Annotated in this window: 43 protein-coding genes (1 of these 43 only partly in view); 6 read left to right on the forward strand and 37 right to left on the reverse strand. The window is 40.8% G+C overall.

The window, feature by feature from the left end:
- From H8S17_RS08665 to H8S17_RS08725, 13 genes are all read right to left on the reverse strand, one after another.
- Positions 1-203, reverse strand: partial view of a M23 family metallopeptidase gene (locus tag H8S17_RS08665; RefSeq protein WP_186867009.1) — the 5' portion only. Its footprint begins 586 nt before the window's first position; the window shows 203 of its 789 coding nt (coding positions 1-203); it begins with the start codon at positions 201-203; the stop codon falls past the left edge of the window.
- A 73-nt stretch (positions 204-276) separates the two neighbouring features.
- Positions 277-1,197, reverse strand: coding sequence for a SpoIID/LytB domain-containing protein (locus H8S17_RS08670; RefSeq protein WP_186867010.1), 921 nt, complete (start codon positions 1,195-1,197; stop codon positions 277-279).
- 28 nt (positions 1,198-1,225) lie between these two features.
- The gene (gene rsmA / locus H8S17_RS08675) at positions 1,226-2,098 is read right to left on the reverse strand and encodes a 16S rRNA (adenine(1518)-N(6)/adenine(1519)-N(6))-dimethyltransferase RsmA (RefSeq protein WP_186867011.1); all 873 of its coding nucleotides are present in this window, start codon (positions 2,096-2,098) and stop codon (positions 1,226-1,228) included.
- A gap of 66 nt (positions 2,099-2,164) precedes the next feature.
- Positions 2,165-4,693 carry an FtsX-like permease family protein gene (locus tag H8S17_RS08680; protein WP_186867012.1) on the reverse strand — a complete coding sequence of 843 codons (2,529 nt, stop codon included), beginning with the start codon at positions 4,691-4,693 and terminating at the stop codon, positions 2,165-2,167.
- Positions 4,694-4,705: 12 nt separating this feature from the next.
- Entirely contained in the window at positions 4,706-5,422 is a 717-nt protein-coding gene (locus H8S17_RS08685) for an ABC transporter ATP-binding protein (RefSeq protein WP_186867013.1), read from the reverse strand.
- Between the two features lie 33 nt (positions 5,423-5,455).
- A complete protein-coding gene (locus H8S17_RS08690; RefSeq protein WP_178051059.1) occupies positions 5,456-5,704 on the reverse strand; it encodes a heavy-metal-associated domain-containing protein in 249 nt (82 codons plus the stop codon).
- 264 nt (positions 5,705-5,968) lie between these two features.
- A complete protein-coding gene (locus tag H8S17_RS08695; protein ID WP_178052059.1) occupies positions 5,969-6,196 on the reverse strand; it encodes an acyl carrier protein in 228 nt (75 codons plus the stop codon).
- A 4-nt stretch (positions 6,197-6,200) separates the two neighbouring features.
- Positions 6,201-7,688 carry a class I adenylate-forming enzyme family protein gene (locus tag H8S17_RS08700; RefSeq protein ID WP_186867014.1) on the reverse strand — a complete coding sequence of 496 codons (1,488 nt, stop codon included), beginning with the start codon at positions 7,686-7,688 and terminating at the stop codon, positions 6,201-6,203.
- A gap of 2 nt (positions 7,689-7,690) precedes the next feature.
- Positions 7,691-9,127: an SLC13 family permease gene (locus tag H8S17_RS08705; RefSeq protein ID WP_186867015.1), complete on the reverse strand. Its 1,437-nt coding sequence runs from the start codon at positions 9,125-9,127 to the stop codon at positions 7,691-7,693.
- Between the two features lie 5 nt (positions 9,128-9,132).
- Positions 9,133-10,221: a hypothetical protein gene (locus H8S17_RS08710; RefSeq protein ID WP_186867016.1), complete on the reverse strand. Its 1,089-nt coding sequence runs from the start codon at positions 10,219-10,221 to the stop codon at positions 9,133-9,135.
- Positions 10,222-10,242: 21 nt separating this feature from the next.
- Positions 10,243-11,838, reverse strand: a complete 1,596-nt coding sequence (locus H8S17_RS08715) for an MBOAT family O-acyltransferase (RefSeq protein ID WP_186867017.1) — start codon at positions 11,836-11,838, stop codon at positions 10,243-10,245.
- Between the two features lie 74 nt (positions 11,839-11,912).
- Complete coding sequence (locus tag H8S17_RS08720; protein ID WP_186867018.1) at positions 11,913-13,184, reverse strand: sensor histidine kinase; 1,272 nt, start codon at positions 13,182-13,184, stop codon at positions 11,913-11,915.
- A complete protein-coding gene (locus tag H8S17_RS08725) occupies positions 13,177-13,854 on the reverse strand; it encodes a response regulator transcription factor (RefSeq protein ID WP_186867019.1) in 678 nt (225 codons plus the stop codon). Before H8S17_RS08725 ends, H8S17_RS08720 begins: the two co-directional genes overlap by 8 nt.
- A gap of 473 nt (positions 13,855-14,327) precedes the next feature.
- Here H8S17_RS08725 and H8S17_RS08730 point away from each other — a divergent pair, with 473 nt between their 5' ends.
- The 4 genes from H8S17_RS08730 (at position 14,328) to H8S17_RS08745 (ending at position 19,465) form a co-directional block, all read left to right on the forward strand.
- Positions 14,328-15,599: a putative DNA modification/repair radical SAM protein gene (locus H8S17_RS08730; protein WP_243238030.1), complete on the forward strand. Its 1,272-nt coding sequence runs from the start codon at positions 14,328-14,330 to the stop codon at positions 15,597-15,599.
- Positions 15,600-15,673: 74 nt separating this feature from the next.
- The gene (locus tag H8S17_RS08735) at positions 15,674-16,453 is read left to right on the forward strand and encodes a TIGR03915 family putative DNA repair protein (protein WP_186867021.1); all 780 of its coding nucleotides are present in this window, start codon (positions 15,674-15,676) and stop codon (positions 16,451-16,453) included.
- Positions 16,454-16,598: 145 nt separating this feature from the next.
- Positions 16,599-17,987, forward strand: coding sequence for a Trk system potassium transporter TrkA (trkA, locus tag H8S17_RS08740; protein ID WP_186867022.1), 1,389 nt, complete (start codon positions 16,599-16,601; stop codon positions 17,985-17,987).
- Between the two features lie 11 nt (positions 17,988-17,998).
- A complete protein-coding gene (locus tag H8S17_RS08745) occupies positions 17,999-19,465 on the forward strand; it encodes a TrkH family potassium uptake protein (RefSeq protein WP_186867023.1) in 1,467 nt (488 codons plus the stop codon).
- A gap of 214 nt (positions 19,466-19,679) precedes the next feature.
- On the opposite strand, the gene H8S17_RS08750 is transcribed toward H8S17_RS08745, so the two are convergent.
- From H8S17_RS08750 to H8S17_RS08765, 4 genes are all read right to left on the reverse strand, one after another.
- A complete protein-coding gene (locus tag H8S17_RS08750; RefSeq protein ID WP_186867024.1) occupies positions 19,680-20,669 on the reverse strand; it encodes an aldo/keto reductase in 990 nt (329 codons plus the stop codon).
- 138 nt (positions 20,670-20,807) lie between these two features.
- Positions 20,808-21,335 (reverse strand): shikimate kinase, encoded by a 528-nt coding sequence (locus H8S17_RS08755; protein WP_186867025.1) that lies wholly within the window; start codon positions 21,333-21,335, stop codon positions 20,808-20,810.
- A 14-nt stretch (positions 21,336-21,349) separates the two neighbouring features.
- On the reverse strand, positions 21,350-22,219 hold the full coding sequence (gene aroE, locus H8S17_RS08760; RefSeq protein ID WP_186867026.1) for a shikimate dehydrogenase: 870 nt from the start codon (positions 22,217-22,219) through the stop codon (positions 21,350-21,352).
- A gap of 58 nt (positions 22,220-22,277) precedes the next feature.
- Complete coding sequence (locus tag H8S17_RS08765) at positions 22,278-22,679, reverse strand: hypothetical protein (RefSeq protein ID WP_186867027.1); 402 nt, start codon at positions 22,677-22,679, stop codon at positions 22,278-22,280.
- Positions 22,680-22,996: 317 nt separating this feature from the next.
- On the opposite strand from H8S17_RS08765, the gene H8S17_RS08770 reads away from it, so the two are divergent.
- A complete protein-coding gene (locus tag H8S17_RS08770) occupies positions 22,997-23,455 on the forward strand; it encodes a ferritin-like domain-containing protein (RefSeq protein ID WP_186867028.1) in 459 nt (152 codons plus the stop codon).
- 67 nt (positions 23,456-23,522) lie between these two features.
- On the opposite strand, the gene H8S17_RS08775 is transcribed toward H8S17_RS08770, so the two are convergent.
- The 17 genes from H8S17_RS08775 to H8S17_RS08855 form a co-directional block, all read right to left on the reverse strand.
- Positions 23,523-24,410, reverse strand: a complete 888-nt coding sequence (locus H8S17_RS08775) for a DUF4474 domain-containing protein (RefSeq protein WP_186867029.1) — start codon at positions 24,408-24,410, stop codon at positions 23,523-23,525.
- A gap of 60 nt (positions 24,411-24,470) precedes the next feature.
- Positions 24,471-25,691 carry a BMP family ABC transporter substrate-binding protein gene (locus H8S17_RS08780; RefSeq protein WP_186867030.1) on the reverse strand — a complete coding sequence of 407 codons (1,221 nt, stop codon included), beginning with the start codon at positions 25,689-25,691 and terminating at the stop codon, positions 24,471-24,473.
- On the reverse strand, positions 25,681-29,205 hold the full coding sequence (locus tag H8S17_RS08785; protein WP_186867031.1) for an HD domain-containing phosphohydrolase: 3,525 nt from the start codon (positions 29,203-29,205) through the stop codon (positions 25,681-25,683). Before H8S17_RS08785 ends, H8S17_RS08780 begins: the two co-directional genes overlap by 11 nt.
- An 18-nt stretch (positions 29,206-29,223) precedes the next feature.
- A complete protein-coding gene (locus H8S17_RS08790; protein WP_186867032.1) occupies positions 29,224-31,656 on the reverse strand; it encodes a LuxR C-terminal-related transcriptional regulator in 2,433 nt (810 codons plus the stop codon).
- 18 nt (positions 31,657-31,674) lie between these two features.
- Positions 31,675-35,148, reverse strand: coding sequence for a leucine-rich repeat protein (locus H8S17_RS08795; protein WP_186867033.1), 3,474 nt, complete (start codon positions 35,146-35,148; stop codon positions 31,675-31,677).
- A complete protein-coding gene (locus H8S17_RS08800; RefSeq protein ID WP_178052341.1) occupies positions 35,123-36,043 on the reverse strand; it encodes a glycosyltransferase family 8 protein in 921 nt (306 codons plus the stop codon). Before H8S17_RS08800 ends, H8S17_RS08795 begins: the two co-directional genes overlap by 26 nt.
- 19 nt (positions 36,044-36,062) lie before the next feature.
- Positions 36,063-39,407, reverse strand: coding sequence for a leucine-rich repeat protein (locus tag H8S17_RS16525; RefSeq protein WP_243238025.1), 3,345 nt, complete (start codon positions 39,405-39,407; stop codon positions 36,063-36,065).
- 193 nt (positions 39,408-39,600) lie between these two features.
- Entirely contained in the window at positions 39,601-40,968 is a 1,368-nt protein-coding gene (locus tag H8S17_RS08810; RefSeq protein WP_186867034.1) for an NCS2 family permease, read from the reverse strand.
- A 17-nt stretch (positions 40,969-40,985) separates the two neighbouring features.
- Entirely contained in the window at positions 40,986-41,510 is a 525-nt protein-coding gene (locus tag H8S17_RS08815; RefSeq protein ID WP_178052339.1) for an adenine phosphoribosyltransferase, read from the reverse strand.
- Positions 41,511-41,528: 18 nt separating this feature from the next.
- Complete coding sequence (locus tag H8S17_RS08820) at positions 41,529-42,404, reverse strand: methionyl aminopeptidase (RefSeq protein ID WP_178052338.1); 876 nt, start codon at positions 42,402-42,404, stop codon at positions 41,529-41,531.
- A 13-nt stretch (positions 42,405-42,417) separates the two neighbouring features.
- The gene (locus tag H8S17_RS08825) at positions 42,418-43,086 is read right to left on the reverse strand and encodes a hypothetical protein (protein WP_186867035.1); all 669 of its coding nucleotides are present in this window, start codon (positions 43,084-43,086) and stop codon (positions 42,418-42,420) included.
- A gap of 7 nt (positions 43,087-43,093) precedes the next feature.
- Positions 43,094-43,531 (reverse strand): GatB/YqeY domain-containing protein, encoded by a 438-nt coding sequence (locus H8S17_RS08830; RefSeq protein ID WP_178052336.1) that lies wholly within the window; start codon positions 43,529-43,531, stop codon positions 43,094-43,096.
- A 106-nt stretch (positions 43,532-43,637) separates the two neighbouring features.
- On the reverse strand, positions 43,638-44,879 hold the full coding sequence (locus tag H8S17_RS08835; protein ID WP_330595700.1) for a C40 family peptidase: 1,242 nt from the start codon (positions 44,877-44,879) through the stop codon (positions 43,638-43,640).
- Positions 44,880-45,284: 405 nt separating this feature from the next.
- Positions 45,285-50,270, reverse strand: a complete 4,986-nt coding sequence (locus H8S17_RS08840) for a beta-L-arabinofuranosidase domain-containing protein (protein WP_186867037.1) — start codon at positions 50,268-50,270, stop codon at positions 45,285-45,287.
- Between the two features lie 128 nt (positions 50,271-50,398).
- Positions 50,399-51,952, reverse strand: coding sequence for a DUF3794 and LysM peptidoglycan-binding domain-containing protein (locus H8S17_RS08845; protein WP_186867038.1), 1,554 nt, complete (start codon positions 51,950-51,952; stop codon positions 50,399-50,401).
- Between the two features lie 59 nt (positions 51,953-52,011).
- Positions 52,012-52,254: a Veg family protein gene (locus H8S17_RS08850; protein ID WP_186867039.1), complete on the reverse strand. Its 243-nt coding sequence runs from the start codon at positions 52,252-52,254 to the stop codon at positions 52,012-52,014.
- Between the two features lie 124 nt (positions 52,255-52,378).
- Positions 52,379-52,825, reverse strand: coding sequence for a protease complex subunit PrcB family protein (locus H8S17_RS08855; protein WP_243238026.1), 447 nt, complete (start codon positions 52,823-52,825; stop codon positions 52,379-52,381).
- A gap of 198 nt (positions 52,826-53,023) precedes the next feature.
- Between H8S17_RS08855 and H8S17_RS08860 the strand changes: the two genes are divergently transcribed.
- Positions 53,024-53,770, forward strand: coding sequence for a lysophospholipid acyltransferase family protein (locus tag H8S17_RS08860; protein ID WP_186867040.1), 747 nt, complete (start codon positions 53,024-53,026; stop codon positions 53,768-53,770).
- Here the strand turns inward: H8S17_RS08860 and H8S17_RS08865 are convergent.
- The 3 genes from H8S17_RS08865 to H8S17_RS08875 all read right to left on the reverse strand — a co-directional run bounded on the left by H8S17_RS08865 (position 53,730) and on the right by H8S17_RS08875 (position 57,392).
- The gene (locus H8S17_RS08865; RefSeq protein WP_186867041.1) at positions 53,730-55,103 is read right to left on the reverse strand and encodes a UDP-N-acetylmuramoyl-tripeptide--D-alanyl-D-alanine ligase; all 1,374 of its coding nucleotides are present in this window, start codon (positions 55,101-55,103) and stop codon (positions 53,730-53,732) included. The two genes, H8S17_RS08860 and H8S17_RS08865, sit on opposite strands and share 41 nt — an antisense overlap.
- Positions 55,104-55,106: 3 nt before the next feature.
- Positions 55,107-56,162, reverse strand: a complete 1,056-nt coding sequence (locus tag H8S17_RS08870) for a D-alanine--D-alanine ligase family protein (RefSeq protein WP_186867042.1) — start codon at positions 56,160-56,162, stop codon at positions 55,107-55,109.
- Positions 56,163-56,468: 306 nt separating this feature from the next.
- Positions 56,469-57,392, reverse strand: a complete 924-nt coding sequence (locus H8S17_RS08875; RefSeq protein WP_186867043.1) for a helix-turn-helix domain-containing protein — start codon at positions 57,390-57,392, stop codon at positions 56,469-56,471.
- Between the last annotated feature and the right edge of the window lie 279 nt (positions 57,393-57,671).

Here is a 57,671-nt window from a genome sequence, read left to right on the forward strand (position 1 = left end):
TTGATGTCTGCCTTTGCCGTTACAGAATTTTTGATCTCCTCTTTCTGCTCGGTGTCTTTGACTGCCACCTGCTGTTTTTGGGGTTCACTTTTTTCCCTGCCGCTATAGAGATAGACTCCGGTAAATCCTACTGCTGCGATCAGCATACATACGACTGCGATCTTATACCTGTTTCTCCAGAAAAATGTATTTGTCTTCCTCATTTCATCACCATCCATAGTCATAATATTTACTTGCTGACTATAGTCTGTGCGTATTTTGAGGTTTTATTCAATTCTATTGGGATACAAATTCAATTTCTGTATAAAAATATTCTAAAATCTCCTTATAAGAATATCCCTGCTCTGCCATTGCGTCTGCCCCATACAGACTGCAGCCTAACCCATGCCCGACACCTTTTGTCACGACCCGGATCCTGCCGTCCACTTCCTTTAAGGCAAATGCGGAAGAATCCCAGTCATATAACAGACGGATCTTCTCTCCTGAATAAGCAGTCCCTAAAACTGTACACTCTGTCACATATCCGGCTTCATCTTTTTTTGTGACAGAGATCTCAGAAAGCAGTTCTGCCGCTGTTTTTCCTGCTGATATATCTGCTGCATCTCCGAATAATTCCCTCCCTTTTTCCACAAATTCCTGCGGTGTATAAAAGACCACTTTTAAAAAATCTGGGGATATGATATCGGTTCTGCTGTCCTTGCTTTTTAAATATGGGAAATCTTCGTTTTGATATATTGAATTCGCATTGCGCGTATATCCTGCACTACATTTATGAAAATCTGCTTTGATATATTCTCCATTATAAGTCATGACAACTCCTTTGGTTGCTTCGATACTGCTCTCTAACCGGCTGTAATATTCGGAAAAATTTTCTTCGCCGAATATGCGGATCATTTCTCCTTTTGTCAGTCCTTCGGGAAGATCTTCTCCCCTTTTGATTGCCCTGTAACAGTTTGTCCTTGCAATGACTGCCTGTGCTTTGAGTGCTTCAATCTCTGTTTCCATCGTTACTTCATTTGCAATGATACCGGTCAATATATCTTCATCGAAATCCGTTTCTTTTGTCTGATACGCAGTCTTATCTTTTTTTGCAATGACTGGATCTTTTTGTCCCTGCTGCATGACAAGCGTAAATACGACCGGAATCAGTATAAATAATACAAGTCCACATAAAATACGATATAAAAAATGCTTCATACTATAGTGTATGAAGCACTTTTTTTAATTATGCTTTTATAATGGAATGCATGATATTGCTTAACTTTGCAAACTGCTCTAATGTCAGGGCTTCTCCCCGGATATTGACCGGTACGCCAAGTGCTGTGATGCTTTCCTGTATCTGCTCTTTTGACAATGGAATGTCCGGTGCATTATTCAGTCCATTTGCTAATGTTTTCCTGCGCTGGTTAAAAGATGCCCGTATGATGCGGAACATCAGTTTTTCATCTAAAACGTCTACCGGTACGGTTTCATGCCGCATCAGACGGATCACTGCACTGCCGACATTCGGTCTTGGCATAAAACAGTTCGGCGGCACATTTGCTACGATCTCCGGTTTTGCATAAAACTGTACGGCTAGAGAAAGTGCACCATAATCTTTACTGCCCGGTCCTGCCTGCATACGGTCTGCCACTTCTTTCTGCACCATAATGGTGATCGATGCGATCGGCACATGGCTTTCAAACAGTCCCATGATGATCGGTGTCGTTATATAATATGGAAGATTTGCAACTACTTTGATCGGTCTGCCCTGATTTTTCCGCTGTGCTAATTCCTGTATATCTACTTTTAAGATATCCTCATGGATCACTTCCACATTATCATATTCTTTTAACGTATCTTTTAAGATCGGGATCAGGTTATTGTCGATCTCAACCGCAGCCACTTCTCTTGCATTTTCACAAAGATACTGTGTCATGGTTCCGATCCCCGGCCCGATCTCTAATACAAAATCATCTTTTGTGATACCTGCTGCATCAATGATCTTTTCTAATACATGGGTATCGATCAAAAAGTTCTGTCCGAATTTTTTCTGGAAATTAAATTTATATTTCTGTAATACCTCAATGGTATCTTTTGGATTGCCTAAATATGCCATATGCTTCTCTCTCTCATTTTTTTTAAGGATAGCACACGCCCTTTAAAAATGCAAGAATCGCAGGTTTTACTCTACGTTTTTCAAAGCCTCATCCATCGGGATCCGTTTGATCCTTCCAAAATCAAAGAACAGCACTATGAGATATCCGATCAGCACAAATCCAAACATCTGTAAATATCCGACCGACTGCATGACAAACGCAAACCAGCCGCTGTAACTAAACATGATGATTTTCCATGCCAGCTTCATAACAGATACACCAATCAGCGTGCCTAATGCCGCTTCAATGACCACCACGATCGTTGTGGACATCAGATACAGGCTTGCAATTTCCTTATTGTCATATCCTAAGATCTTCGTCATAGAAATTGCATTTTCATTTTTTTCAATAATGATCTTTGTCAAGAGGTAGATCAGTACGGTTGATAACAACACGCACAAAATCTGGAAATACTGCATCATCGAGCCCATCGTGTGATCTAACTGGTCACTCATCTTCGTAATATCCCGTTCTGTAATCACCGTGGCAATATCATCTTTGGAAATATCGGTGATCTCGCGATCACTAAGATAACCGGTAAATTCTTCGTCATCATAGTCAAACATTTCACGGAAACGCTCGACCGGCATAAATACAGCAATGCTCTGGCTCCTGTCATATGTGCCTGCGATTTTAAAATGATACTGCTTATTTTCATATTTTTCATCGAGATCAACTGTATCACCGACTGCAAGATCATATTTTTCTGCAAATGAGTCAGAGATGTAAACCGTATTTTCCTTTAGATCGTCAATATCTTTGATCTTTACATATTTGCTGTCCGGCTCTACTCCGTATACGGAAATCTCCTCGTCAATGGAATTTCCTTTTTTCTGCAGGGAAGTCAGACAGAATCTTTCTGCGTCTTTTACTTTTGTATCGATCACGTTTTTATCTTCGTCCTGATAGGATTTTAAGATATACTGGTACTTAGAAAACATCAGCTCTGTCACATGATCCTGATAATAATCTAACGTCGATGGCATTCCGACTGCCATGGCTAACATGACCATGATAAATGAAATTCCCGCAAGCAGAATGATATAGTTCGGCAGGTTCTGGAAAATGATACGCAGACGGAAACGGTTGATGAATTTCCATTTCGGTAAACGCATTGCCTTTTTGCGTTTCGTCTTTTTTAAGTCATGGCGTAAAAACTGTAACGGCGTATGCTGCATCATTCTTACGATCACGATCAGATTCACAATGACCATCAGGCACACCGGAATCAGTGTGGTCTTAAGAAATGCCTCTGCATTCCAGATTGTTTCATAGGCCGGCAGACTGTAGCTTGAATAATACATGGAAACGACAACATTTTTAAACACTGTATAGCCTAACAGATTGCCCACGATAGCTGCAACAAAAGTTACGATGACCGGTGTGGAAATGTAATGAGCGATCAATTCGCCTTTTGTATATCCAGATGCTCTTAAAGTTCCGATTGCTGAAGATTCTTTTGTAATTGTATTGCTGATCGTAATGGCAAAGATAAATGCAATGATCACGATCAGAATATCTAAGAGTACTCCTCCCATTGCCTCATCGGAGCTCATATCATCTGTTGCAAACGTGATTGCCGGATTTGCATATGCCGGCACATAATCTTCCATCTCATCCTCATATACAACTGTCTGTGTCAGAAGTGCTTTTAAGAAATCATCCGAAGCATTCTTTTCTTCCTGTTCTGTTTCTTTTCTATCCTCGCAGCGCCATGCATACGCATAATGAATGCTTTCTTTTAAACGGTCAAATCCTTCGTCTGTTACCATTCCTACATTAAATTTTAATGCATCAAACATCAGATCGGTTGTTTTTTCATGCAGAGTTGCATAATTGACATATGCGATCAGACCGGTAACTGTATACGTTTCTCCACCGACTGTAATCGTATCTCCCACAGTAATTCCCACATTATCTGCATGCATACGGTCAACTGCGATCTCATTTTCTGTTTCCGGTAACGCTCCATCTAATACACATGCAAGGTTCACATCGTCTGTCTTAGCATATACACGGATCGTTCCATCGGATCTGCCATCGTTATCGTGATCTTCGCTTTCATTACGGAAGAAATCTTCGTAGACATTTACCTTCTCTGCTTTAAAATCAGGATCGTTTAACTCATAGTCTTCTTCCGCTTCTTTATATTCTTTATCAATCTTATCAGAAACCTCTTTCCAGGCTTCATCATATGCCATCTGATACATTTCATTATGTTCGGTACCAAAGGTTTCTTCTAACTTCTCCTCTAATTCCTTTTTGGCTTTGTCGGTATAATATTGTTTTACATCGGCTTTTTCTCCTGTTTCGATTGCTTCTAACAAGTCTTTGTCTGCTTTTTTCTTTAATTCAAAATGACCGTCTTCTCTTTTATACTTTGTGACACTCTCTGTTGCCGCCTGCATCATACTTCCGTTTGCAACATACATTCCTGATACAAACCCGATCGTTAAGATCAAAAAGAGTGCTACCACTAAATATTTTTTCCAGTCACCGAAAAATTCTCTTGAAATACGTTTTTTTAAGGGATTTTTAATCTTTTTATTCTTCATATCACACACCCCTTACCACTCAAGATCAGCCGCCGAAACCTTATTGGTATTGATATGATTATAGCGGACTGCACCATCACGCAGTTTGATCACATGATCTGCCATATCTTTGATCGCTTCATTATGTGTTACCATGATCACCGTATTTCCGTATTTCTTATTTACGTCCTCGATCAGCTTTAAGATCTCTTTAGAAGTCTGATAATCTAATGCTCCGGTCGGCTCATCACAAAGCAAGATATCAGGATTCTTAACGATCGCCCTGCCGATCGACACACGCTGCTGCTGTCCGCCGGAAAGCTGGTTCGGAAGTTTGTAGCGGTGGTCATAAAGCCCTAGTGTATGTAACAGATCGTCAATATCAAGCGGCGTATCGGATAAATAAGCACCGACTTCAATATTTTCTTTGACATTTAGATTTGCGATCAGATTGTACATCTGGAATACATAACCTAAATGCTTTCTTCTGTATTCGGTCAGCTTCTTTTCTCCTAAATCCTCTAACTTATCCCCATTGATGGAAATATAACCGGAATCTGCACCGTCAATTCCACCGATGATATTAAGCAGTGTGGATTTTCCGGAACCGGAAGGGCCAAGCAGTACGCAGAACTCGCCTTTTGCAACGGAAAAATTCATTCCCCGAAGGACTTCCTGCCGTGTTTCCCCACTTCCGAATCCTTTCTGTAAATCAACGATCTCTAAAAATTTCTTTTCATTCTCTGGCATATAAACTCCTCTCCCTTTTACCTTTTCTATGAATTAGCGGTGAAATAAGCCTTTCTTTACATACGGTTCTGTCTGCATGGACACTAACTCATATCCTGTATCTGCGATTGCTTTTTTTAATGCTTCTTCCTCTAGCGGTTCTTCTGTGATGATCTCCGTTTTGCCTTTCTTATGCGAAGACGTCACTTTGTTTACCTGAAACTGTCTGCGGATCGTGTCATTGATATGGGATTCACACATCCCGCAGGACATTCCGTTTATGTCTAATGTCTGTTTTACCATAACTGCCTCCTGTTTTCTCTTATTGAGAGATTATTACATTTTAGTTAGTTTTCGCTAACTATTATAGCATGTTTTTCCATTTTGTCTTGTGGTGCAGGTGAGAAAGTTTATCAGTTATGTAGATTCGGGTGTCAAAAGGTGGTTCACAGCTTTGTGCAATCTGCCAGTCAAAAAACTTGAAACCGCCTTTTGACACCCGAATCCTATACACAAAAAAAAGACCTATCTAAGTTCCATCACTTAGATAGGCCCACACAAAAATTACTAATTCTCTTTAAAGTCTTCAATCAACTCATACATCGCCTCTGCGGAATTGAAATTATCCGGAATGATCTCATCACTTGGGATCAGCACACCGTAGACTTCTGCGACCTCCGATATGATTGAGATGATATCTAACGATTCTAACAGCCCGTCATCAACTAATGCCTGCTCCTTTGTAAAATCCACATTTGGTTTGATCTTCTTAAGTAATTTTAAAAATTCTTCCATCTGTTTATGCATCCTTTCTTTCTGATTCTTTGATATATTGTCTGATCTCCTTGCGGAGAAGACTACCTTTAAACGTTTTCGGCAGTTGATCCGTATAATAAATGGCTCTCGGCAGTTTGTATGCTTCTACTCTTGCCTGTAGATAATTGAGAAACTCTGCTTCATCATACGCCTCTTTTTTTACGACCAGCATGACCGGCACTTCTCCGGTGATCGGATCGGTTTTCGACGTATAGGCACAATCTGCGATCTTCTCATATCCTCTTGCACAATCCTCTATTTCAGCCGGTGAGATCTTGCTCCCGCCATAATTGATGATATCATCTGCCCTGCCGACTAAGATACAGCGGCCTTCTTCATCTAAATATGCCATATCTTTTGTTTTGACAAATCCATCTTCTAAGGTATCTTTTGTCAGTTCCGGTTCCTTATAATATCCTTCCATGACGATCGCCCCGCCCCATGAGAGCAGAGCCGGATGGTCTTTATCTGTTTTTTTAACCGGATTTCCTGCTTCATCCATAAAGCGGATAATGGAATTAACGGTCGGTCTTCCGATACAGCCGGTTTTATCGTCTTCGCTGTTAAAATCTAAGATACACGAACAGCCTGCTTCCGAAGCCCCATAAAAATTATAAAGCCTAGTCTGCGGCATCAGCTGCAGCAATCTCTGTTTATCCGCCTCCTGAAGCGGTGCAGAACCGATCTGGATATAATCAAGCTGATTGGCATATTCTGCAATCCGGTCACCTGATAACTGAAAAACCATATTTAAAGATGCCGGAGATAATGCCATGGCTGTCGCATGGTAAGTATCTAATAATTTCCATAAAACACCGACAAAAACCATGCCATCCATCAGACATACCGTACCGCCACGGACCATATCCGACTGATAACGCCTGAGTCCATAGGCATGATTTAACGGCATCGGAATGATCTCCACATTCTGCTTTCGCATATGCGTTCCTTCGATCACATTTTCTGCGATGGCTACATCATTTTTGTGCCGGATCAGTACACCTTTTGACTGTCCGGTCGTTCCGGTCGTAAATAAAAGCATCGAGCGTTCATCTGCCTGTGGAAGGGGAAGGTCGGCTTCTTCTGCATCTTCGATCAGTCCCATCAGTTCTTTTATCTGAAAAGTTCTGATCCCTTCTATATCAATATCTGCGATCACACAATGCGCATCTACCCACTCTGCAATTTCTGTGATACGCTCCGGCTTTGTCCCTTTCTCTACCGGTATCACAAGTGCCCTGATATACTGCAAGGCAGAAAAAATGACCAGATAGTTGATATTCTGTGTGCATTTTAAGAGCACATGATCTCCTTTTTTCATTCCCTGCTTTAACAGTACAGCTGCCATTTTTTTGATCAGATACCAGTATTCTTGATAAGTCACTTTTTTCCGCAGTTCACAGACCGCTAATGCGTCCGGCTGCTCTTTGGCATATTGGCATATGTAACCTAAAACACTTTCCTGTTTCATTTTTATCTAAACCATCCTTTCTGCATCAGCCACCATGCACTGACACTCATAATACAGATAACGATCAGTGTGAGCCACAAGCCCTTCCGGAACATATAAGAAGGTTTTAACCCATAACCAACCGGCACGCTTCGTATGGAAGTCGGAAGGATATAGGAAAGATTGACTCCGATAGTTGCTATATATACATATGGAAGGGGATCTGATCCGATCCCTTTGATAACAGAGATCACGATCGGAACGGCCACTGCCGCCGTTGCGGTATTCGAAGTCACATCGGATAAGAGGATCGTTACCATGACAATAACTGCGACGGTTAAAAATCCACCCGTCAGACCTAGTTTAGACACCCACTGTCCGATACATGCATCTGCACCTGTCGCTGTAAGCAATGTTCCTGCTGCAAGTCCTCCTGCAAAAATATACATTAACGACCAGCTTACTTTTGTCTGCACATGCTGCCACTTTAAGATCTTTTCTTTTTTCTCATCACGTATCAGAAAAGATATGACTGCTGCAATGATAAATACATAAGCCGGTTTTAAATTTGCTAACCAGCCTGCATACAGATTTCTGGTAAATGCCAGCACTGTTGCAGCTAAAAATATCACAAGGTAAATGCCTTCCACACGGCTGATCTTATGCATCTGTCTCCGCATCTTGATAAAATATTCTTTTGAGCCTTCCAAAGAAACTCCTTTGGGTTTGATGCAGACTAAATAGATGCAGTTTGAGATCAGTAACAGCAGCATGATTGGAGCAAATTTTACCACCCAGTCGATATACATATATTCTTTTCCGGTCAATTCCTGTATATAATTGATCACCACAAGATTCATGGCTCCGCCAAGTGGTGAGGCAAGCCCGCCAACTCCGGCTCCCCATGCGATCGACATAAGTATGAGCGATGCCGGTTCACTTTTTGATACATCAGTAATATTCAGATAACGCAGCATCGAAACGGCGATCGGTGTGATTGCAGCTACAACTACTGCATTGGGTAATACTGCAGATAAGACTGCTGATAATAAAAACCAGAATAAGATCTGCGTCGTCAGCGAAGTACCTGTGATACTTAAAAAGGTACATGCAATCCGTTTATCAAGTCCGACAATCTCCCATGATACCGTAAGGATCGATGCCCCTAACAGCAGAAGGATCGTTTCTGATGCATAATTTGCGATCACCTTTGTCATATCTGTCATGGAAAACAGTGCATTGACAACGATCGGCAGAAAAGCGGTTATCGCATAATCCACTGCTTCTGTAATCCACCAGTAAGCCATCCACAATACCGTCCCGACTGCGGCTCTTGCGGCAAACGTTGTAAAAATGGTATGTGGCAGAAAACAGACACATAATAAAAATAATACAACACCAAAAACTCTGTGAAATATTACACAATCAAATACTGATCCCTGATTTGTTCTTTTTCCCATACTTATCACTCCTGTTCCTTACAATTTTCTTCCCATTGTGCTAAAAGTTCTGCTTCTTTTTCCTTCCATGCGGCAACGGATGTATCCCAGTCTTTCTTTTGTGTGCTGTTTAGTTTATTTTCAAACCGGTAATGTGTACTAAGATATTCAGCTAAATAGTCGGTTACTTTGTTTGCACCTGCGATATTGGTGTGGTAGAGATTATAAAAATCTGTTGATAGATCCAGACCTATTTCTTTCTTTTCTGCATTTAAGTTCAAATATGAATAACCTTTTTTCTCCATATATGCATCTAACTGCAGCTGCAGGGGATAACGATATTTTGTTGCAATATATGGTGTGGCAATAAATAAGATCTTTGTATTTAATTTTTCTGCTGTCCTTACAATTTCATCTATGATCTGATGATCTTCTTCTAACAGGACCAATGTGCCATCCGGTTCAATCTTCGTTTCTGACTGTTTCTCCACCTTAGAGATCTGCGTAGCTGATTTATAAATATCTCTGCCTGACGTCAATCGTTTTTTCCATTCTGTCCATGTGCCATTCAACAAATTATCATGGTACTTCAATAATGGGATCTGCCATTCGATTTCCGGATTGCCGGCATCTTTTTGTAAAATATCATGTATCATCCTCATCCGGACGAAAGATGGTTTCATTCCTGCAGATATTGTACTAAAAAGGTACTGCTGTTTTTCTTTATCCGTTTGTTCTTTGTATTCACTTGTTCTATATGTAACTAACTGCCTTGTTTCAACTATAAAAAGATCAACCTTCTGGCTTTTCACTGCTTCTTCCATAATATAGGGAACTGTATGTATATCCTGTCCGCTCTGTGCGATCATAAATGATGTAAACCCGTACTTTTCATATGCCCTTGTCGGTATCCAGTAACGATAGATCGAACTGGATCCGATAGCAGCAACATTCAATGTATCCTTATCTTCCGCATAAAAATAATGCCATTTATCAAAATCCTCATCAAACGGTCTGACTAAAACTCCTAATTCACCAACGATCCACAGCAGCATACAAAAGAACGCTGCAATAGCGATCACTCTTTTTAAATCCTGTCTGATCTTCTGTTTCATCCTGCATTCTCCCATCTGCCTTTAAAACTGTTCATAGATAAATGCTGCTCCCGCTCCCTGTCCATAGACACCGAAGCAAAGGATCACAAGGATTCCGGTAAGTACAACTCCCATCTGTAACAGCACATTCTGTTTATCTAACCAGTCACGTATTGTCATTTCTGCCTGCTTTTTCTCCATGATCTCCTGTACCACCGAAACACCGGAAAGGAAAATGACACAGATCAATACCACACACCACTCATTGACTGTAAGCGGAAAACTTTCTACCGTATAAACGGTCTGTGTCCTTTTGAACATGGAACTTATCATATGAAATGAATCACTTAGCCCATTTCCCAAAAAGATCAGCCTTCCTACCACACATAAAAAGAATGTCCGAAGCATCTGAAAGATCTTAAAGAGTATATGCTCTGTCGGGATCTTAAGCCTTGTATTCACTGCCATAAGCGGCTGTTCAAAGATTGTCGACAGACAGATCAAGATGCCATGATAGATTCCCCAGCCAATATAATTCCAGTTTGCCCCATGCCATACTCCAGTCAGCACCCAGACACAGAGTATCGGCATCACAGAGGCTATATTTCTACCCAATTCATTCCCAAACCGTTTTCTTGCTGCCGTATTCCACTTGAGGAATACCTGCGATGTCGACACCGGATAAAATACATTTTCCCTGAAAAATTCTCCAAGCGATATATGCCATCTCCGCCAGAACTCCGGTAATGTTTTTGAAAAATACGGACGTTTAAAATTCTCTTTTAATGTGATCCCAAGACATTCCGATGCTCCCCGTATGATATCCATACATCCTGAAAAATCACAATAGATCTGAATGGAATATAAAATACCTGCGATCAGGAATATGTATCCTTCATAATTTCCTGCCGATCCTATGACTGCTGTGACAAATGCTGACAGCCGGTCAGCGATCACAAGCTTCTTAAAATATCCCCAGACCATCAGATACAGACCTTTTTTTATAACAGAATAGCAAAAAGCATGTTCCACAAACAGTTCTTTTCCGGTACTTTCATATCTGCCGATCGGACCTTGCGTAATGTGCGGAAAATAAAGTACATAGGTAAGATATTTTAAAAAATTCTGCTGTGCATGGATCTTCCCATGATACAGATCCATCAGATAGGAGATCATCATAAATGAATAAAATGAGATTCCAAGTGGTGCAGCCAGTTTCCATACCGGAATGATTCCATGGTCCATATGCCATAAGAGCATATTGATATTTTCAATCAGAAAACTGCTGCCTTTAAACACGATTAAGATTCCGATCACAGCACATAATGCCACAGTAAGCATCCTCTTACGTTTCTGCTTCATTTCATTTTTGATCTTACGTGCACTTCTTCTGTCAGCACCTTCTAAAAGCTGTTCCTGCTGGTCTAAATTTTTTTGCATAAAAAGAGAACAAATATAAACGATACCTGCCGTTATGGTAACGATTCCTAAATAAAACACACCGGCAGATGCATAAAATATCAGACTTGCTGCAAGTATTACGATCCACTGTAACTTTTGTAAGTTTTTTGGCAGAGCGTAATACACGAAGCAGACAAGTACAAAAAATACTAAAAATCCATAAGATACTACAGACATCTCTTTCTTCCTTTGCATTGTTTTCTATTTCAAATAGCACAATGCAGAGTATAAGATATGAACTTAAAGACAAGCTAAATTTTTAAAAAAATTTGAAATTTAATGATTCCATCATATACAGAATGCGCTGTGATCCTTCCTTTGTGCAGTTCTGCAATCGTTTTTGCCGCAGAAAGTCCGATCCCATACCCGCCGGTTGCAGAGTTTCTCGACGAATCTGCCCGATAAAAACGCTCAAATAATTCGTCGTGTTTTCCTTTTTTCATACCTGCTGCATGATTTTCGATCTCAAAAACGATATTTTTTCCGATTTTCTTAAGGCTCACAAAGATCATCGTACCATCATCTGCATATTTGACGGCATTGTCAAGCAGGATTGAGAACATCCGCTCTAACATATCGGCATCTGCCTGTATCATAAGTGCCGGATCGATATCTGCTTTTAACTGCTTGTTATGCTTATCTGCAACTGTTTCAAACTGTTCGCAGACTTCTGTGACCATATCTGACAAAATCACTTTATCGGTTTGTGAGAGTTTTTCAAATTCCTCTAACTTTGCAAGCATGATAAGCTGTTCCGTTAGCTTAGAAAGCCGTTTGATCTGGTTACGGGTACTTCTTGTCCACTCACTTTCTCCGGTTGTTAATTCAATCACATCCGTATTGGCATCAATGATCGTCAGCGGTGTTTTGATCTCATGTCCGGCATTTGTAATAAAAGTTTTCTGTTTCTCATAGCTTTCCTTTACCGGTTTTACCACATAACCCGAAAAGAGCCAGACGGGAAAAATAAGAATTAACAATTCCACTAAAGCACTAAATATATTATTTTTTATAAGTGTCTGACATGTCTTAAGCTGTCCTTTTGCATTGACAAACACATAGATTGTATTTTCTCCTCTGTTTACCGCACGATATTTCCGATACTTATAATATCCCTCTGTTTTATGTTCCCGATACAGACCGGACACGATTTTTTCTGCTTTTTTTTCATCTACTGTTCTTGTATTATGTGTATTGGCTGCTACCATTTCCCCTTCTGCATTGATCGTTACTGTGAAGAAACGGACACCATTTAAAATTTCATCAATTTCATCCTTTCCTTCATTATCCCGGTTTTGATATATAGGTTTTTCTGTATCACCCTCTATATCAGTTTTATATACATGAGCTTCTGCATGTTCTATTTCATCTAAATTTTCAATAATGACGGATAAATTTTCTTCGATTTCCTTTTGGACACGCACATGATATGACAGACTTGTCAGTCCCACAATCAGAAATACCACGATAAAAAAGGAACTCATTGCTATAAAGATAAACCGTTTTCGTAATTGTTTAATCATTTTCCCTCTCCAATGCGAAACCGATTCCCTTTGCGGTACGGATCACAGCTTTTGAACCTAATTGTTTTAAAATTCTCCGCAGTCTTGAAATATATGTCCAGACCACGTTATTTTCCACATCACTGTCACATCCCCAGACTACTTCAATAAACTGCCCTGCAGACAACACACATCTTGGATTTATGATCAGCATTTCCATGATCTGGTATTCTTTATTGGCAAGATATACCCACTCACCTTTACATCCTAACTGAAATGTCGTTGGTGATAATTCTAAATCTTCAAAAACCAGTTTTGTATCCAGTTCTGTGGTTTTTCTACGCATCATCGCACGCACGCGTGCTAAAAGTTCTTTCGTTGCAAACGGTTTTGTCAGATAATCGTCTGCTCCGCAGTCTAAACCAAGCACCTTATCCTCAAGTGCCGACTTTGCAGATAAGATCAGTACCGGCACCTGATTGCCTTTTGCGCGGATCTTTTTTAATACGGAGATACCGTCTAATTTCGGCATCATCACATCTAAGATCACACCATCATAACTGCCATTTTCTAAATATTCTAATGCTTCCATTCCATCATAGACTTCATCTACGGAATAATGGTTATATTTTAAAACGGTCACCAATGCTCTCGATAATTCTTTTTCGTCTTCCGCTAATAACAGCCGCATGTTTTACCTCCTGAGCGTGTCATATATACTTTCGTATCCTTCTTAGTAACTATTCAGAACCCCACTCATATATTCGCAAAACCGCATGATAAATCGTGCTTTACCGCTGCTTTGCAGCTATTTTGCTCATATATGGGGCGGTGGCTCTATTCGAGCCACCTTACGAATCATAAAAACTGCTACTTACATGCAAGCATGACGTATCAATTTTTATGATTCTACTGAATAGTTATCTTTCTTATTATAATATATTTACTTAAATACAACCTAAATTTTCCTGTTGCATTATGCGAACATATGTGCTATTATATGCCTAGAACGTATGTTTGTAAGTATTTACATGTATTCAAGTTACTGTCTGATCAATACATCTTATTAAAAAGGAGTCTGCCATGACCGCTGCTGATAAAACACCTGCACTTTCTGCATCTGCCTATAAGAATATTCCTTCTGTCCACTTCTCTCCTTCCTTAATGGAGAAGCTTGCGATCTTAACGGATGCGGCAAAATATGATGTTGCCTGCACGTCAAGCGGTGTCGACCGGCGGGGAGATGGAACCGGTATCGGCAATACGATGTCCTGTGGTATCTGCCATACATTTGCTGCCGATGGACGATGTGTTTCCCTGCTTAAGATCTTATTTACCAATGAATGTATCTTTAACTGCTCCTACTGTCAGAATAACTGTAATTCTGATATTCCGCGTGCAACTTTTACACCGGAGGAGATCTGCACGCTTACGATTGAATTTTACCGCAGGAATTATATTGAGGGACTTTTCTTAAGTTCCGGCATCATCATCAGTCCGAATTACACGATGGATCTGATCTACCAGACGCTCTACCGTCTTAGAACAGTATACCGCTTTCAGGGTTATATCCATGTCAAGGCAATCCCAGGGGCCGATCCGCTTCTGATTGAAAAGACCGGCTATTTAGCTGACCGTATGAGCATTAACCTTGAACTTCCAACCAGCGATTCCCTGCGTAAACTTGCCCCCTGCAAATCCCGCAATACGATCTTAAAGCCGATGCGGATGATACAAAATGGCATTACGGATAACAAGCAGGAATTGACAGTCTACCGCAAGGCTCCGAAGTTCGTTCCTGCCGGTCAGAGTACCCAGATGATCATCGGCGCAACCCCCGAAAATGATTTTCAGATCATGAGTGTTGCAGAAGGACTCTACCGGAATTTTGACTTAAAGCGGGTATTTTATTCTGCTTTTGTAAATGTCAACCATAACTCTGGTCTTCCCGTCTTACCGGGTGGTCCGCCTCTTCTTCGGGAACACCGTCTCTATCAGGCAGACTGGCTGCTCCGTTACTACCATTTTACCGTAAATGAACTCTTATCGGAAGACCGTCCGAACTTTAATATCTATTTAGATCCGAAATGTGACTGGGCATTACGGCACTTGGAATATTTTCCGGTAGAAGTTCAGACTGCCGATTATAAGACACTGCTCCGTGTGCCGGGGATCGGTGCAAAGTCTGCAAGCCGGATCGTAAAAGCCCGCCGGGGCAGCCGCCTGGATTTTCCCGACTTAAAGAAAATGGGCGTGGTTTTAAAACGTGCCTTATATTTTCTCACCTGTTCCGGACGTATGATGTACCCGACAAAGTTAGATGAAGACTATATCTGCCGGAATCTGCTCTCCGACCGCACACAGATCCCGCAGGATCTGCGGGAGAGTAATTACAAACAGTTATCCCTGTTTGATGATATGTCTATGATCTCCTGAATCATAGTTCGATATACTAAAAGCCCTCCGGGTATGAACTAAAGTACATTCTACCAGAAAGGAGCCGCCATATTATGTACATTTTTCAATGCGAAGACAGCATCGACGGTATTTTTACCGGCGTGTATGATGCATGGGCAAGCCATTATGGTCACAAACACATACAGCTTAGTTCTGATAACAGTGGCAATCTTATGTTATTTTCAGAATATATACCGGTAATTCCTGATAGTGACAAGAGCCGTAAAGTTTCCCGGACAATGATCACTCGTTTAGGAACGGATTTTTACGAAACGATCTGTAAGTGTGCCATGGCAGACAGCCATTGCCGGAAATTAACGATGGATAAAGCAAATGCGATCTATCAGACGATCGTTATGGCACTTGCACTGCCGGAAGGTGCAAAAGTGTTGGAATATCTGAGTGAACCCTGCATTTCCTGCATCTTTGAACTCTGCAGACAGACTGCGAATGAAGGTCATCACCTCTTGGAATTTTTACGTTTTTATGAACTTAAAAGCGGAATTTTGTTTGCACAGATCCATGCGAAGAATGATGTCCTTCCTATTTTAGCCACACACTTTACCGACCGCCTCCCATTAGAGAACTTTATCATCTATGATGCCTCACATCAGATGGCTGCTGTCCATACATCATCGAAAGATTATCTGATCGTCGATGCCAGCACATTAAATTTAGATTTAACAAAAGAATATTCTTCTGAAGAAGAGGGATTTCGCAAACTCTGGTGTACTTTTTTTGATTCGATCGCCATCGAAGCCCGAAAAAATCCCAAATTACAGAGCCAGAATATTCCCAAACGTTTCTGGGATGATACAGTCGAACTGAAATAAACAAATCTTATCCGTTTCTTTACTGTTTTTTTTCCTATAGCGTGCTATAATGTAGTGGGTTATCTGTAACCCTTTTTTTTAGTAGAACGTAACCTTACAAAATACAATGGTTGCACAAGATTATATCATGCCATGGAGGAAGATTATGTTAAAGGCAAAAAAACCCGGCAGACAGGGATTAAATATTATTATTGTAGGCTGTGGAAAAGTAGGTTCTACACTGATCGAACAGCTTAGTAAAGAAGGACACGATATTACAATTATTGATAAAAATGCCCAGAAGGTTCAGGAAATTGCTAATCTTTATGATATCATGGGTGTCGTTGGAAATGGTGCAAGCTACAGTGTACAGATGGAAGGCGGCATTGAAAATGCCGATCTGATCATCGCTGTTACGAATTCCGACGAATTGAATCTGCTTTGCTGTACAATTGCAAAACAGGTTGCTAACTGTGCTGCGATCGCAAGAGTCCGTACACCGGATTACATCAGCGAGATCAGCTACCTGCGTGAACGGTTAGGTCTTGCTATGATCATCAATCCTGAATATGAAGCTTCCAAAGAAGCTGCTCGTATTCTCTATCTGCCAACTGCATTAGAAGTCAATTCATTTGCACATGGACAGGCAGAACTGATCAAGTTCAAAGTACCTAATGGTAATACCTTACATGATATGACGATCGCCCATTTAGGTAAAAATATCACCTCTGATATTCTGATTTGTGCAATTGAACGTGATGGTCAGGTATATATCCCTTCCGGTAATTTTCTGATCAAATCGGGGGATATCATTTCCTTTGTTTCCACACGTAAAGACGGTAAGCATTTCCTAGAGAAGATCGGTTTTAAGACACATCAGGTAAAAGATACCATGATCATTGGTGGCGGAAAAGCTGCTTACTATCTTGCAAAACAGTTATTGAACATGGGAATCTCCGTAAAGATCATTGAAAATGACAGAAAACGTTGTGAAGAATTAAGTATTCTCCTGCCAAAAGCCATTATCATCAATGGTGATGGTACAGATACCGAACTCTTAAAAGAGGAAGGGATCGAATATGCAGAATCTTTCGTTGCCTTAACAGGCATTGATGAGGAAAATATCCTTCTGACACTCCATGCAAGACAGGTTTCCAATGCGAAAGTGATCACTAAGATCAACCGCATTACCTTCCATGACGTGATCAGTAATTTGGATTTAGGAAGCGTTGTCTATCCGCGCTATATCACTTCCGAAGCGATCATTGCCTATGTACGTGCTAAACAGAATTCCATGGGCAGTAATATTGAAACACTCTATCATATGTTTGACCACAGAGTTGAGGCGATCGAATTTCGTGTAGATGAAGAATCAAAAGTAACCAATATTCCACTTATGAACCTTTCTTTGAAAAAAGATCTGCTGATCTCCTTTATCAACCGCAGCGGTTCCATCATTATTCCAAGCGGTCAGGACTGTATTCAGGTCGGTGATACCGTGATGATCGTTACAACACATACCGGATTTAACGATATTTTGGATATATTAGAATAACGGAGGATGGCATGAACAGTTCAATTATTCGATATATATTAGGAAGTGTACTGAAAATAGAGGGTTTATTTTTATTTCTGCCGGCAGGAATTGCCTGCATTTACCATGAACAGGAAGGCTTTTACTATGCAGGGGTTGCAGCTGCCTGCCTTCTGCTCGGCTTTCTTATGACCAGATGCAAACCGCAAAGCCAGGTATTTTACTTAAAAGAGGGATGTATCACTACTTCCTTAAGCTGGATCTTACTTAGTATCTTCGGATCCCTGCCTTTTTATTTGAGCGGTGAGATCCCATCATTTACAGATGCTTTATTTGAAACGATCTCCGGTTTTACAACAACCGGTGCAAGTATCTTAAGTGATGTAGAAGCACTCTCCCACTGTGCCTTATTTTGGCGCAGTTTTACACATTGGATCGGTGGTATGGGGGTTCTTGTCTTTTTACTTGCAATCATTCCGTTAAGCGGTGGTTCCCATATCAACCTGATGCGTGCAGAAAGTCCGGGACCTTCTGTCGGGAAACTGGTGCCAAAGATCAAACATACCGCAAGGATCCTTTATATCATCTACTTTATAATGACCGTCCTTGAGATTATTTTTCTGCTTGCCGGAAAAATGCCTTTATTTGATGCTTTCACTACAAGTTTTGGCACTGCGGGAACCGGTGGATTTGGTATTAAAAATGACAGTTTTATGAGCTATTCCCCCTATCTGCAATGGGTTGTGACAATCTTCATGATTTTATTCGGAGTCAACTTTAATGCCTATTATCTGCTGATATTCGGAAGTGTAAAAAGGGCTTTATCTATGGAGGAGGTCCGAGGATATTTTGTGATCATTTTTGCATCCATTGCCATTATCTTCTTAAATATCTTACAGATGTTTGATAATGCCTCGGATGCTCTGCGGCATGCGTCTTTTCAGGTCGGCTCTATCATAACCACAACAGGATTTTCATCTGTGGACTTTAATCTTTGGCCAGAAGCAAGCAGGACGATCCTTGTACTTTTAATGTTTATCGGTGCATGTGCAGGAAGTACCGGCGGTGGGATCAAAGTTTCCCGTATCATGATCCTGATCAAGACCATTATCAAAGAACTCAACTCTTATCTACACCCTAAGAGCATCAAAAAGATCAAGTTTGAAGGAAAAGCAGTGGAACATGAAGTTGTCCGGTCGATCAACGTATACTTCATTACCTTTATCATCCTGTTTTCTACATCTGTATTTCTGATCTCCTTTGAGGGAAAGGATCTGATCACAAACTTTACTGCCGTAGCCGCTACAATCAATAATATCGGTCCGGGACTTGAACTGGCCGGTCCTGCACAGAACTTTGGACATTTTTCGATCTTTTCTAAATATGTCCTGATGTTTGATATGCTTGCCGGAAGATTAGAGCTGTTCCCATTACTGATCTTATTCCATCCTGCGGCATGGAAGGATCTGTTTACAAAGAAATTTATACAAAAACAATAATACAATTTGCAAATGCAGAATTTTCTGTCTAAAAATCTTTTTACAGAGACTTTCGACACAAATTTTACTACATAATAAACAGCCCGAATAAAGTGGTTGATGATAACCACCACTTTCGGGCTGTTTTTGGATATCTGCCTGTAATATTCAACGGCATCATCGTGATATTACTATCATCTATGCCAACGATAAATACATTCTGACTTTACCAACACTATCTGCACGCTTCTTCGATTGCATCTAATTCCTCTTTTGTAAATTTTGTATTTCCAACAATCTTGACATTTTCTAAGATCTGTGACGGTTTCGATGCTCCGATCAGTACGGATGTTACTTCTCCATCCCGTAAGATCCATGATAATGCCATCTGTGCCAGGGATTGTCCCCGTCCTTTGGCAATCTCATTTAGCATTCGTATCTGTGTAATACGTTCCGGTGTGACCGCACTTTCTTGTAAGAATCTGCCATCCTTCCTGATACGGCTGTCTTCCGGGATTCCATGCAGATACTTGTCTGTCAGAAGTCCCTGCGCCAATGGACAGAATGCAATGATACCACAGCCATTCCCAGCTGCAAAATGCTTCAGACCATCGGTTTCGATATCACGCTCAAACAGTGAATAGTTTCTTTGATTAATGATAAATGGCGTCCTTAACTCCCTCAAGATCTCCATTGCCTGTTTTGTCTGCTCTTTATTATAATTCGATATTCCGACATATAATGCTTTTCCGCTTTTTACAATGCCATCTAATGCAAGCATGGTTTCCTCTAACGGAGTTTTGGGATCTGGTCTGTGATGATAAAAAATATCCACATATTCCAAGCCCATCCGTTTTAAACTCTGGTCTAAACTGGCTACTAAATATTTCTTAGATCCCCAGTTGCCATACGGTCCCGGCCACATATCAAAACCGGCTTTTGTAGAAATGACCAGTTCGTCCCGATATGGTTTCATCACATCTTTTAAGATCCGTCCAAAGTTTTCTTCTGCTGCACCATAGACCGGTCCGTAATTATTTGCAAGGTCAAAATGTGTGATTCCTGCATCAAATGCTGTCATACACATATTTTTCATATTGTCATAATCAGCATTTGATCCAAAATTATGCCACATTCCCAAAGAAACTTCCGGCAGTTTCAAGCCACTGTTTCCACAACGGTGATACTGCATCTTATCATATCTTGTTTCATCAGCCTGATACATATTGTTGCCTCCTGAAATCATCCACATAATATTTTGAATAACTATTCAGTATCATTTAAGATCATAAAACTTGATACATCATGTCTGCATATAAAAAGCAGTTTTTATCATTCGCAGGGCAGCTCATGCAGAGCTGCTCTATATATTAAGCTGCCGGACTCCTTCAATGATCTCCCTACAGATCTCCTCTATGGATCTGTCGTCTGTTGCAACGATCAGATCTGCCGCTGCTTCGTATTTTTCCCGGCGTTTTTCCATCAGTTCACGGATATATTCTACATTCATATGTCCATTTAAAACCGGACGGTCGGTACTGTCCTTGATGCGCTCATAGATTGTCTGCGGTGTTGCCGTCAATAGTACGATCTTTCCGCTTTCTTTCATATGGGAAATGTTTTCCTGCCGTACCACGATGCCGCCGCCACAGGATACGATCGCCGGTTCATGGTCTTTTAAGCCGATCAGTGTCTGTGTTTCGATATCTCTGAAATGATTTTCTCCATATTTCTCAAAAATTTCAGAGATCGGCATCTTCTGGCTCTCAACGATCATCTGATCCATTTCTAAGCATTCTCTGTGCAGCATTTCCTTTAATTCTGCGGAAATCGTGCTTTTTCCTGTTCCCATAAATCCGATCAGAAAAATGTGATGTGTGATTGTTTCCATTTACAGAGTCCTCCTTAGCCGAATAATAATTTTTTTACGCCTTCTACCGGCATTTCTTTTCCGGTATATAGTTTAAAAGCTGCTGCACCCTGCCATACTAACATGCCTTCTCCGTTGATACAGATACAGCCGGCTTCTTTTGCTTCTTTTAACAGCTTTGTTTCCTTTGGATTATAAACAGCATCGCATACGACAAGACCTTTGCGGAATGCACTTAAGTCTTTTATGACACTCTCATCCTCCATCGGTTTCATGCCAACGATCGTTGCATTTGCAAATATTTCACTGGATTTTATCTCTGCTTTCATCTTCTGCTGATCAGCAATGTCATATACATTTACCGTACACTCCGGACAGGATTTTCTGATCTTCTCTGCAGTATCTAACGTTCTCTGGAAAAAATCGTCCTTAATATTAAAAATCGAAATCTCTCTTGCACCGGATAATGCAGACTGCACCTGAATTGCCGTTGCTGCACCGCCACCACCGGCAACAGTGATCTTCTTCCCTTTGATATCGATTCCATGATCTTTTAAATTATCTACAAATCCTTCTCCGTCTGTGATATGTCCGACTAATTTTCCATCTTCATTTACGATCGTATTGACTGCACCGATGATCTTTGCCGCCTCGGAAAGCTCGTCCATGTATTTTACGACTTCTGTTTTACATGGCATGGTCACATTACAGCCTCTCATATGAAAGGTGCGGATCGCTGTGACCGCATCTGCTACCTGTGGAATTTTTACATCAAATGCAAGATATGCATAGTCAATCCCTAATTTTTCAAAACAGTAATTATACATAGCCGGAGAACCGGAATGTCCTACCGGAGAACCGATCAACCCTAATAAACCTGTTGTTCCTGAAATTCTTTTTTCCATTTTAAGTATCCTCCTAGATATATTGTAAGCAGTGTCTATGCCCATTCTACAGGCTTTTTTATGATTTCACAAGTGGCAGAAAATCCGGTGTATCTCCACAGAAGAAACCGCCAAATGCCTGTATCACTTTCTGCATTGCCGTCTTAGCCGCTTCGTAATCGAGCGGATCGATCGATACTAAAAAAACCGTTTTGATATCATGTTCCTTCATATAAGCATCGGTCATCTCATCGGCACGGGCCATATCCACTGTTTCAAAATCCACTGATGATGCCGTTTCCGATGGCAGTTCTACTTCTAACACACCGGCTTCATCCCAGTACTCCATCTCATAATCCTCTTCTAATGCCTCTTTGATCTGTGCTAATCGCACTTCGTCCCGACACATATACATCCACTCTCTTGGGTATGTGGGAACACTTTTTTTCCTGATCTTTGCAAGTTTTGACTTATTTCTCATAAAAATCTCCCAATCTGTTTATTTATTTTTTAGAAACTTAAGGAAATCTTACCTTTTTATTCAAATTCAGAACACAATTTCCATATATACTATAAACATAAACAAAGGAGTTGTAAAGTCCTGTGGGGCTTGGTCGACTCCGTCAAAAAGCAATCCCGAAAGGGTTTACATATATCATACTTTTCTCCTTTTCCCTGATTCGGCAGCAGCCGGATACAGGGAATACTTTTTTCTTTCATTACTCCGTATAATTTCCCCAACGGCAGACCATACTAAAAGCGATAAATCCAGAAACTTTTTAGTAAAGGAGAAGCCCTATGATATTAACAGAAAAAGAAACACTTGCACTCAAAGAACTGCAGCAACAGGAAAAAGTCTGCATGGAACACTATACGCTTTATGCCAATACTGCCAAAGACTGTGGCCTGCGTGACTTATTCTCACAGATTGCACAAGACGAACAGGAACATTATCAGATGTTAGGAGAGGTATTAAAAGGCAAAATACCTTCTTTTTCTCATGCTGCTTCCAAAGCAGATGCATACCATCCAAAAGCTGCTTATGATCCTACCTCCAGTCAGACAGATAAACAGCATGATGCCCTGCTCTGTGCAGACAGTATCGGAAATGAAAAATTAGTTTCCGGCGACTACAATACCAATCTGTTCCAGTTTGCTTCTAATGATGTCCGTAAATTGCTGAATCATATTCAGACAGAAGAACAGGAACATGCTGAAATGATCTATAAATACAAACAGATCAACAATATGGCATAGTCTGCATCCTATGAGGAGCAAAACATCTTTTGCTCCTCATATCCTAGAATAGGTATATGTTTCCTGACTACCTGTGTTTTCTTCCAAACGCATGCAGTCTTAACATATGCCGGAAACACCACGGACTCTGCCCATACAAAAACAGCATCTTACCAGTCATTCTCCTGTATGGCCAGGTTATCATATGGTACAAGATACAATACATACCGTTGACCTGCTGTATCATCCAGCGGTATAGAGCGGTCATCTTTCCATAATGTGCACCGTCACACAGTACAACCGACACCTGCTCTCCCTGTATCTGACAGGCATCAGCCGGTATCTCTGTTTCTTTTAATCCATTCCAGAATGCCTGTGCCATCGCAGATGATCCAAATGTAAGACTTACATACATCTTTAGCGTTTCCGGTGGTCCGAATACTCCCATAGCAAAAACTGCCAGCCACCAGTGGTATTTTTTTTCTGTGAAAAGCTTTCTGCCCTTTCGTTCCAGACAAATACCGATCAATGGCATTTCATCATCTGATACGGCATTATAATGCACTAGTTTTCTCTGACCTTTAGGGATCAGACGGTTTGCATGGTAGATTCCTGCTTCTGCTCCTGTATTGATCCCATATTGTCCTTTCCAGAATTCGATCAGCCATGTCTTTCCCTGATAATCAAAATAGACCGGATAATGATCGAAGATCATATTGAAATGAGGGGCAAGGGCATCATACAGTGCTTCATAACCGTACTTCCTCTGCCAGGCATCCTCTGTACTCACCAGTATCTCCTCTTCCGGTTTACATACAAATCCAAACGGTTTTGTCAAAATGGACAACTGCCCTGCTCTTTCTTCTTCTCCCATCTGTCTTAACTTTATCCTGCTTCTGCACCTTCTTGCAGCCATGCAGATGACTATAAGGATCACCAGAACTTCCATTGCACATACTATGATCTGAGCCTGCATATCCTGCTCCTGTCTTTTTTATTAGAATATGCCGGATCTATCTCTGTTGTTCACACAACCCTATTGATACTCCCCCTGACGGATTGTGATCACATCATCTAAAATATAATGAAATGAGGGTGCTGAACTTTTTTCATTTTCCTGATAGCCTTTCCTTAGATCGATCTTATCTGACGGATCATTGATATCCGTTCCGGTATACTCTCCACAGAAGACCTGCAGCTGTTTTCTCTTAAACTTCTGTACCAGTGTATCTATACATTCCCTGCTTCCTTCTGCTGCTGTAAATTCATTCAATGCAAGCATCTGTATCCAATCCTGCTCAAATCCGGCAGAAACATCATTCCCATGAATATTCCCATTTATACAATCCTCAATATTTTTCTTTTTCAGCACTGCTGCTACCGCCTGTTCGATATAAGGTTCCCAGTTGATCTTTGTACCTGTCAGATACGTCGTCGGTGCAATATCTGCCATACTGTCATTATAACTGACATAATAAACCGGACGGCTGCTGTCTGTTTCTTCACAGGCTACTGCCGGACCTATTGTATCAGAATGCTGCGAGATCACCACACAGCCTTCATCGATCAGCTGTTCCGCACATACCTTTTCTAAATAATAATCCTCCCAGATATTTGTATACTGCACAGTCATTACTGCCTCCGGCACAATGGAGCGTATACCGATAATAAATGCAGTATATCCGGAAACAACTTCCGGATTTTCATATGCCCCGACATATCCGACTTTTGCCTGCTCCTTTGTGATCACTCCATTCCCGATCAGTTCTTTTAATTTCATACCCGCTATCACACCTGAAATATATCTCCCCTGATAGATCGTCCCCATAAACGTATGATAATTTTCATAGACCGGGCTCACATTTGCATTGTTACAAGCCGCCTGACAGAATTCTACATCCGGATACCGTCCGGCATATTCCTTTACCGTATCTCCGTAACCGTAACTGTTTGTAAAGATCAGTTGACATCCCTCTGTGAGCAGTTCATCTAAAGCATCTCCCACAAAATCCTCCGGTACATTAAACTTCGTGACCGTTTCTATCTGACTGCCATACTTCTGTTCTACTTCTTTTTGGGCTTTTACAAAATTTCCTGTATATCCGGTACTGATATCCCCCACATAAACGAATCCAGCCTTCACTGTCCGGTCCGCGACTCTTCCATCCGTTATCTTGTGAATACCATAGGTTAACAGGATCATTATCACTGCGGTCATCGCAGCAAGCATATATAATCTGATTCTATCACGTTTCATCTTCCTGCTCCTTATCCTCTGCTCTTGTATACATATGAAGCACATCTATGGTTCCATTCTCAAGCAGCTTTAAGAAAATATCTGTAAGCTGTGGATCAAACTGTGTACCCCTTCCTTTTTTTAATTCATTCAGAACATATTCCATATCCATCTGTTTCCGGTAGATCCGGTTTGCCGTCATTGCATCAAATGCATCTGCTATTCCGATAATACGCGCATTTAATGGGATTTCATCCCCTTTCAGTCCATAAAGATATCCGCTGCCATCATATCTTTCATGATGATAAAGCGCACCATCTGCCACATGGTCGATCAGAGTAAAATTCTTTAAGATTTCTGCTCCCTTCTTTACATGGGACTGCATCAGCACATATTCCTCTTCCGTCAGCCTTTCCGGCTTATTTAACACACGGTCTGGTATTGCGATTTTTCCGATATCATGCAGAAGTGCCATTTTCCTTAAATCCTCACATTCCTGCCTGCTATAACCTAATTCTTTTGCGATCAATGCTGAATAGTCCGCTACCCGCAGGGAATGTTTACTTGTACTTACATCTTTTGCATCTACTGCCTGTGCAATCGTAAGGATGGTTTCATTTCCCATCTGAAGCTGTTTTTTTGTCCACTCGAGTTCCATCCTTTGTAATTTTATAGTTTTCTGGATCTGTGTTCTGAAAAACATCCAGCCCAGATATAGTATGATGACCATAGACACAACTGCTGCATAAAGCTGAAACCACCAGTTTTCATATATTTCATGTTCTTTTTTTACCGGATATGTTGTTTCTGCCATGACACGGTCACCCTTTGTATCAAGAACTGCCACATGGAATGTATAATCACCGGAAGGCAGATTCGTATATACAACACTGTTCATGCTGCTTTGATAGAATTCTTTTGGTGATCTGTCAAATCCTTCTAAATACACCTGTATCTTTGGATCATTGATCGAATAATTAACGATCTCCGGTAATAGTTCTATGGTATTTGCTCCCTGTGGTATGGTTATGGTCTCACCTTTTTCAACTGCATATTGTTCACCATCTACCTTTATCTTCTGCAGAAGCATACGATAGGAACGGTTTTTGATATCATACTGTTCCAGATTGATGCTGACCACTCCCCTGTCACCGGACAGATACAGATTTCCTGCATCGTCTGTGTAATTCCATGCATTTGGCGTCAGGGACAACCGCAGTCCCTGTTTGACATCAAGAAGTTCATAATTTAATTTTTTCCCAGACAGCAGTTCCTCTTTATCTGCCACATAGATCCCCGCAGAACCTAATACAAAGAGTTCTCCATTCCTGCCTTCTACAAGATCATAGTTATTATAATATGGGAATTGTCCGAAATAACGGATCTTTCCCGCTGCATCCTGATAACACAGCCCGCTTCCTGTTACAATAAACAATCCCTCGTTTTCTTTATCCGGTATCATTCTTAATATGATTTCCGAACTCAGGCCGTTCTTCCGGTCTAATATTTCTGTGACCTTATGATCTCTGATAACTGCAATCCCATTCCCATCTGTCCCAGCATACAGACTGCCATCATAATTTTCATAAACAGACAGTACTTTCTGATTCTTCAGTCCCTGTTCTTCTCCGATCGTGTCATAGACATTTCCATCTTTGATAAATGTAATACCCCCATCTCCACCTGCAACGATCGTATGGTCATTTAACTCTGTGACAAACCGGAACTTCTCTCCTGAGGTTCCTTTCTGTTCTTCATGGTCCACCGCTGTTCCGTCTTCATTTATCTCCCACAATCCCCTTCCAAATGTACATACCCAGAGGTGGTTCCGGGAATCCACAAACAGGCATCGTACTCTTGCGCCTTGAAATATCTGTGCAACAGGATCATCTTCTATTATATTGTGTTGCGGATCGATCACATCTATCCCATGATCTGTCCCAAAATAAAGCCTGTTTCCCCAGCCTGTTACCGTATTGACTACCTGTTCCGGAATATCGGCTTCTTCATAGATTTCTGTAAATGCTGACGGACATAACCTCAACAGACCGGATCTTGACGAAGCAAACCAGAGGTTTCCCTGGTAATCAACTAACATACTTTCGATCGAACTGTTAAAGTTTCCGGTATCGATCACATGATATGATCTTTTTTCATCCAGATAACCTGCCCCATTATCTGCACAGATAAATATCCTGTTATCTTCCGATACATACAACGCATTGATCTTTTGCAGCTCATTACAGCTTTTTGCAGATGCTTTCCATAAAGAATCCTCCCTGATCTGATAAACTTCAATACTGTTTCCGGACGTTCCGGCATACAATATTCCTGATGCATCAAATGCACAGCTGTGATATGATTTTCCTTCTTTTTTCAGAGACTGTTTTGCAAGGATCTCTGACCCGCGTACAAGATAAAGTTCACCTGCTTCTGTGACAACTGCAACATTTCCATCTGCATCCGCACTGATACTGTCTGCGTATGTGATCTCCGGTATCACCGTCTGTACCCTTAATCCTCCGGATAAAGTCATAATGACCAGTCCATCCGTCGTCCCTACATAATAACAGCCATTTGCACTCTCTGTGATACAGTGCACAGAATCCGATGGCAGACCATTGTCTTTATTGACAATATTTGAAATCTCCTGATTGATACAGATTGATAATCCTCCGTCATTTGTCCCTATCCACAGCCGTCCCGCAACATCTGTATATAAACAATTGACATTCTTAACTGATGGGAAGTCTTTGATCAGCTGAAACTGGCTTCCACTATACCGATATAATCCTCCATACGTACCGATCCAGAGTACACCGTCTTTTGTCCGGGCAATATCATTTGCTTCTCCTCCCAGCAGACCATTCTCTCTGGCGTAGACTGTCTGTACATATCTCTGGTAATCCGTATTTAATTCTTTTGCTGATGTGGTTTCCGGGAGCATAAAAACAAGGAATACCGGTATCCACAGTACTCCTATGCCCTTTAACTTCTTTTTTTTGAAATTCTGTACAACAAGATACAAAAACATGATCACTAAGACTTTATCTAAAAAGTCAAGATAAAATTCTCCTAAAATATGGCTTATGACACTGTTGAGTCCCAGTTTCATAAAAAGACAGGCAGTTCCATCTCCCCATTGGTTGCCGGTAGATCCTCCTGCAAAGATATAATTAAGCGGCGTAGATATAAGTGTCGATAAGGCTGCTACTGAAAATGCGGTTGACATTGCCCCAAACAACGTATTCAAATATCCTTTTTTGGCACAGATGCCAACTGCAAAACCGACTGCTGCATTGGTTAATGCATAAAATACTGCTGTTTTTACATGAATGCTGTACATGATATTAACTGCTGCCCCTGCGATCGCTCCACAGACCGGTCCATAAACATAAGCAGCTATAACTGTTCCCACAGAATCAAACCATGCCGGAAGGTTCAATATCTCTGCCGCCTTTCTTCCAATATAATTGATCAAAATACATCCTGCAATAAAAAAACAAAACTGACAACTCTTTTTTATCCGTATCATATACCCTCTTCATTCCGTCTACAGCAGTCCTCTGTTTCTTGCTTCCATAACTGCAGCCGCTTTATTATTCACTCCTAATTTTTTATAACTCTCTTGATTATAATATTTTACACCCGCTTTTGACAAGCCTATCTGTGCCGCAATTTTTTCTACCGACAATCCTTCTGACTGTAAGCGCAGAATTGTTAATGCCTTATCACTTAATAATACATTCCCCTCCTGCTTTTCCTTTAAATAAGCCGGATAAAACTCTGCTTCCTGCCTGCATTCTGACAGTACCCTTTTTTTAAACTCCTCTTTATTCCATGTAACCGTGTCTGCTTTCAGCAGCTCCCATAATGCAGCACCCTCTCTTGTCAATATCCTTACAAAATGATAATCCTCTGCCATTGTTACTGCCTGCTGCAGCCTTTCCTGCCAGCCTTCACGCTTCAGACGGTATAAGGCAATTGCAATCAGAAGATCCACTTCGATCCGGATATAGGTACGATGCGCTTTTTCTGCATAATAACGCATTTTATCCAATAAAAGTATGGCTTTTTCCTTCCGCCCTGTGGCTAAGTACACCCTTACTTTTGTCATATAGCGGTAACGTTCCATACCATTAAATTCCATATCCTCGTCCGGTGCTTCTTTTAACCACAGACTGACTTCCCGTATCCGTCCTGCATACAGATCTAACCTTGCCGATAACGCATTGATATTCGGTAACAGTTTCGGTGCATCCCGTTCTGCCACCTGCCGGAAACTTGAGATCATGGCAACGGCATCATCCATACGGTTATTTAATACGGATAACTGTGCTAAAATTCCGACTGCAACAAAGACCTGCTCGCTCTTCCCACCGCTTTCTGCCTGCATTCTTCCACTGCTCGCAAGCGATGCCACTTCATAATCGTCTGCACCTTTTTCAAAGCTGCTTTCTGCAAGTGCCAGATTCACAAGTCCCTTTCCATATTTTCCGAGAACCAGTGACACTATCGTACCAATCTTTTTTGCTAATTCCCGATCCCGTCTGCTCCATTCACAGAAATCTTTTCCTCCATTCATCATCGATGGCATATTACTGGTAACTGAAAATTCCGGCAGGATCATCTTCCGTTCTGCTATAAGCAGTCCTGCATGTTTTAACAGATCTGTCATGGAAATGATTCCCCGATGTGGCAGGGCAATATCTAAATAGAGCAGTCTTGCTTCTGCTGCACGCTTTACTCCACCGCTTTTTTCTGAGGCAAATAACTTCAGTTCCTGATACCATCGCTCGCTTTCCTCTTCATTTAAAAGCATGGACTGCAGCATACTCATGCCTGCCATCAATTCCACGCTCTCCCTGATCCTGCGTTCCGATAATGCCAGATAGTAGTGCTTTAATTCAAAATATTCTCCGGCTGCCGGATTTTTTCTCATATTATCGATCAAAATCCTCGAAATACCTTCTTCACTATCGCATGCTTCATACATTTTTAAGGCTTCTTTGATATTGCCCTGTAACTCATAACTGCTGCCGGCATTGTAATACAGTTCCTTAACATACTCTTTAGAATATTTTGCCAAAAGCCGCCGCTGCATGGAATACCGCATTGGCTGACGCAGTTTATACATGCTTTTTTCGTTTTCTCTCCATTCAAGGATAAAATTCCCGATCTCCTGTGCCTTTTGGATCAGACTTCCTGCCTCTTCTTTTTTTGTGATCTGCTGTGCCATCTGCAAGTCAAATACTTCCACGATTGAAAGCATTTCTAAAAATTCCTGCTGTTCTAAGTTCCACTGATCGTATACATGGATCTCTAAATAGTCCCAGAAATCTTCCCTGGAAACTTCGATCGCACGCAGTTCTTCTTCCGCCCTGTCACTTTCTTTATCTAACTTTGGTATCGCTTTTAAACGCATGGCGGCGATACGAAGATACAGTGGATGCCCATATCCTAACCGGCGTAATCTCTCTGCAGCCGCATTGGTCAGACAGATCTCCCATTTGTTAAAATAAAGTTCCTGCTCACTTTCGGATAAGTATAATTCTTCTTCCCCGATCGTAAGCATCGTACACTGTACATAGACGGTTTTCAGCCACTTCGGTATCTGTGCTCTTGAAATTAAGATCACCCAGAGATCCTTTCGTTTTGCAAGCTGTTCGATCAGCCTGCCACAGATACTTCTATCTTCTGTACTCTCAAGACTATGCAGATCGTCTAATACAATGATCTGCGGTAATTCTTCCTGATCCTCTGACAATACGGTCACTTTTTCCATTCCCGCTTCTGCAAGTGAGAGGTAAAGATACCTTTTTCTTGCAAGAAAATCTGCAACAAATGAAGTTTTGCCGGATCCGCTCACACCATAGATATATACCATCTGATGAAGGCTCTGTGCCGCCTTCATCATTTTCCATGCGCCCTGCGGACGTACATAAAATTCATCTGTAACAGGTTTCTGTATCTTTTTTTCTACCATCCGTTGTTCCTCTCTCCCTTACTTGAATAGTCTGCTTATTTTTTTCGATGCTTTTATTTTCGCACTTTTCCCAATTTTTGCAAATGCATCTTTTCCGATACTCTTTTTTGTAAGTTTTGTTGTCTTTATAGTGACGTTCTTTAATTTCGTACAGCCATAAAATGCTCTTTTTCCAATTTTTTTAATATTCACACCAATGATTACTTTTGTAAGCTTCTTATTCCCCTTGCAGGCATTTGCACTAATTGATGTCACTTTATATTTCACGCCCTTGACACTGATAGATGCCGGAATCGTAAAAGATCCCTTCGTGCCCTTTTTCGGCTTTACAAAAGTCAATTCCTTTTTCTTTACGCTTGTAACGGCATAAAGATTACCCTTTTTATCTGTAAATTTTGTACCCTTTTTTATTTTTTCCGTATTCTGGTCTGTCTGTGCGTTATTGTTGTTATTCTGTCCGTCCTGACTGCTTTGTCCGTTATTTCCGCTGGTCTGACCATTCTGACTACTCTGTCCGTTATTTCCACTATTTTGTCCGTCCTGACTGTTCTGTCCATTATTTCCACTGTTTTGACCGCCATTGCTGCTGTCTGATCCACTCTGACCGCCATTTCCGCTTTCCGATCCCTGCTGGTCTTTATTATCATCTTTGCTGTCTGGATCTTTGTTATCATCTTTATCGTCCCCCGGTGACGGTTCTGGCTTTTTGGTGATCGTATAGGTAGTTTTGGCAGTTGCATCTCCGACGGTAAGTAAGGCTGTAATCTCACCCTCTGTTGTAAGGTCTTCGGTTTCCTGTCCGTTCCTCTCATATGTTAATGTCAGATCTTTTTTCAGCCCTAAGCTTTCCCAGTCCTCACTATATAGGATCTCTGCCTCATGTGCTTTTCCATCGTAATCTGCATTTTCCGCTGTGACGGATACACCCGCCGTATGTGTGGCATCCTGTACACAGACTGCTGTGATCTGATCGTCTTTTGCCTGATAGGTAACATCATGTACCGGTTCTGCTGTAACGGCATCTTTATCATTGGTATAGCTCATCTTACAGCCCGCATATCCACTATAGACTGTTTTATGTGTCTGATCAAAGACCGGAACCGCATCCGCATTTTCATCTTCCGCTGTACCGATATTCTGATACCAGTTTAACATTTCATCTGATCTGCCCTCATTTAAAAGATAACAGATCTCACCGGAAGCAAATTGTTCTGCCGTCCTGCCGCCATCTTCGGTTGCTTCGGCAGATGTATAATAGGTATTTTCGATCGTACCACCTTTATTTTTAGCAATCGGATTCTGTTCGCCATCTCCCTCAAATACCGCATCTACTGTCAAACAGTTACGGATCGTTCCGAAATTATTTCCGGCAATGATACCTTTTCCGGCGGCTTTTTCTCCTTCACTTAATGCCGTTGTCTTTATGGTTGCATCTTCTATCAGACAGTTTTCAATCGTTCCATAATTCATAGCACAGATGAGCCCACTTCCATACGGAGTATTATTCTTATAACCCGATGTCATATTTTTAAATTGCAGATTTCTTACTGTACCATATAAATGCTCTGTAAACGCTTCTGCACCATATTGCAGATTTAAAATACTGTGACCATTTCCATCGAAGATACCATAAAAATCATAAGGAAGCATCTTCTTGCTATATTGTGCAAATGATGTATCTCCCGTATAATCTAAGTCTGCATCTAGGCGGACATTCAGATACGGATCAATCGTCAGAAAAGTTGAAAACGTATCCAGATTCTCTTTTGACTGAATAGAAATCCACTTCTTTCCTTCTATTTCCTTAACAGGAAGACGTTTCAAACTCAGGTCTGAATTGATCGGATCTTCTGCAGAATAGATTTTATAATTTGATATATCTGCATATAGATATCCTTCCGGAAGCCTATCCGTATGCTTCATTGGTAAAATTGATTGATCATTTCCTTCCGTAATCTTCACTTCATATATCCGCTCTATCTTTTTAAGCACCAGCGTCATATCCTCTGTGACAGACGTTGTACTTGACACCTCTGTTCCATCTTCGGTTTCATAACTGTATGTATACTGTCCATCACTTATCATACCGCCAACTGTGGTTCCATCTGCCACCCGCATCGTACGCAATACTTCTCCATTTTCTCCATCTGACAGAACTTTCACCTGATGGACGGCAAGATCTGTTGACTTTGTAAGCGTATTGTTTGATGAATCATACTGATAACAATACGTTTCATCTCCAATCTCGATCAGTGCATTCTGCATGGCTGCAAGATAGGTACAGAGTGTTCCTTCTGCCGTTGTTACTACATCTTTTACCTCCTGTCCATTGATCGCTGTAACGACTGCATTTTCAGGGAGTCCTTCTAACGTATATAAGCCTGCCATTCTGCCTGCAAAATCCCTGCACCGGCTGTTTGACGAATAAAATCCCTGTATCTCATATGTTCCTCCGGCAAGGTATATATCTCTCCCTCCGTTTAGAACCACTCCACCTACTTCGCCTGTCCTTACAAAAGACATCTTTCCTCCGGTAATATACATAGAATGTACAGCATACATTCCACTTTCATTGCCATTCTCTCTACTTATGCTTCCATTGATACTTCCTCCAGAGATATTGATGTTATCTGCATAAAGATTGCTGGTATTCCCACTGCTGCACGTAAGGTTTCCTCCAGTCACCCTGACCTCAGATAAACATGTATAATAGTCTACTCCACCGACCATTCCAACTGCATCTAAATTTCCACCTTCCATGATAAAGGTTCCTCGACGTTTACATGCTCTACCTGTACTGACTGCCGCACCGCGTTCTCCTGCTGACAGCTTTAGCACCGCATCATCTTCTGAGCCTTTCATCACCATCGTACCGGTAACTTCTGCTAAAACATTATCCTGCACATCCTCTACCTCTGCCTCTAACGATGAGTCTGATTTTACATAGATATTAGCTGTTCCGGCAATATCAAGAACCGGAAACAGTGTTTCTACCCTATCCCATGTATAGCTGCCGCAGCCCCTCACATATGGACAATATTTATCATCATTTTTGATTGTTGCACCATCAAAGATGATGTCTGCTGTTACTCCTTCCGCAACAGATATATGGGTGTCGACATATGCTCCATTGATCTCATTACTTCCCTTGATCACATAGGTTCCGTCCTGCGTAATATTGATATCAATGATATGGAAATCATAAGCATTACCGTGGTAATCCTCACCTTTTTTATGCGAGATCAGGCTTGGATCAGACAGATCATAGGTTATGACATTCTCTGTGGGGATCGTAACTGACGCTCCTAATGCCTCTGCTGTGATCTGTGTATTATCTGCATAGGCAGTCAGTGAACCGGTACATGGTATGCTGGTAAGTACCGTAGCTGACAGTGTGACAGCACAGATCGCTTTTGTCAGATTCCTTCTGTGGTTTCTGCTCTGGTTTTTCTTAATCTCCTTATGATTATACGGGTAGATCTTTTTCCTCATATTCTTCCTCCATCTTTTTATAATAATCCCAATAATATTTTCCTAGTATCTTTTCACATTTCCATGGCTTTGTACTGCCAACATAGTGGATGATCTTCGGATGTTCTCTCTTAAGATCGCAATACAGCCTTTCGTTATTTGCATTTCCACTCTGTAGATGTTCCTCGATACATGTCATATAATTCCATGTACAGTCTAATGTCAGTACTCTGCCATCAAATAACATATTCAATACATCCTGATCGTAATAGGTGTACTTATGTGCATTTAAAAGTGAAAAAATCTCCTCTAAACTGATCCGCTCTCTGGCTTTTTGTAGATCAAAGAGCAGCACTCCTGAATTGAAATAATCTTCCATATGCTTCATTTTCAATCCATCTGTCCGGTAATTATCCACATTATACGGATATCCATCTAAAAACACCGGTCGCTTCATCTTCGATAATGCCCGAAACTCCTCGGAGCGTACACCTGCCACTTCTGCACCGTTTAATACGGTATCATACAATTCACTGACATCTCCATTTATGACCATATCACAATCTAAATAGAGGATCTTATCATAGCGGACAAACATTTCCCCAAACAACAGCAGTCTGTATACGGCTTCTACTGTATAATAATGTCCTACTTCTTTCGGAAGTCTGTCTTTCCACTGATCTACCGAGATCAGCCGGATCGTCACCTGCTCGTTCTGCTCTGCTAATGCCAGCAGACGTTTCTGATTCTCTGTAGAGATCTCGGTATATAAGATAAGTATGTCATAACATCTTGTGCGGTTTCTGTTTTTTAGCAGGGAATAAATCGCTGTACACATCGGAATGGCGTAGCCATCATTTCCTGCAAAACAGATGACAACCGGTTCGTATGCCGGTCTGATCTGATCTGGTTCCATACTACTCCTCCTACTATGCCTAAATACTTGTCATGATGATCTTTGCATTCTTAGCGATCTTTGAAAAAGCCTGCTTACCGATATTTTTATTCTTTAGGCTCGTTGACTTGATCGTGATCTTCTTTAATTTCTTACAGCCGTAAAATGCCTGTTTGCCAATGCTCTTGACATTTTTGCCGATCGTTACTTTTGTGATCTTACGGTTCCCTTTGCAGGCTTTTGCTGCGATTGCGGTTACTTTGTATTTCTGTTTTCCTGCTGTGATCGTTGCCGGAATCGTAAGTGTGCCTTTTGCATTTTTCTTCTGCGCAACGAAGGTTACTTCTTTTTTCTTAACATTTGTCACTTTATAAGTATTGCCTTTTTTATCGGTCAGCTTTGTACCTTTTACGATAGTCTGTACGTTATTTGTCTGACCATTATTTGCTGTACCATCTGTCGGGTTATTGTTTGTCTGACCGTTATTCGTTGTACTGCCTGTCGGGTTATTGTTTGTCTGACCATTATTCGTTGTATCACCTGTCGGCTTATTATCGGTCTGACTGCCGCCCTGTGAGGGATCTTTACTGTCATCTTCTTTAGGCGGATTATCTGCCGGTGCTGCTTTGACCGTATAGCTTACCTGTGCTGTTACCTCACCGATTGTCACACTTGCGGTAACCTCCCCTGCACTGCTAAGATCAGTTGTTTCCTGTCCGTTTCGTTCGTACTGGATCTGTGCATCTTTCGATAAACCTAACTGCTCCCAGTTATCTGAATAAACAAGCTCTGCCCCATGCTCTTTTCCGTCGCAGATCACATCTTCTGCCTGTATGGATACATCTGCCGTATGTTCTTCATTTATCTGACAGGTTGCAGTGATCTTTGTGCCATCTGCCTGATATTCTATATCATGTACCGGTGTTTCACTGCCTTTACCCGGATCATTGGTATAAATGATATCCTCACAATCCTGATATCTTTTATATACGACTCCGTGTGTCTGATCTGTTACCGGTTTTGCATCTTTTTTGTCTCCATTGTCAATGTTCTGATACCAGACTACTGCATCATCTGCCTGATTTTCATTTAACCGGCTGCATACTTCACCGGAAAGAAACTGCCCTTCCGTCATGCCTCCTTCTTCAGTTTCTGCGTCAGCCAGATAATAATTATGTTCCATCACAGCACCCATATTTTTGGCGATCTCATATTTCTGACCATCGCCTTTGATCGTACTGCCATAGGTATAGCAGTTTTCGATCGTTCCATAATTCTGTCCCGCAATAATGCCCTTTTTGATCTCGTATTTTTCCTGACCTTCTAACGGTATGGATGCCGTATATGTGACATTTTCAAAGGAACAATTTAAAATGCTGCCAAAGTTCTTGCTGCAGATGACTCCTGTTCCATAGCTGTCCGACTCTTCATTGGTCAGTTCCACATTTTGAAAATGGAGATTTTTTACTGTACCATATAAATTATCGAAAAATATCGCATTATATGGTTTATAATTTTTGATCACATGTCCGTTTCCATCAAAAGTTCCTTTGTAATCACATGACCAGAATGCATACATATCACTCAGATCCTCTAAATCGATATCGCTCTCTAACCGGATATTTAAGTATGGGTTGATATTTAGCATTTCACTTATCAAAACAAAATCTGCTCTCGATTTCACTAACAGATAGTAGTTCCCATCTTCATATACAGCCGGTATTCTTTTCACATGTGCGTCCTTTGTTATCGGCGTTCCCGGATAATAAAGCTCAAATCTGTTTGCATCTTTATACAGACAGCCTTCTGCAAATGGTGTTCCATATGCACAATCTACTTTGCTTTCATCATCATCATAAACAATGTGGTATGTCCTTTCCGTCGGCTCTAACTTGATGGTTATATCATCTGTGATCGGTTCTGGTGCGTTATATAACGCCCCTTCTGTATCATAATAACTATACTTGTAATTTTCATTGTCAAATATGCTCGCCTGATACTTGTTGGCTCCAAGCGATGCACCCTCTGCAAGCTGTAAACTGGAATAATTTTCTCCATCTAATTTAAAATCAACATTTACGATCTTTAAATCCGTCGTCTGACTAAAGGAATTGTCATCTTCATTATAGGAATATAAATAACTGCTTCCATCATCTGTAAAAAGGAGTACATTCTGCCTTGGAAGATAGGTACTTAAGTTGCCATTTTCATCTGTTTTGGTATTTCTCACAACCTGACCGTTGATCTCTCCGATCTCCATATTCTCCGGCAGTCCGCTTAATGTATAAACAAATTCCGGATGCAGATACCGATCATATTCCAGTTGGTTTGAAACCTTTCCCTCCTCTAAATGAAAAGTTCCCCCTGTAATCGTATAATTATTGGTGGGCCAACTCCAAAATATGGCTGCATCTTCATTATTATCTTCCTGCATATAAGCATTGATACATCCACCGCTTATTACCAGAGAGTTTTCTGCCTTGATCCCTTCTGCATAATCAGATAATGCCATATCGATATTTCCACCGGTGATCTCCATATCATATGCACATAATAGAGCATCATGTTTCTTATCCAGATAAAGATTTCCACCATGGATTCCTATTTCAGACATACGCTTGTCCTCATACACATCTGCGATCCCACCATTGACTTTTAGGGTGCCGCCTTCTATGTATACTTTGCCAAGTCCATAATCTGCTTTTCCGACTGCTACTTTTTCAAAATTTTCTTCACTATCTGATGTGACTATAAGTGCCGGATCTGTATCCGTTCCCTTCATGCGGAATGTTCCACCCACTTCCACAACCGATTTTTTACGTGTCGTTGCTGAAAGTTCTGATGCCTCCTTGACATATACATTTGCCGTACCTGCAATATCTAATACCGGAAAAACTTCTGAATAACCACTGCTGGATACATCAGAATAATATCTATCATCATTTTTGATCATGGCTCCGTCAAAGATAAGATTCGCCGTTACCCCTTCTGCAACCGTAATGTGGGTATCGATATAAGCTCCATTGATCTCGTTGCTTCCCCTGATCACGTAATTGCCATCTTCTGTAATATTGATATCGATAATCTGAAAGTTCTGCTTTTCACCAAAAATATCTAAAACGGTTTTCTCTATGATCAGACTTGCGTCAGAAAGATCATAGGTAACTGCTCCTTCTATTGGAATCGGTGCTGCTGCACCTGTACTGTCTACTTCTGCTGACATGCTCTTAGCGTATGCCATCAATGGTGCACTATACGGCAGACTGCCTAACATTGTCGCCGAGATTGTTGCGATACAGACCGCTCTTTTCATACTTCTCTGAAATCTCCGATTACGATTACTTCTGCTTTCTTCCAGATTATACTGATATATTTTTCTGTGCATATTTTCACTCCTTTGAAATCCTGTAAATATTGTGCACTGTATTATAATTTTCCATTTTATGGATATTATACTTGACGAAAAACAGAAATGTAAACTAGCCAAAGAGATAGAATTTTGTAATTAAAACAGAATTTTGTGTAAAGAAAAACTGCCGCAGCGGCAATATTGCCGGCGGCAGTTCTGTTTTTTTAGCTTATAAGAAGATGTATTTACAAACAAATAATACTGCAAGCACATACATAAGTGGTGTGATCTTTTCTTTCTTTCCACAGATCACGTTGATGATCACGTAAGAGATAACTCCGATTGCGATACCTTCTGAAATGCTGTACATTAACGGCATTGCGATCAGACAAAGGTATGCCGGAACTGCTTCTGTTGCATCTTCAAAATCTACTTTTAAGATTGCAGATACCATTAAGAATCCTACAAAGATCAATGCCGGTGCTGTTGCAAATCCAGGAATTGCTGTAAAGATCGGTGCGAAGAAGATTGCAAGTAAGAATAAGAATCCTGTTACAACGGATGCTAAACCTGTTCTTGCGCCTTCACCTACACCTGCGGAGCTTTCCACGAATGTTGTAGTTGTAGATGTACCAAAAATCGCACCAACAGATGTTGCGATCGCATCTGCTAATAATGCAGGTTTGATCCTTGGAAGTTTTTCATCTTTATCTAACATACCTGCTTTAGAAGATACACCGATCAATGTTCCGATCGTATCGAACATATCTACAAATAAGAAAGATAACAATACAACGATAAAATCAAAGATTCTGACATTGCCAAAATCTGCTGTAAAGCACTGTCCGAATGTCTTTCCGATAGAGGTAAAATCAGTAAATGCCATAGACGGATATAAGGAATAGAATCCGTTTTCCGCATCGATCGTATAGATTCCTGCTGCCTGTGCTAACATTCCAAGAATCCATGTTGCGATAATACCGATCAGAATAGAGCCTTTTACATTTTTGATATATAAAATAGCTGTTAATAACAGTCCGATCAATGCAAGTACTGCACAGATACCCTGTGTATGCCAGCTGCCTGCAAAATCAACATATGTGATCAATGTTGAATCATTTGCTACAACAAGATGTGCGCCCTGTAAACCGATAAATGCGATGAACAGACCGATTCCGGCGCTGACACCTTTCTTTAAGGTACTAGGGATTGCATCGAAGATCGCTTCCCGTACACTGGTCAGTGATAATACGATAAAGATCAGACCTTCCACAAATACTGCCATCAATGCTACTTTCCATGAATATCCCATAGCTCCACAGACAGTAAAGGAAAAATATGCATTTAATCCCATACCCGGTGCTAATGCAAATGGATAATTTGCAAGTAAAGCCATAGCTAATGTTCCTACAAAGGATGCTAAACAGGTTGCAATCAATACGGCTGTCGGATCCATAGCAGAGCCAAATTCATTTCCCAAAAGATTTGGGTTGACAGCAAGGATATATGCCATCGTCATAAAGGTTGTAATTCCACCGATCACCTCGGTTCTTACGGTTGTACCGTTTTCACTTATTTTGAATAATTTTTCTATCATACTTTTCTCTCCTGATATTATTTGCCTTCGTATGTGATCACGGATGATACATCATACTTTGCAAGCTTGTCCCTGCCTTTTAAGCCGGCAAGTTCCATTAAGAAAATGATCTTCACCACTTCGCCGCCTAAACGTTCGATCAGTTTGGTACAGGCTTCGATCGTTCCGCCTGTTGCGATCAGATCATCTACTAATACTGCCTTTTGTCCCGGCAGAATAGAGTCTTTATGCATCTCAATCTCTGCACTTCCATATTCAAGATCATACTTTTCAGATATTGTTTCACAAGGAAGTTTGCCTTTTTTTCTTACAGGTACAAATGGTTTGCCAAGGGCATATGCGATCGGCACTCCGAAAATGAATCCTCTTGATTCTGTTCCGACAACAACATCAAAATCAACGCCGTCTAATAGTTTTATCATGGAATCGATCGCAAGTTTTAAGCCGTCTGCATCCTGTAAAACACTTGTAATATCTCTGAATATAATTCCTTTTTCCGGAAAATCCGGTATGCTTCTTACATATTCTTCAATCTTCTTCATCTGTGCACCTCCTTTCACCTAGTATGAAATGATCTCGTACCCGTCTTCTGTTACTAAGACCTGTACTTCCCATTGCGCAGATGGTTTGCCATCTTCTGTATAGACTGTCCAGTCATTTTCATCGTCTACATAGATCTCCACTCTGCCCATATTGATCATTGGCTCGATCGTAAACATCATGCCCGGAACCATCAGCATCTCTGTGCCTTTCCTGCTATTGTAACTAACCCATGGATCTTCGTGAAATTCCAGTCCCACTCCATGTCCTCCGATCTCACGAACTACGGTATATCCATGTGAATAAGCATAATCATGGATCGCCTGTCCCATATCACCAAGGAATCCCCATGGTTTTACTTCCTTTAGTCCTACATCTAAACACTCTCTTGCAACTTCTACTAATCTTTTCTTCTCAGGACTTACGTCCCCGATACAAAACATTCTCGAAGAATCGGAAAAATAACCATTCAATATAGTAGAAACATCTACATTGACAATATCGCCATCCTGCAAGATCTCATCTTCTGATGGGATTCCATGGCATACCTGATCATTGACCGATACGCACACACTCTTTGGAAATCCCTGATAATTAAGGGGTGCCGGATATCCACCCATACTAAGTGTCTTTTCATGCACTAAGGTATTGATCTCCTCCGTACTCATGCCTGCCTTAATATTCTCTGCTACATAATCCAGAACTGCGATATTGATCTTCGCACTTTCTTTGATCCCTGCGATCTGTTCTGCATTCTTGATCAGTTCGTGATCCGGTACGATATGACCTGCATCACGGATCCTTGCTATCTTTTCATCGAAAGCCTGATGGCAGGCTTTATACTTTTTACCGCTTTTACACCAACATGGATCATTTCTTCCTATTTTTACTGACATCTTTTTTTAGCCTCTAATCTAATATAATATTTCCAAAATCCAAACGTTTCCAGAGTTTCTCGTTAACCTTATAAGTATGCTCATCTAGTACGTCCTGATACATACTTCCTTCCACATTATACTCCCTGTAGTCAACCCCATTTGTATCTGCAAGCAGCTGCTGTGCTTTCTGAGCCAGTCCCATATGTATGAAGGTATCATCGATCTCTCCCTTCGATACACCAAGCCGCTTTTGTCCTTCTTCCTCTAAATCGTTCCAGAAATCATCTGCTTTATTTTCTACATACTGCTTTTCATCTTCGGAAAGTGACAGTTCTTCTTCCTCTGCCATCCGGTAAAAGATCACATCATGTACTGCCATATCCATTGCAGTATCTTTCGCTTCAATACGGATAAAAGAACCATTTGTATGCAGATTCCAGAATTCATTTGTATGCTCAAGATCATATACTTTTGCCTGTTCCTGTGTCGTCTGCTCTTTATATGCTAAATAAAAAGCAATATCCCTAAATGTATAAGGCTCTCCATCGACGGTAACTGCAACATCTTCCATATGATCGGCATATTCTACCTTCTGCATCCGTTTTGCCCGTACAACGCAGGCAATGATACTTGCGATAAATAATACAATGAACGCAAGAAGAAAAATGGTGGTCTGGCGTTTTTCTCTTTTTCCTGCCATACTCTATTTACTGACAAAGTTTTGCAACTACCTGATTGATGACTTTGCCGTCTGCCTTTCCTTTTAATTCCGGCATGACTGTTTTCATGATCTGTCCTTTATTGCCGGATGCAAGTACTTCTGAGAATTTCTCTTTTAAAATCTGCTCTACTTCTTCTGCAGATAAAAGCTGTGGTGCATACTCATTGATCACATCATAACGGTATTTATATTCTTCTAAGAGATCTGTTCTGTCTGCCGGACAGCTGTCAATCTGCTCTTTGACTGTCTTTAACTCTTTTAAGATCACACGGTCTACTAATTCTTCCCTGATATCATCTCTGCATCCTTCATCGATCGCCGCTTTTTTTACTGCGGAGATCAGAGAGGAAATCGCATCCTTTCTGTTCTTCTCTCTTGCTTTCATGGCTGCTATCATATCTTTTTGTAATGTTTCTATCTGCATATTGCTTCTCCTTTTCCCCTGTGGGGTCCTTTCTATTAAAATATGATTTACTTTTATTTTGATACCTGATCGCTCCGCTGCTGCGCAGCTTCCGCAATGCTACACTCTATAGCACTCTCCGTACGGCTACGATCGTACGGTATGTTGCGGAACTTGTTGTAATACCGACTGCGGTACTCTGTGCATGTACGATCTGTCCGCCGCCCATATAGATTGCAACATGACCGGAATAACAGATCAGATCCCCGGGCTGTGCATTGGCATAGCTGACCGCTTTACCGCAGCCCTGCAACGCGCCGGAACTGTGTGGCAGGCTGACACCGAAGTGGGCAAATACACTCATGACAAATCCCGAACAGTCTGCTCCGTTTGTCAGGCTTGTACCACCCCAGACATATGGATTTCCTACAAACTGACATGCGTAAGATACAACGGAGCTTCCACTGACGCTTGTCGAATAGGACGGATTCTCTCCTCCACCAGAACTTCCTGTGGAATTGGATGATGTGCCACCTGTACTGTTTCCGGTATTTCCTGTCCCGGATGTACTGCTGTTACTGTTTCCTGCGGATGCTTTTGCAGCCGCTGCCCTTGCTTTTTCTTCCTGCTCTTTCTGCTTGCGTTCTTCTTCTTTAATGATCTTATTCTGTGCTGCGATCGTCTTTTTATATGCTTCTGCTTCTGCCTGTGCAGTTGCAAGCTGGTTGTTATAATCACCCATCCTCGCTTTCTTCGCAGCTAAGACATTCTCTAATTCAGTCTGCTGTGCCGCATATTCATCCTCCATGGCTTCAAGCTCTGCTTTTTCTGTTTCCACTGTGGATTTTAAATCGGCTACCTGCTGAACCGTTGTCTGATACTGTGTCAAAAGATTCCTGTCATAATCATAGACTTCAGATACATATTCCACACGGTTTAAAAAATCTGCCATATTTTCAGAGCCTAATAATGATTCGATCATTGCAGTATCTCCACGTTCGTACATAAACTGTATCCTCTTCTTCATGGACGCATACTGATCTGCTTCTGTCTGTTCTGCCTTTGCTAAATCTGCTGTTACCTGCTCTAGCTGTGCATTTTTACTATCTAATTCATCCTCCAGGATTCCAATATTTACCAACAGATTGACTAACTCCGCATCTTTTGCATCGATCTCGTTCTGCAGAGCCTGCTGCTGTTTCTCAATCGTTTCAATCTGACTGTTTGCTTTATTCAAATCGGACTCTGCGGCTTTCTTGGCATCTTTCGCCTTTGACATGGTGCTCGCATTGACGGATAATACCTGTGTCATTGCCGCTGCAACAACTAACATCACTGCTAAAAACCGTTTTCCACCTTGTTTTCTCACATTTATCCTCCTCTTTAGAATCGGCTGTCTGCACTGCATATTATAACAGTTTCATTTTTGTTATGCAACCTGCAGGGGCGTCAGTTTTTGTAATGTATGCACTTCTGGTTACTGTTCAGACGCAAGCTTGACACTGCGCTGTCAAGCTATGCGCCATAGTGTTGATTATCGTGTGGATTACAGCCCCTGCCTCGTAGAGGCATTTTAAATGGGCTGTAATCGTTGCTGGTCACACTGTCAGGTGTGAACAGTATGCACTTCTGTGCCACATTTCTTTCATGGTATCCTTTCAGAAATAAAAGAAACGACAGAACCGGTATTTTCCGGAACTGACGTTTCTTTATCAAGTACTTATTCTTTTGATGGGAATATTACTTTTCTGCTTTGAGAAATCTCTTGCAGATACTATTTAATTTTCACCGAACCGGCTGTCTTTGCTTTCTTTAATAACCGCTTATAAGTTTTCAGCTGTTTATTCGGCACATCGATCGTTGCTTTCTTTGCAATTCCCTTAAATGCATTTTTACCAATTGATTTTGGTGAAGTACAATTTATTTTTACTTTCTTTAATTTAGAATCCTTATAAAATGCCTTGGAACCAATTGATCTTACATTCTTTGGAATACTTACGCTTGTAAGTTTCTTCATACCGGTAAATGCCTTATCCGAAATAGCTACCACTTTGCATGTTATTCCATTTACTTTAACTGTATTACTGATCGTCAGACTCTTAACTGTTTTCTTTTTTGGTGCATATGCAGTTACTTCTTTCTTATCAGCATTAGTTACTTTATATTTCACACCTTTAACCGTTGTCGTATCACCTTTTTTAATTGAAGCCTGATTATCTGGTGTTGGCTGTGGCTGCGGTGTCGGCTGTGGTTCTGGTGTCGGCTGCGGCTGCGGTGTCGGCTGTGGCTGCGGTTCTGGTGTGACAGCCATCTTAAGTCCTGCCATTGCTGCACTAAGTGTCTGATTAGCTGCATCCACTTCTGCCTGTGTTGCTGATGTATTTGTTGCAACTTTCTTTGCTGCTGCAAGTGCTTCTGCAAATACTTTCCATGTATCCGCTGTATAATCTTTTTTTGCTTTTGCTTCTGCAGATGTGATCGTTGCATTTAATGCTGCCATATCAATATCATTCTGATATCCGGCTGTCAGACGAAGAATTCCAACACATCCTGCTTCTCCTGCGGATTTTGTCTTTATATTTAATCTGATTGCTGTTGTATTTACTGTATCAAATGAAATTGTATTGTACTGATTTAATTTGACACTATCTTCATAACTGGTATTTACATTCGCTTTCTGCCATTCTCCGTTATCATCTAAATATTCTACACGAATCTCTTCTGGCAGATCACACCATGTCGGTGTATTCAGATCATTGACTGACCAATATACATTGAGATAATTGATGTCAATCTTATCATCCCAGTCATACTGTAACCAGCTCCACTGACCTTTGGTATACCAGTTTCTGTATACACGTCCCTTGTTATAGGTATCTACAGAAGATTTTGGTTCCCAGTTTTTCATAATATCATATGGAGAACCATAATAATCATACAATGTATCAAATGTCAGGGAAGCAGCATATTCATAATGCTGTGGATCCATTACCGGTGGTCGGAAACTTACCGAAACAGCCACATCACCGCTGACATTCTGTACTGTATATACATTATCTTTAATCTGATCCTGCACTTCTTTTCCATTTACGACCAGTTTTCTGACTGTATATCCTTCATTTGGCGACAGTGTGATCACTAGATCCGTGCCTTCTTTGATCATATCGGCCTGTGCATTTGTAGTAATTGAACCATTGAATTCCGTACGGTTATTTACAGTTACGTTAAACCATTGTTTTCCATCATCGGCTACCTGCAATACTTTGAAGTATGCTGTATATGCATTCTTTGCATATTCTGGTGCAAACATAGGACGGAAAGTATATCCTTTTGCAGTAAGTACCGGGAATCCATTTTTGCTGTCTGTTGAAACTTTAATGGAATCAGACAACGTATTCGAAAGGATCAGGGATGACCATTTTGTATTATCATCTTCCGCTGCCATGACAAATGGTCCATACATAACACTTGCTACTTCTGAAGAACCAAGTTTATCCGGTGTTTTATCAAGATGAAGTGTATAAGGCATATTGATCTCAATGATATCCCCTGCTTTTATATCTGTTAATCCTACATAAGTACTGATCTCCGGATTCTGGACTTTCACTTCTCCATTGACTTTTACTGTAAAACCATTTGTTGCCCAATATGGAACACGAAGTTTCATATTGAATGAAGATGGTGTCTTTCCTTCTATTGCAGATACTGTAAGTTTTGTATCTTCTGAAGGATAATTTGTTTCCTGTTTAACAGTAACGCCTTTATCTTCCCATGTTACTGTAGATGGCAGATATAATCCTACATATAAGGTGTCTGCTGTTTTTACATAAGCTGCTTCCTGATATTTTACATGGTTTTCCATTCCTGTTCCATGACAGCAGGTAAAGGAATCATAATCTCCACCATAATCTCTTGTAGAACCAGGTCCGATCGGAAGCATATAGGTTGTTCCGTTATGTTTCTTATCTGTTACATTTGGTGTCTGGGATGCAAGAATCTGATTATATAATGTCCTCTCATAATAATCCATATATTCTGCATCATCCGGATCATAGTTATTTAACATTTTTGTAAGCTTTAACATATTATAAGCTGCACAAGTTTCACAGTTCGTTGTTCCTGCAATATTATTTGCCTGCTGATACGGCTCTGTAAATTTTTCACCGGTTCCTACACCACCGATTGAATATGCATAACGTGAAACTGTCATCTGCCAGAAGTTTTCAGCGATATCATAATATTCTACTTCCGGTTTTCCACTTTTCACAGTTGCTTCATATGTTTCCAATGCACCAATGATCTGCGGAATATGCTGATTTGCATGACGTCCTGCAATATCATCTACATTATTCTTCAACTTATTAAAGAAGTTTGTGTTGTCAAACAGTTTTGCCCCTTTAATAAATGTTTCATCTCCTGTGTACATATATAGCTGGGACATGGATTCATTAAATCCACCAAACTCTCCTGCAATATACATATCCCACATCTTTGTCAGCTGTTCCTGGCTGCATGCATTTAATCTGTTACATACCCATTTACCAATTCCGGTCGCAACTGTTAATGCTTCTTCATTACCTGTATAAGTATAAGCATCTAAGAAGCCTGCGATCAGCTTATGTAATGTATAATATGGTGCCCAGATTCCAGAATCTGCACTTCCATATCCTACATACTTCTCCAGCAATGCAAACTGATCCGGGGAATATGCACTGATAAATCCTTCTCCCCATACATTTGGATCTGTACTCCATGTACTTGTCTTTACACCGTTTGTCTTAAAATCTTTCGCTTCACCTTTGGAAAGTTTCTGTAATTCACGGAGTTCATGCACCATCTCATCAAGTTTTGCCTTAATCTCTTCATCTCCTGTAGATGCATAGGCAAGAGCTAATGCTGACATATAATGTCCGGTTGAGTGACCTCTTAACAATCCGCTAGGATCATCCCATCCGCCTAATGGTTCAACATCTTTTATCTTATCTGTCTGTCCGAATGTCTTATAGAAATTGTAAAGCATACGCTTATTGTCAAGAAGTTTTAAATAAGCCAGATCACGGTCACGATTCTGCGTCAGGATCGATCCGTCTTCCCCGATCTTATCTAAAGTAATATCTTTAAGGGCAAAATTCGATGACACTACTGTTTTTGCAGCTTCTTCTTCATCTACAACTGTGACATGTGCTGTGATCTTCCTGATTTCACCAACTAAAGATCCTTCCACATCAAAATTCCCTGTATTTGCATACTTGTCAGCTTCAATACTTGCCGGCCACACTGCTTTGATCTTATTGACAGAATCATCTGTATAAGTTGCTTTCACATAATTCGGAAGAGACGGACTATGTCCTTTTAATGTTGTAACATTAATCTCTTCTACATCCTTAAGGCTGACTGACTCTTTTAAAGCAATAACTGTATATGCAAACTTTTTCACTACTTTTTCACTGCCGGATGTAACTGTTGCTGTCAATGTACCTGATACATTCTCATTGCCGATTGCCGGACGGGTTACTTTTGCAACGCTTCCATTTACTACAACAGCATCCTTATCACTTTCCCATGTGATCACAGATCCTTTATCACCTTTTACAGGAAGTGTAAAATCTGTCATGACAGAAGAGAGGTCTCCGACTGTTTTTTCAAGCTGGGCTGCATCATCTTCTGCGATCTGCTTATCTGTATACATAGGGATAACCTTTACATCAAATTCTTTTGTATCGGTTGTTCCATTATATGTGATCGTAGCAGTCAGTTTACCTTCAGCTGCACCGCTGCCTGCTGCCGGACGGGTTACTTTTGCAATTCCGTCTGCTATTGTGATCGCACTGTTCATGCTTTCCCACGTAATGGCAGATCCATTGACGCCCTTTGCCGGAAGTGTAATATCTTCCGTTACTGCTGTTGTATCACCAAGATCTAATGCATCTTTGTCTGCTGCAACAATTCCTGCATCATTTACACTATACATTGCCGCAATCTCATCTGCACTAAGTGCTTTATTATAAATTTTAACCTCTGCAAATTGTCCTTTTGTCGGATTATCTCCAAACTGACCATATCCGATCAGGTTATTCGTAGTTGCTCCAAGATCATTGACACTGATTTTTGTATCTGTCGTTTCACCGATCTGTTGTCCGTTTTCATACAGGGACATCTGCGTTCCATCCATAACAACGGTTGTAAGCACCCAGCGGTTCTTATCGAAATTTGTTTTCTTCTCAACACCGACCTCATTTGACCAGCCACTCTTTGTAATAGCTGCCGCATATCCTTCATGTCCCTTATTTCCTCCGTCAGATAACAGATAGAGATATGAAGTCGTATCATTACCGATATCCCAGATCCTCTGATATCTGGTATCTGTACTCAGATTTACCCACATACTGATCGTTACTGCATCATTTCCATTTAAAATAGCATTCGGAAGCTGTAGGTAAGATCCATCTTCTCCGCCCGGAAGTGTTAATGCTTTTACACTGTTTCCATAAATATTAACCGTACTGATCTTGTACGTACCTTCTACACTTCCTCCTCCTGCACGTTTTAAAGTTCCGGTATGACCATTACCGGATGCATCTGTGATTTCCGTTGCATAACTGTTCTGCATATCAAAGTCATAATACAGAATCAATCCATTTTCCGTTGTATCTGCTTTTACATTTACTCCCCCATATGGGAATACACTTGTAAATACAAATACAAATGCCAACAGAAATGCCATTACCTTTTGTACACCATGATCGTGTCGTCTTTTCATAACATTTTCTCCTTTCGTTGTTTCTTTGAAATCACCTTTCGATGCATTCAAGAATTCGTTTTGTATAAATAGTATAACCTCATTCGTCTGATGCCAAAAGTATAAAAAACTACACTGTCTTTCTATTTTTAAACTGTCTTTACGATCAAAATCCTCTCTCCGGCTTTTACATCGGTACCGGTCAGATGGTTCGTTTCCACCAGATCATCTACCGTTGTATGATTTTCTTTTGCAATATGGAACAACCGGTCACCTTCCTTTACGATATAGCCTACCAGCCCCGGCCGCTGCTGTAATACAGCAAGATCTAACTCACTTTCATTGATATCTGTGATCACCTGTTTTTCCTGCTGTTCAAATGCTAACAGATTTAAGCTTACAACTGCTTTGATATCAATATTCCTGCTGTCTGAAAGCACTGTTGTCACCTGTTCGATGCTGCCATCTAAATACACTTTCACAGGATGAACTGCTTCCGGCATTTCAATCAGCTGGGAAAATGGCACATATGCCCGTTTTGCCGCTACCGGCATCGCATCATCTGCTGTCATATATAAAATCTCTATCGTCAATGTACCTTCCGCTAACAATCCATCTTCTGTGACTGTCGTCTGTTCGATCGCCAGTGTATTTTCATTACTGCATATCTGCAAAATATCTTCCTGTTCTTCTTCTAATTCAATTTTATCGGACATTCTGCATTTTGCTTCATTTTTGACTAAGAGCCTGTCAAAAACTGCTGTCTGCATATTCGGTTGTACCTGCCGGTCTAATGCATAGATATCGGAGATCATTTCTATGTTGGTTTCCCGCCAGAGGCAGATCGTTAAATTCACTACCATTTCTAAAAGAAGATTTCTTTCTTCTCCGTCCCCATCTAACTCGATTTCAAGATCTGCCTGTGCTAATTCTGTTTTGATCTGATGGATCAACGACTCCTCACAGACATTACATTCTACATTTCCCTGTATCGGAACGGTCGTTTCAAACCATTGCAGCCGTTCTTCGTCCACACCCGAATACAGTACGCAGACAAGTGCTTCTCCACTCACTTCGATCTCACCATTTTTCAAACGGGTACTCATTCCCCTGAGTTCCACACTGTTCCAGAGAATCTCATCCATATTTGGCTTATTAGAAGAAAGAGATATTTCTTTTCGGATCCTTAAGGTATCTTTTTTGTCTGTCAGCAATTCCAATGCTTCTAAATTTTCTTTTTCTATCTCGCATCCTGAATCTGCTCCGACTGCCGCAAGCATCGATGTATCTTCCGGTCTTTCTGCCTCTGCCTGAAATTCCACTAAGGAACGGATACTTAATTTTCTTGAATTGATGACACTGACGGAAATATCCTCGATCTTTCCATCTAATTTCACCTGATCTGATTCTCCGATTCCTTCCATTGTAAGGCTTTCCTGAAATGGGATCTCGCCTTTTAAACTGTTGATCTTACGATTATCAAGATCTGTCCGATATAAGATCTGAAACTCTAACACCCCTTTAAACCAGACATGCCCTCCGCTTGCATGGACTTCATCAAAGTGCAGACTGCCCCGCTCCCGTATTACTTTTGTCAGATCCGGTTTGTAATCCGGCAGATTATAATCATCATCCAGTGTGATCTGGTTCAATGCACCGCCAATTTCCCTGTTCCTATGCAATAACTGTCTTTCTAATTCCACAAAAAAATCCTCTGTTCTGAATTTGTATATCTTATTCAGAACAGAGGACTTTTATTCCTTTAACAAAGCTTCATTCGTATATCTCTCGTAATAATATCTGTATAACTAAAGGATAATAACTGCGGAGGATTATCTTCATTCACATCACTTACCAGAATGGTAAATACACTGGGGTAAGTATCTAAAATAACCCCTTCCTGAATGTCAACTTTATTTCTTCCCCGATCCAGTTGAATCATTACCCTGCTTCCACACTGGCTGTGTACAGATGCACGTACCCGGTTGATATCTGCCTGCTGCATACTACTTCCTCCCTTTTCTGTGGCTGCTGATGCATGAGTTGTCTGGTTATTTTAACCGCTTTAGTATAGCACATTGTTAAATTGCCGTCAAAAGGAAATAAGTACTAATTTTAAACTATTACCATTACTGGAAAATCACATTTTTATCTGTATGTTCAATACGGATCACAATATACGGATAACTCGGTGCTGCATTTTTGACTTCATCTTTTGACGGACCTTTCAGATTTGTATGCAATACAACTGCATTCTGCGTCAGGTACAGATCTAAGATCTGGATACTGTACCCACCGGTTTCCTGTTCTCCATATCCTCTCACAATATACAGATACTTATCATTTTCATAGGTCAGTTTAAAATCCGCACTCTTTTTTTCCTCTATTTTCTCAGCTAATTCTTTTGGTATCTCATCTTCTATGATCTCATATTCCAAATCCTGTAATCTGTTTCCATCTGTCTTTTCGATCCCACAGCCAAATAATGTGACAAGTACCGTGATCATTAAAAGTGCAGCCATATACAAAAGCAGCCGACAGCCGGTACTCTCACTCTCTTTTAATACATCTTTCATTTTCACGCTTCCATCAAGTATCTTTTTTCTATTTTATTCAGGAAATGTTGTTGTAATTCCAATTTACAGTTAGTATAATGGAATAATACATGGGTCAAAATCCAGGAATCGTTCCTGCTTACAGGATAAGGATCCGGAATGACCGGCCCATCCACACATGAATAAGTTATAGAAAGGAATGGATTTTTCCATAACAGCATGATACGACTGATTTTTGTTATTTTATTTGTAGCTTTATATTTGATCATCGGCATTCCCATCCTCTTTGTGGAATGGCTGGTCTCCAAAAAATTCCGTTATGCGGCTGATATTTCCCAGCTTCGCATGGTACAGTGGGCTTTCAAAGTCATTCTTGTATTAAGCGGTGTGCATCTTACAGTGATCGGTGAAGAAAATGTTCCGAAAGATACGCCTGTCCTCTATGTCGGAAATCACAGAAGTTTCTTTGACATCATCATCACCTATGCCAGATGCCCGCGTCTTACCGGATACGTGGCAAAAGATTCCATGTTAAAAGTTCCCCTGCTATCGCTCTGGATGAAACGGCTTTACTGCCTGTTTTTAAACCGCAGTGATGTAAAAGAAGGTTTAAAGACCATCTTAACCGGTATCGACCAGATCAAGCATGGTATTTCCATGTGTATCTTTCCGGAGGGAACAAGAAGTAAAAACAAAAGTGAAACAGAAATGCTGCCTTTTAAAGAGGGCAGTTTGAAGATGGCAGAAAAAAGCGGCTGTCCGGTCATTCCAATGGCACTGACCGGAACTGCCGATATTTTAGAAAATCATTTTCCACGTATAAAACCGACTCATGTAATCTTAGAATACGGTGAACCGATCTATATCAAAGAGTTATCCAAAGAGGATAAAAAACATATAGGAAACTATACCAGAGAAAAGATCCTTACGATGCTAGAAAAGCAGTCAACGCTTCCACGATCTTAGGAAACTGCATAAAGTGAGATGCTTTGATCAACAAAGTATCTCCTTTTTTTATGTCTTTCTTTAAGGCTTCTAATAAGTCTTCTTTTGTCGGAAAATAGCGTACCTCTTTTGCACCTGCATCTTTTGCAGCCTGTGCAAGTTCTTTTGACAATTCGCCAGTGCAGTAGAGTTTATCGATTTGCTTTTCTGCTACATAACTGCCGACATTCGCATGTAACTCTTTTTCGTCTGTTCCTAATTCTCCCATATCACCAAGCACAGCGGTCTTTCTTCCTGCCGCCTGACTTAATACATCGATCGATGCACACATTGAGATTGGATTAGCATTGTAACAGTCATCAATGATCGTTACACCATTTTTTTCGATCAGGTTACTTCTGCCGCTGATCGTTTCAACGGTTGCGATCCCCTTGCATATCATGTCAATATCCATGCCGCATGCATCTCCTACACAGGCTGCTGCTAACGCATTATAGACATTGTGTTCTCCTGCGATCGGAATGGTCACTTCCCTGCTCTGCTCGTGCAGATGCAGTACCATACGGATGCCTTCCATGCCAAGCGTGGTAATATCTGTCGCATAAACATCTCCATGTTCCCTGCCGTAAAAAACAGGTTTTCTACCATTCACAGATGTGATCGTGGATAATTTATCATCGTCACCATTTAAGATTACGATCCCTTCCCCACGCAGATGGTCAAATACTTCTGTCTTTGCTTTTAAAATGCCATCCCTGCTGCCTAGATTCTCTAAATGGCATAACCCGATATTTGTGATCACGCAGATATCAGGATTGGCAATCTCTGCTAAACGGTGCATTTCCCCGAAATCAGAAATCCCCATTTCAAGAACTGCGATCTCATGTTGTTCAGTAATATCAAAGATTGTAAGCGGAAGTCCGATCTCATTATTAAAATTACCTGCCGTTTTATGTACCGAGAATTTTTCTTTTAATACAGATGCGATCATTTCTTTTGTGCTGGTCTTACCAACACTTCCGGTAATACCTACCACCTTGATCCCTAATGTCTGGCGGTAAAAAGCAGCGATCTTCCTTAATGCATCTAATGTAGACTCTACTAAAATGTATGGAAATTCCGGTGCGTCTAACTCTTTTTCAGAAAGTGTGGCAAGTGCCCCATCTTTAATGACTTCCGGAATAAAATCATGCCCGTCGACACGTTCTCCCCTGACCGGTATAAACAGACCGCCACGCTTTACCTTCCGGCTGTCAATGGCAATTCCGGTAACTTCGGTATTCTTAATATTTTCATCACCGATATAAGTACCTCCACAACATGCTGCAATATTGGCTAATGTCATATTTTTCATAAATTATCCCTCGTACTTCTGCAATGAGATCTTGATCAGTTTCTCACAAAGTTCGTTAAAGTTCATTCCGATCACTCCGGCTTCCTGTGGAAGAAGGCTTGTCGGTGTCATACCCGGCAGCGTATTTGCCTCTAAACAGTAGATCTTTCCTTCTTTATTTAACAGGAAATCCATTCTCGAATATGTATCTAATCCTAATGCTTCTGCCGCCATCACTGCATATTTCTGCATTTCTTCGGTGATCTCTTTTGACAATTCTGCCGGACAGGTTTCTACGGTACTGCCTGCTTTGTATTTATTCTTGTAATCATAAAACCCTTCTACCGGTGCGATCTCAATGATTGGAAGTGCCTGATATTCTAATACACCAACTGAAAATTCCCTGCCTTCGATATATTCTTCTATGATCAGTTCATCTTCCCAATGGAAGGCTTCGTCTAATGCTGCATGGAACTGTTCTTTTGTACGGACAATAGAAACACCGATACTAGAACCGCCGCAGCAGGGTTTTACAACACATGGCAGGGATAGACCGGTCTTATCAAAATCATCGGTATGATCTGCCTTTGTCATCTTCATGCCTGTCGGTGTCGGCACACCGTTTTTTTCAAAAAAGATCTTCGCTGCACCCTTATCCATGGCAAGCGCACTGCTTAAATAACCGCTGCCTGTATACTTGATGCCTAACAGATCAAAAGCTGCCTGAATCTTTCCGTTTTCGCCGTTTTCTCCATGTAATGCCATAAATACAATATCTGCCATCTGGCACATGGAAATCACATTTGGTCCAAAAAAGCATGCTGACTGATCTTTTCTTGATGCCTTTACTTTTGCAAGATCCGGTGCTGTTTCCGGAATTGCAGATACACTCACACTTGCTTCTATGCTGTGTTCAAAAATATCTGAAATATCTTCTTCTGCTTCTTTATATCCCATAAATACATCTAATAATATGACACGATGTCCATTTTCCCTGAGTGCTTTTGCTACCATATCTCCCGTTTTAAAGGACACATCCCGTTCTGTGCTGAGTCCTCCGGCTAATACTACTATATCCATTGTGATCTCCCATCTGCTATAAGATTTTTTATGTTCATTTTATCCCATTTTATATAAGATGACAAGGGAGTGGATATGGGATAACACCATTTTCTATATTTTTCATATAATAGCACTTTTTGCATATACTTTATCTTTTTATTCATCAGAAATTGTATTTGTCAAAATTTTCTTTTGTTATCCTGCGTTTTCGACATATTTCTTTTTTTACCGAAACTGCATGGTCTTTGATGCAATTATTTCATATACTTTTTTTAGAAATTATTGTAACTATCAAACATCCTCATAGTTACAGATCATCAAATCTTAAAATATTACAAATATGGGCTCTCTCGCTTTATAAAATTCTGCAAAGCTCCCATAGCCTCTGTAATGTTCTGTAATGTCGAAAAGTGCCTTCGCCTGCCGTCTGCTTTTCTTCGCCATCATAGCATTTCCTGAGGCAGTAAGACACCATGCTTTTATGCACAACAGATGTGGCAGGACGGTATATTTTCCTGTGAGATGACAGATTCTTATTCCGGTATCACAATGTTTTACTGCTTCTTCAAATCGTCCCTGCTGTTCTAAGATCCACGCAAAATTTCCAAGTATCATTGCGTAGACTTTCAGGGACTCTGACAACTCAAGTCTCTGACGCTCAAGATAACCTTTCAGATAATAAAAAATATGAAAGGCTTTTTCAAGCTGCGCATTTTTTGCATAAGCTATGCCAATATTCGACATGATATATACTTCATCATAGGTAAGCAGTATCTTTCTCTTTGCTGCCTGCATCCGTTCTTTGTAATTCGGCATCGTAATTTCAAGTGCCTGCTCTAGCTTTGGCAGGATTTCTTCTTCACGCTCCCTTTGTATCGCCTGATAGACTGCCTGCGTATACAATGCAAACTGCAGACAGAATGGATTATCCGTTTCTTTTAATGCATAATACCCTTCTAATGCCAGCTTTGCCTTCTCTAACTCCCGCTGTTCTAAATATAATAAAGCCTGTCTGCGAAACTTTGACCGTTGCATCTCAATCTTCGTATCAAATGATATCCCCATGTGGCACATACCACAGAGCCTTTGGCACAAAGCTTCAAAAACCTGTTTTGATGCAACCTCTTTTCCATTTTCGATCCTGGAAAGTGTCCCCGGTGTACAGATCCCATAGGCTAATTCCTCCTGCGTACAGCCTGCACGTATACGCATTTCGTGTATCGCATCCCCCATACCATAAGTCGGCATATATCGTTCCCCCTTTGTCTCTAATGTGTTCCCCCAAAATCACCTCAGCAGATCTTATCATTGATTCCGATGTTAATATACCGTTTCGACAAGTGGTATGCAATCTGCGTATCGTCTTAATGTTTGCAGTAAGGGTATTTTACTATAACAGTTTAGCCATAGCTCATATAGCATACGAATCACGCCTGCATGAATGAGTATGCTATAGGGGCTATGAGCTAAACGCCATCCTATGAGCAAAGTAGCCGCAACTCGGCGAAAAAGCACCGCAGGTGCGGC

This window comes from Roseburia zhanii (assembly GCF_014287635.1).
GTDB lineage: Bacteria > Bacillota > Clostridia > Lachnospirales > Lachnospiraceae > Roseburia_B > Roseburia_B zhanii.

Bases quoted from the DNA above. Each gene is read 5' to 3' on its own strand.
- H8S17_RS08670 (WP_186867010.1), bottom strand. From the start codon at position 1,197: ATGAAGCATTTTTTATATCGTATTTTATGTGGACTTGTATTATTTATA.
- rsmA (WP_186867011.1), bottom strand. From the start codon at position 2,098: ATGGCATATTTAGGCAATCCAAAAGATACCATTGAGGTATTACAGAAA.
- H8S17_RS08680 (WP_186867012.1), bottom strand. From the start codon at position 4,693: ATGAAGAATAAAAAGATTAAAAATCCCTTAAAAAAACGTATTTCAAGA.
- H8S17_RS08685 (WP_186867013.1), bottom strand. From the start codon at position 5,422: ATGCCAGAGAATGAAAAGAAATTTTTAGAGATCGTTGATTTACAGAAA.
- H8S17_RS08690 (WP_178051059.1), bottom strand. From the start codon at position 5,704: ATGGTAAAACAGACATTAGACATAAACGGAATGTCCTGCGGGATGTGT.
- H8S17_RS08695 (WP_178052059.1), bottom strand. From the start codon at position 6,196: ATGGAAGAATTTTTAAAATTACTTAAGAAGATCAAACCAAATGTGGAT.
- H8S17_RS08700 (WP_186867014.1), bottom strand. From the start codon at position 7,688: ATGAAACAGGAAAGTGTTTTAGGTTACATATGCCAATATGCCAAAGAG.
- H8S17_RS08705 (WP_186867015.1), bottom strand. From the start codon at position 9,127: ATGGGAAAAAGAACAAATCAGGGATCAGTATTTGATTGTGTAATATTT.
- H8S17_RS08710 (WP_186867016.1), bottom strand. From the start codon at position 10,221: ATGAAACAGAAGATCAGACAGGATTTAAAAAGAGTGATCGCTATTGCA.
- H8S17_RS08715 (WP_186867017.1), bottom strand. From the start codon at position 11,838: ATGTCTGTAGTATCTTATGGATTTTTAGTATTTTTTGTACTTGTCTGC.
- H8S17_RS08720 (WP_186867018.1), bottom strand. From the start codon at position 13,184: ATGATTAAACAATTACGAAAACGGTTTATCTTTATAGCAATGAGTTCC.
- H8S17_RS08725 (WP_186867019.1), bottom strand. From the start codon at position 13,854: ATGCGGCTGTTATTAGCGGAAGACGAAAAAGAATTATCGAGAGCATTG.
- H8S17_RS08730 (WP_243238030.1), top strand. From the start codon at position 14,328: ATGGAGAAGCTTGCGATCTTAACGGATGCGGCAAAATATGATGTTGCC.
- H8S17_RS08735 (WP_186867021.1), top strand. From the start codon at position 15,674: ATGTACATTTTTCAATGCGAAGACAGCATCGACGGTATTTTTACCGGC.
- trkA (WP_186867022.1), top strand. From the start codon at position 16,599: ATGTTAAAGGCAAAAAAACCCGGCAGACAGGGATTAAATATTATTATT.
- H8S17_RS08745 (WP_186867023.1), top strand. From the start codon at position 17,999: ATGAACAGTTCAATTATTCGATATATATTAGGAAGTGTACTGAAAATA.
- H8S17_RS08750 (WP_186867024.1), bottom strand. From the start codon at position 20,669: ATGTATCAGGCTGATGAAACAAGATATGATAAGATGCAGTATCACCGT.
- H8S17_RS08755 (WP_186867025.1), bottom strand. From the start codon at position 21,335: ATGGAAACAATCACACATCACATTTTTCTGATCGGATTTATGGGAACA.
- aroE (WP_186867026.1), bottom strand. From the start codon at position 22,219: ATGGAAAAAAGAATTTCAGGAACAACAGGTTTATTAGGGTTGATCGGT.
- H8S17_RS08765 (WP_186867027.1), bottom strand. From the start codon at position 22,679: ATGAGAAATAAGTCAAAACTTGCAAAGATCAGGAAAAAAAGTGTTCCC.
- H8S17_RS08770 (WP_186867028.1), top strand. From the start codon at position 22,997: ATGATATTAACAGAAAAAGAAACACTTGCACTCAAAGAACTGCAGCAA.
- H8S17_RS08775 (WP_186867029.1), bottom strand. From the start codon at position 24,410: ATGCAGGCTCAGATCATAGTATGTGCAATGGAAGTTCTGGTGATCCTT.
- H8S17_RS08780 (WP_186867030.1), bottom strand. From the start codon at position 25,691: ATGAAACGTGATAGAATCAGATTATATATGCTTGCTGCGATGACCGCA.
- H8S17_RS08785 (WP_186867031.1), bottom strand. From the start codon at position 29,205: ATGATACGGATAAAAAAGAGTTGTCAGTTTTGTTTTTTTATTGCAGGA.
- H8S17_RS08790 (WP_186867032.1), bottom strand. From the start codon at position 31,656: ATGGTAGAAAAAAAGATACAGAAACCTGTTACAGATGAATTTTATGTA.
- H8S17_RS08795 (WP_186867033.1), bottom strand. From the start codon at position 35,148: ATGAGGAAAAAGATCTACCCGTATAATCATAAGGAGATTAAGAAAAAC.
- H8S17_RS08800 (WP_178052341.1), bottom strand. From the start codon at position 36,043: ATGGAACCAGATCAGATCAGACCGGCATACGAACCGGTTGTCATCTGT.
- H8S17_RS16525 (WP_243238025.1), bottom strand. From the start codon at position 39,407: ATGCACAGAAAAATATATCAGTATAATCTGGAAGAAAGCAGAAGTAAT.
- H8S17_RS08810 (WP_186867034.1), bottom strand. From the start codon at position 40,968: ATGATAGAAAAATTATTCAAAATAAGTGAAAACGGTACAACCGTAAGA.
- H8S17_RS08815 (WP_178052339.1), bottom strand. From the start codon at position 41,510: ATGAAGAAGATTGAAGAATATGTAAGAAGCATACCGGATTTTCCGGAA.
- H8S17_RS08820 (WP_178052338.1), bottom strand. From the start codon at position 42,404: ATGTCAGTAAAAATAGGAAGAAATGATCCATGTTGGTGTAAAAGCGGT.
- H8S17_RS08825 (WP_186867035.1), bottom strand. From the start codon at position 43,086: ATGGCAGGAAAAAGAGAAAAACGCCAGACCACCATTTTTCTTCTTGCG.
- H8S17_RS08830 (WP_178052336.1), bottom strand. From the start codon at position 43,531: ATGCAGATAGAAACATTACAAAAAGATATGATAGCAGCCATGAAAGCA.
- H8S17_RS08840 (WP_186867037.1), bottom strand. From the start codon at position 50,270: ATGAAAAGACGACACGATCATGGTGTACAAAAGGTAATGGCATTTCTG.
- H8S17_RS08850 (WP_186867039.1), bottom strand. From the start codon at position 52,254: ATGCAGCAGGCAGATATCAACCGGGTACGTGCATCTGTACACAGCCAG.
- H8S17_RS08855 (WP_243238026.1), bottom strand. From the start codon at position 52,825: ATGAAAGATGTATTAAAAGAGAGTGAGAGTACCGGCTGTCGGCTGCTT.
- H8S17_RS08860 (WP_186867040.1), top strand. From the start codon at position 53,024: ATGATACGACTGATTTTTGTTATTTTATTTGTAGCTTTATATTTGATC.
- H8S17_RS08865 (WP_186867041.1), bottom strand. From the start codon at position 55,103: ATGAAAAATATGACATTAGCCAATATTGCAGCATGTTGTGGAGGTACT.
- H8S17_RS08870 (WP_186867042.1), bottom strand. From the start codon at position 56,162: ATGGATATAGTAGTATTAGCCGGAGGACTCAGCACAGAACGGGATGTG.
- H8S17_RS08875 (WP_186867043.1), bottom strand. From the start codon at position 57,392: ATGCCGACTTATGGTATGGGGGATGCGATACACGAAATGCGTATACGT.